At 58.7% G+C, this 54,311-nt stretch carries 56 protein-coding genes and 8 pseudogenes (2 of these 64 cut by a window edge); 36 read left to right on the top strand and 28 right to left on the bottom strand.

What is annotated here, in order from left to right; translation table 11 throughout:
- From LPJGGPFB_RS24940 to LPJGGPFB_RS24895, 10 genes are all read left to right on the top strand, one after another.
- Positions 1–224, top strand: partial view of an ABC transporter substrate-binding protein gene (locus LPJGGPFB_RS24940; RefSeq protein WP_173422623.1) — the end only. Its footprint begins 772 nt before the window's first position; 224 of the gene's 996 nt are visible here — the last part of the coding sequence; its start codon lies off the left edge, out of view; it ends in the stop codon at positions 222–224.
- 94 nt (positions 225–318) lie between these two features.
- Positions 319–1,626 carry an NAD(P)/FAD-dependent oxidoreductase gene (locus tag LPJGGPFB_RS24935; RefSeq protein WP_173422622.1) on the top strand — a complete coding sequence of 436 codons (1,308 nt, stop codon included), beginning with the start codon at positions 319–321 and terminating at the stop codon, positions 1,624–1,626.
- Between the two features lie 126 nt (positions 1,627–1,752).
- The gene (locus tag LPJGGPFB_RS24930; RefSeq protein ID WP_173422621.1) at positions 1,753–2,688 is read left to right on the top strand and encodes a hypothetical protein; all 936 of its coding nucleotides are present in this window, start codon (positions 1,753–1,755) and stop codon (positions 2,686–2,688) included.
- Positions 2,689–3,015: 327 nt separating this feature from the next.
- Positions 3,016–3,975 carry an ABC transporter substrate-binding protein gene (locus tag LPJGGPFB_RS24925; protein WP_173422620.1) on the top strand — a complete coding sequence of 320 codons (960 nt, stop codon included), beginning with the start codon at positions 3,016–3,018 and terminating at the stop codon, positions 3,973–3,975.
- 42 nt (positions 3,976–4,017) lie between these two features.
- Complete coding sequence (locus LPJGGPFB_RS24920) at positions 4,018–5,007, top strand: ABC transporter permease (RefSeq protein ID WP_173422619.1); 990 nt, start codon at positions 4,018–4,020, stop codon at positions 5,005–5,007.
- On the top strand, positions 5,007–5,765 hold the full coding sequence (locus LPJGGPFB_RS24915; protein ID WP_173422618.1) for an ATP-binding cassette domain-containing protein: 759 nt from the start codon (positions 5,007–5,009) through the stop codon (positions 5,763–5,765). Before LPJGGPFB_RS24920 ends, LPJGGPFB_RS24915 begins: the two co-directional genes overlap by 1 nt.
- Positions 5,766–5,778: 13 nt before the next feature.
- Positions 5,779–6,438, top strand: a complete 660-nt coding sequence (locus LPJGGPFB_RS24910; RefSeq protein ID WP_173422617.1) for an orotidine 5'-phosphate decarboxylase / HUMPS family protein — start codon at positions 5,779–5,781, stop codon at positions 6,436–6,438.
- Entirely contained in the window at positions 6,381–6,929 is a 549-nt protein-coding gene (locus LPJGGPFB_RS24905) for an SIS domain-containing protein (RefSeq protein WP_173422616.1), read from the top strand. The genes LPJGGPFB_RS24910 and LPJGGPFB_RS24905 overlap by 58 nt, the downstream gene beginning before the upstream one ends.
- 7 nt (positions 6,930–6,936) lie before the next feature.
- Positions 6,937–7,818, top strand: a complete 882-nt coding sequence (locus LPJGGPFB_RS24900) for a PfkB family carbohydrate kinase (protein ID WP_173422615.1) — start codon at positions 6,937–6,939, stop codon at positions 7,816–7,818.
- A gap of 84 nt (positions 7,819–7,902) precedes the next feature.
- A complete protein-coding gene (locus LPJGGPFB_RS24895; protein WP_173422614.1) occupies positions 7,903–8,973 on the top strand; it encodes a LacI family DNA-binding transcriptional regulator in 1,071 nt (356 codons plus the stop codon).
- A gap of 128 nt (positions 8,974–9,101) precedes the next feature.
- Here the strand turns inward: LPJGGPFB_RS24895 and LPJGGPFB_RS24890 are convergent, their stop codons facing one another.
- The 3 genes and pseudogenes from LPJGGPFB_RS24890 to LPJGGPFB_RS24880 form a co-directional block, all read right to left on the bottom strand.
- Positions 9,102–10,298 (bottom strand): ROK family transcriptional regulator, encoded by a 1,197-nt coding sequence (locus LPJGGPFB_RS24890; protein ID WP_345791086.1) that lies wholly within the window; start codon positions 10,296–10,298, stop codon positions 9,102–9,104.
- 66 nt (positions 10,299–10,364) lie between these two features.
- A pseudogene (locus tag LPJGGPFB_RS24885) lies at positions 10,365–11,052 on the bottom strand (LrgB family protein).
- Positions 11,045–11,419 (bottom strand): CidA/LrgA family protein, encoded by a 375-nt coding sequence (locus LPJGGPFB_RS24880; RefSeq protein ID WP_173422612.1) that lies wholly within the window; start codon positions 11,417–11,419, stop codon positions 11,045–11,047. Before LPJGGPFB_RS24880 ends, LPJGGPFB_RS24885 begins: the two are co-directional and overlap by 8 nt.
- Positions 11,420–11,537: 118 nt before the next feature.
- Here LPJGGPFB_RS24880 and LPJGGPFB_RS24875 point away from each other — a divergent pair, with 118 nt between their 5' ends.
- The 10 genes from LPJGGPFB_RS24875 (at position 11,538) to LPJGGPFB_RS24830 (ending at position 20,673) form a co-directional block, all read left to right on the top strand.
- On the top strand, positions 11,538–12,791 hold the full coding sequence (locus tag LPJGGPFB_RS24875) for an ABC transporter substrate-binding protein (RefSeq protein ID WP_173422611.1): 1,254 nt from the start codon (positions 11,538–11,540) through the stop codon (positions 12,789–12,791).
- A 116-nt stretch (positions 12,792–12,907) separates the two neighbouring features.
- Complete coding sequence (locus LPJGGPFB_RS24870) at positions 12,908–13,789, top strand: carbohydrate ABC transporter permease (RefSeq protein WP_173422610.1); 882 nt, start codon at positions 12,908–12,910, stop codon at positions 13,787–13,789.
- Positions 13,782–14,684 (top strand): carbohydrate ABC transporter permease, encoded by a 903-nt coding sequence (locus LPJGGPFB_RS24865; RefSeq protein WP_427858491.1) that lies wholly within the window; start codon positions 13,782–13,784, stop codon positions 14,682–14,684. Before LPJGGPFB_RS24870 ends, LPJGGPFB_RS24865 begins: the two co-directional genes overlap by 8 nt.
- Positions 14,685–14,689: 5 nt before the next feature.
- Positions 14,690–15,769, top strand: coding sequence for an ABC transporter ATP-binding protein (locus LPJGGPFB_RS24860; RefSeq protein ID WP_173422608.1), 1,080 nt, complete (start codon positions 14,690–14,692; stop codon positions 15,767–15,769).
- A 23-nt stretch (positions 15,770–15,792) separates the two neighbouring features.
- Positions 15,793–16,869, top strand: a complete 1,077-nt coding sequence (locus tag LPJGGPFB_RS24855) for a Gfo/Idh/MocA family protein (RefSeq protein WP_173422607.1) — start codon at positions 15,793–15,795, stop codon at positions 16,867–16,869.
- Entirely contained in the window at positions 16,869–17,705 is an 837-nt protein-coding gene (locus tag LPJGGPFB_RS24850; RefSeq protein ID WP_173422606.1) for a sugar phosphate isomerase/epimerase family protein, read from the top strand. Before LPJGGPFB_RS24855 ends, LPJGGPFB_RS24850 begins: the two co-directional genes overlap by 1 nt.
- Entirely contained in the window at positions 17,702–18,517 is an 816-nt protein-coding gene (locus LPJGGPFB_RS24845) for an alpha/beta fold hydrolase (protein ID WP_173422605.1), read from the top strand. The genes LPJGGPFB_RS24850 and LPJGGPFB_RS24845 overlap by 4 nt, the downstream gene beginning before the upstream one ends.
- On the top strand, positions 18,514–19,215 hold the full coding sequence (locus LPJGGPFB_RS24840) for a ribulose-phosphate 3-epimerase (RefSeq protein ID WP_173422604.1): 702 nt from the start codon (positions 18,514–18,516) through the stop codon (positions 19,213–19,215). The genes LPJGGPFB_RS24845 and LPJGGPFB_RS24840 overlap by 4 nt, the downstream gene beginning before the upstream one ends.
- 14 nt (positions 19,216–19,229) lie before the next feature.
- Positions 19,230–20,204 carry an ROK family protein gene (locus LPJGGPFB_RS24835; protein ID WP_173422603.1) on the top strand — a complete coding sequence of 325 codons (975 nt, stop codon included), beginning with the start codon at positions 19,230–19,232 and terminating at the stop codon, positions 20,202–20,204.
- Positions 20,205–20,250: 46 nt separating this feature from the next.
- Entirely contained in the window at positions 20,251–20,673 is a 423-nt protein-coding gene (locus LPJGGPFB_RS24830; protein WP_173422602.1) for a GlcG/HbpS family heme-binding protein, read from the top strand.
- Between the two features lie 195 nt (positions 20,674–20,868).
- Here the strand turns inward: LPJGGPFB_RS24830 and LPJGGPFB_RS24825 are convergent, their stop codons facing one another.
- Both LPJGGPFB_RS24825 and LPJGGPFB_RS24820 read right to left on the bottom strand, forming a co-directional pair.
- Positions 20,869–21,678, bottom strand: coding sequence for a hypothetical protein (locus tag LPJGGPFB_RS24825; RefSeq protein ID WP_210264596.1), 810 nt, complete (start codon positions 21,676–21,678; stop codon positions 20,869–20,871).
- 101 nt (positions 21,679–21,779) lie between these two features.
- Positions 21,780–23,651 (bottom strand): hypothetical protein, encoded by a 1,872-nt coding sequence (locus LPJGGPFB_RS24820; RefSeq protein ID WP_173422600.1) that lies wholly within the window; start codon positions 23,649–23,651, stop codon positions 21,780–21,782.
- A gap of 1,092 nt (positions 23,652–24,743) precedes the next feature.
- Here LPJGGPFB_RS24820 and LPJGGPFB_RS24815 point away from each other — a divergent pair.
- The 3 genes and pseudogenes from LPJGGPFB_RS24815 to LPJGGPFB_RS33270 all read left to right on the top strand — a co-directional run.
- Positions 24,744–24,998: a type II toxin-antitoxin system Phd/YefM family antitoxin gene (locus LPJGGPFB_RS24815; protein WP_173422599.1), complete on the top strand. Its 255-nt coding sequence runs from the start codon at positions 24,744–24,746 to the stop codon at positions 24,996–24,998.
- On the top strand, positions 24,998–25,405 hold the full coding sequence (locus LPJGGPFB_RS24810) for a type II toxin-antitoxin system VapC family toxin (RefSeq protein WP_173422598.1): 408 nt from the start codon (positions 24,998–25,000) through the stop codon (positions 25,403–25,405). Before LPJGGPFB_RS24815 ends, LPJGGPFB_RS24810 begins: the two co-directional genes overlap by 1 nt.
- A gap of 145 nt (positions 25,406–25,550) precedes the next feature.
- Positions 25,551–25,822: pseudogene (locus LPJGGPFB_RS33270) on the top strand (LLM class flavin-dependent oxidoreductase); the annotation flags it as partial.
- Positions 25,823–25,956: 134 nt separating this feature from the next.
- Here LPJGGPFB_RS33270 and LPJGGPFB_RS24805 read toward each other — a convergent pair.
- The 5 genes from LPJGGPFB_RS24805 to LPJGGPFB_RS24785 all read right to left on the bottom strand — a co-directional run bounded on the left by LPJGGPFB_RS24805 (position 25,957) and on the right by LPJGGPFB_RS24785 (position 30,068).
- Positions 25,957–26,373 (bottom strand): cyclophilin-like fold protein, encoded by a 417-nt coding sequence (locus LPJGGPFB_RS24805; RefSeq protein ID WP_173422597.1) that lies wholly within the window; start codon positions 26,371–26,373, stop codon positions 25,957–25,959.
- The gene (locus LPJGGPFB_RS24800; protein WP_173422596.1) at positions 26,370–27,068 is read right to left on the bottom strand and encodes a hypothetical protein; all 699 of its coding nucleotides are present in this window, start codon (positions 27,066–27,068) and stop codon (positions 26,370–26,372) included. The genes LPJGGPFB_RS24805 and LPJGGPFB_RS24800 overlap by 4 nt, the downstream gene beginning before the upstream one ends.
- 17 nt (positions 27,069–27,085) lie before the next feature.
- Positions 27,086–27,559 carry a hypothetical protein gene (locus tag LPJGGPFB_RS24795; protein ID WP_173422595.1) on the bottom strand — a complete coding sequence of 158 codons (474 nt, stop codon included), beginning with the start codon at positions 27,557–27,559 and terminating at the stop codon, positions 27,086–27,088.
- 102 nt (positions 27,560–27,661) lie between these two features.
- The gene (locus tag LPJGGPFB_RS24790; RefSeq protein WP_210264595.1) at positions 27,662–28,768 is read right to left on the bottom strand and encodes an alpha/beta hydrolase; all 1,107 of its coding nucleotides are present in this window, start codon (positions 28,766–28,768) and stop codon (positions 27,662–27,664) included.
- Between the two features lie 61 nt (positions 28,769–28,829).
- Positions 28,830–30,068 carry an MFS transporter gene (locus tag LPJGGPFB_RS24785; protein WP_173422593.1) on the bottom strand — a complete coding sequence of 413 codons (1,239 nt, stop codon included), beginning with the start codon at positions 30,066–30,068 and terminating at the stop codon, positions 28,830–28,832.
- A gap of 96 nt (positions 30,069–30,164) precedes the next feature.
- Between LPJGGPFB_RS24785 and LPJGGPFB_RS24780 the strand changes: the two genes are divergently transcribed.
- Complete coding sequence (locus LPJGGPFB_RS24780) at positions 30,165–31,052, top strand: LysR family transcriptional regulator (protein WP_173422592.1); 888 nt, start codon at positions 30,165–30,167, stop codon at positions 31,050–31,052.
- A 451-nt stretch (positions 31,053–31,503) separates the two neighbouring features.
- Here LPJGGPFB_RS24780 and LPJGGPFB_RS24775 read toward each other — a convergent pair whose 3' ends face one another.
- Positions 31,504–31,758 carry an Arc family DNA-binding protein gene (locus LPJGGPFB_RS24775; protein ID WP_173422591.1) on the bottom strand — a complete coding sequence of 85 codons (255 nt, stop codon included), beginning with the start codon at positions 31,756–31,758 and terminating at the stop codon, positions 31,504–31,506.
- A 347-nt stretch (positions 31,759–32,105) separates the two neighbouring features.
- Here LPJGGPFB_RS24775 and LPJGGPFB_RS24770 point away from each other — a divergent pair, with 347 nt between their 5' ends.
- The gene (locus tag LPJGGPFB_RS24770) at positions 32,106–32,996 is read left to right on the top strand and encodes a LysR family transcriptional regulator (protein ID WP_173422590.1); all 891 of its coding nucleotides are present in this window, start codon (positions 32,106–32,108) and stop codon (positions 32,994–32,996) included.
- Between the two features lie 321 nt (positions 32,997–33,317).
- Here LPJGGPFB_RS24770 and LPJGGPFB_RS24765 read toward each other — a convergent pair.
- From LPJGGPFB_RS24765 to LPJGGPFB_RS33265, 5 genes and pseudogenes are all read right to left on the bottom strand, one after another.
- A pseudogene (locus tag LPJGGPFB_RS24765) lies at positions 33,318–33,800 on the bottom strand (ATP-binding protein); the annotation flags it as partial.
- 14 nt (positions 33,801–33,814) lie between these two features.
- A pseudogene (gene istA / locus LPJGGPFB_RS24760) lies at positions 33,815–35,017 on the bottom strand (IS21 family transposase); the annotation flags it as partial.
- Positions 35,018–35,123: 106 nt separating this feature from the next.
- Positions 35,124–35,279 (bottom strand): hypothetical protein, encoded by a 156-nt coding sequence (locus LPJGGPFB_RS24755; protein WP_173422306.1) that lies wholly within the window; start codon positions 35,277–35,279, stop codon positions 35,124–35,126.
- Positions 35,280–35,433: 154 nt separating this feature from the next.
- Positions 35,434–35,643, bottom strand: coding sequence for a cold-shock protein (locus LPJGGPFB_RS24750; protein WP_027687039.1), 210 nt, complete (start codon positions 35,641–35,643; stop codon positions 35,434–35,436).
- A gap of 582 nt (positions 35,644–36,225) precedes the next feature.
- Positions 36,226–36,489: pseudogene (locus tag LPJGGPFB_RS33265) on the bottom strand (esterase); the annotation flags it as partial.
- Here LPJGGPFB_RS33265 and LPJGGPFB_RS33260 point away from each other — a divergent pair.
- A pseudogene (locus tag LPJGGPFB_RS33260) lies at positions 36,488–36,688 on the top strand (hypothetical protein); the annotation flags it as partial. The pseudogenes LPJGGPFB_RS33265 and LPJGGPFB_RS33260 overlap by 2 nt on opposite strands.
- A 281-nt stretch (positions 36,689–36,969) precedes the next feature.
- On the opposite strand, the gene LPJGGPFB_RS24745 reads toward LPJGGPFB_RS33260, so the two are convergent.
- Positions 36,970–37,215 carry a hypothetical protein gene (locus LPJGGPFB_RS24745; protein WP_173422589.1) on the bottom strand — a complete coding sequence of 82 codons (246 nt, stop codon included), beginning with the start codon at positions 37,213–37,215 and terminating at the stop codon, positions 36,970–36,972.
- Between the two features lie 163 nt (positions 37,216–37,378).
- Between LPJGGPFB_RS24745 and LPJGGPFB_RS24740 the strand changes: the two genes are divergently transcribed.
- The 3 genes from LPJGGPFB_RS24740 (at position 37,379) to LPJGGPFB_RS24730 (ending at position 38,855) form a co-directional block, all read left to right on the top strand.
- Positions 37,379–37,681 (top strand): DUF982 domain-containing protein, encoded by a 303-nt coding sequence (locus tag LPJGGPFB_RS24740; RefSeq protein ID WP_173422588.1) that lies wholly within the window; start codon positions 37,379–37,381, stop codon positions 37,679–37,681.
- Positions 37,682–37,999: 318 nt separating this feature from the next.
- Positions 38,000–38,476 (top strand): Hsp20 family protein, encoded by a 477-nt coding sequence (locus LPJGGPFB_RS24735; protein WP_173422910.1) that lies wholly within the window; start codon positions 38,000–38,002, stop codon positions 38,474–38,476.
- A gap of 79 nt (positions 38,477–38,555) precedes the next feature.
- On the top strand, positions 38,556–38,855 hold the full coding sequence (locus tag LPJGGPFB_RS24730; protein ID WP_173422587.1) for a DUF982 domain-containing protein: 300 nt from the start codon (positions 38,556–38,558) through the stop codon (positions 38,853–38,855).
- 110 nt (positions 38,856–38,965) lie between these two features.
- Here LPJGGPFB_RS24730 and LPJGGPFB_RS24725 read toward each other — a convergent pair whose 3' ends face one another.
- On the bottom strand, positions 38,966–39,238 hold the full coding sequence (locus LPJGGPFB_RS24725; RefSeq protein WP_173422586.1) for an usg protein: 273 nt from the start codon (positions 39,236–39,238) through the stop codon (positions 38,966–38,968).
- 277 nt (positions 39,239–39,515) lie between these two features.
- On the opposite strand from LPJGGPFB_RS24725, the gene groES reads away from it, so the two are divergent.
- Both groES and groL read left to right on the top strand, forming a co-directional pair.
- Positions 39,516–39,830, top strand: coding sequence for a co-chaperone GroES (gene groES, locus LPJGGPFB_RS24720; RefSeq protein WP_173422585.1), 315 nt, complete (start codon positions 39,516–39,518; stop codon positions 39,828–39,830).
- 57 nt (positions 39,831–39,887) lie between these two features.
- Complete coding sequence (gene groL / locus LPJGGPFB_RS24715; protein WP_173422584.1) at positions 39,888–41,516, top strand: chaperonin GroEL; 1,629 nt, start codon at positions 39,888–39,890, stop codon at positions 41,514–41,516.
- 404 nt (positions 41,517–41,920) lie between these two features.
- Here the strand turns inward: groL and LPJGGPFB_RS24710 are convergent, their stop codons facing one another.
- Genes LPJGGPFB_RS24710 through LPJGGPFB_RS24700 form a run of 3 tightly spaced genes read right to left on the bottom strand, consistent with a single transcriptional unit; the run spans position 41,921 to position 45,278 of the window.
- A complete protein-coding gene (locus tag LPJGGPFB_RS24710) occupies positions 41,921–42,811 on the bottom strand; it encodes a plasmid partitioning protein RepB C-terminal domain-containing protein (RefSeq protein ID WP_173422583.1) in 891 nt (296 codons plus the stop codon).
- Positions 42,798–43,700 (bottom strand): ParB/RepB/Spo0J family partition protein, encoded by a 903-nt coding sequence (locus tag LPJGGPFB_RS24705; RefSeq protein ID WP_173422582.1) that lies wholly within the window; start codon positions 43,698–43,700, stop codon positions 42,798–42,800. Before LPJGGPFB_RS24705 ends, LPJGGPFB_RS24710 begins: the two co-directional genes overlap by 14 nt.
- Positions 43,701–45,278 (bottom strand): recombinase family protein, encoded by a 1,578-nt coding sequence (locus tag LPJGGPFB_RS24700; protein ID WP_173422581.1) that lies wholly within the window; start codon positions 45,276–45,278, stop codon positions 43,701–43,703.
- Positions 45,279–45,346: 68 nt separating this feature from the next.
- Here LPJGGPFB_RS24700 and LPJGGPFB_RS24695 point away from each other — a divergent pair, with 68 nt between their 5' ends.
- Complete coding sequence (locus LPJGGPFB_RS24695; protein ID WP_173422580.1) at positions 45,347–45,697, top strand: hypothetical protein; 351 nt, start codon at positions 45,347–45,349, stop codon at positions 45,695–45,697.
- Between the two features lie 63 nt (positions 45,698–45,760).
- Here the strand turns inward: LPJGGPFB_RS24695 and LPJGGPFB_RS24690 are convergent, their stop codons facing one another.
- Positions 45,761–47,104, bottom strand: coding sequence for a PAN domain-containing protein (locus LPJGGPFB_RS24690; protein WP_234903034.1), 1,344 nt, complete (start codon positions 47,102–47,104; stop codon positions 45,761–45,763).
- Between the two features lie 193 nt (positions 47,105–47,297).
- On the opposite strand from LPJGGPFB_RS24690, the gene LPJGGPFB_RS24685 reads away from it, so the two are divergent.
- Entirely contained in the window at positions 47,298–47,999 is a 702-nt protein-coding gene (locus LPJGGPFB_RS24685; RefSeq protein WP_173422579.1) for an SH3 domain-containing protein, read from the top strand.
- A 199-nt stretch (positions 48,000–48,198) separates the two neighbouring features.
- Here the strand turns inward: LPJGGPFB_RS24685 and LPJGGPFB_RS24680 are convergent, their stop codons facing one another.
- Entirely contained in the window at positions 48,199–48,459 is a 261-nt protein-coding gene (locus LPJGGPFB_RS24680) for a helix-turn-helix domain-containing protein (protein WP_173422578.1), read from the bottom strand.
- Between the two features lie 136 nt (positions 48,460–48,595).
- Between LPJGGPFB_RS24680 and LPJGGPFB_RS24675 the strand changes: the two genes are divergently transcribed.
- Entirely contained in the window at positions 48,596–49,486 is an 891-nt protein-coding gene (locus LPJGGPFB_RS24675) for a LysR family transcriptional regulator (protein ID WP_173422577.1), read from the top strand.
- Positions 49,487–49,689: 203 nt separating this feature from the next.
- Here the strand turns inward: LPJGGPFB_RS24675 and LPJGGPFB_RS24670 are convergent, their stop codons facing one another.
- Positions 49,690–50,367: an aquaporin gene (locus LPJGGPFB_RS24670; RefSeq protein WP_173422576.1), complete on the bottom strand. Its 678-nt coding sequence runs from the start codon at positions 50,365–50,367 to the stop codon at positions 49,690–49,692.
- Between the two features lie 232 nt (positions 50,368–50,599).
- On the opposite strand from LPJGGPFB_RS24670, the gene LPJGGPFB_RS24665 reads away from it, so the two are divergent.
- Both LPJGGPFB_RS24665 and LPJGGPFB_RS24660 read left to right on the top strand, forming a co-directional pair.
- On the top strand, positions 50,600–50,908 hold the full coding sequence (locus LPJGGPFB_RS24665) for a type II toxin-antitoxin system RelB/DinJ family antitoxin (RefSeq protein ID WP_173422575.1): 309 nt from the start codon (positions 50,600–50,602) through the stop codon (positions 50,906–50,908).
- Positions 50,905–51,189 (top strand): annotated as a pseudogene (locus LPJGGPFB_RS24660) (type II toxin-antitoxin system RelE/ParE family toxin). Before LPJGGPFB_RS24665 ends, LPJGGPFB_RS24660 begins: the two are co-directional and overlap by 4 nt.
- Before the next feature lie 59 nt (positions 51,190–51,248).
- On the opposite strand, the gene LPJGGPFB_RS24655 reads toward LPJGGPFB_RS24660, so the two are convergent.
- The 4 genes and pseudogenes from LPJGGPFB_RS24655 to LPJGGPFB_RS24640 form a co-directional block, all read right to left on the bottom strand.
- A complete protein-coding gene (locus LPJGGPFB_RS24655; protein ID WP_173422574.1) occupies positions 51,249–52,289 on the bottom strand; it encodes an AbrB family transcriptional regulator in 1,041 nt (346 codons plus the stop codon).
- Between the two features lie 25 nt (positions 52,290–52,314).
- Entirely contained in the window at positions 52,315–52,599 is a 285-nt protein-coding gene (locus LPJGGPFB_RS24650; protein ID WP_173422908.1) for an antibiotic biosynthesis monooxygenase family protein, read from the bottom strand.
- A 14-nt stretch (positions 52,600–52,613) separates the two neighbouring features.
- Positions 52,614–53,018 carry a cupin domain-containing protein gene (locus LPJGGPFB_RS24645; RefSeq protein WP_173422907.1) on the bottom strand — a complete coding sequence of 135 codons (405 nt, stop codon included), beginning with the start codon at positions 53,016–53,018 and terminating at the stop codon, positions 52,614–52,616.
- Between the two features lie 16 nt (positions 53,019–53,034).
- A pseudogene (locus LPJGGPFB_RS24640) lies at positions 53,035–54,311 on the bottom strand (NAD-dependent succinate-semialdehyde dehydrogenase); its annotated part runs 97 nt beyond the window's last position; the annotation flags it as partial.

Genomic DNA, 54,311 nt, shown 5'->3' with positions numbered 1-54,311 from the left:
TCGATAGCGACGACAAGACCGTCGGCTTCCTCTCCGGCGGAGTCATAGATGGACTGATCGTTCAGGACCCCTTTCGCATGGGCTATGACGGGGTGAAGACAGCGTATGCCGCCTCCAAGGGCGAGCGTGTAGAGAAGGACGTCGACACCGGCGCCAACCTGATTACCACCGCCAACATGGGCGAGCCGCGTCACCAGCACCTTCTGAACCCGACCGCGGAGTGATCGTTGAGGCATGCCCGGCGCTCGCCGTGGCATGCCATTCGTTCCATTGAAAATTCACCGGCACGAGCGCCATTCGCGAGCAGGAACGTTAGCCATGAAGATCCAGGTCGTCGTTGTTGGTGGTGGGGCTGGTGGGCTCGAACTCGTCCGGCGCCTCGGTGCGAAGCTGGGGCGGGACGATTTCGACATCATATTGGTGGAGAGTAACCGCACTCATATTTGGAAGCCACTCCTCCACGAAGTAGCTGCCGGTTCCCTCGACGCCAACCTCGATGAAGTCGGGTATCGTAGCCATGGCCATCGATGGGGATACCGCTTCTTTTACGGATCACTGGAATCGATAGATCGAGCGGCGCGCCAGGTGGTGGTCGCGCCCCTCCACGACGATGACGGCTCGGAGTTGATCGGCCGTCATCGCCTGCGCTACGACTACCTTGTCATTGCCATCGGATCGATCTCGAACGACTTCGGCACGCCGGGTGTCAAGGACCACTGCCTTTTCCTCGAAAACCGGTCCCAGGCCGACCGTTTTCGCAAGAAACTGCTTAATCACTGTCTGCGTGTGTCGCGGACAATGTCCATTGACCCGAAGTTGGAGGCGTTTGTCGACGTCGCGATCGTCGGAGCCGGGGCGACGGGGGTGGAGTTGGCGGCAGAACTCTACAATTCAGCGTCAGCTCTCAAGCACTACGGACTGGAGGTCTTTGATGAATCCCGTCTGCGGGTGACATTGATTGAAGCTGGGGCGAGGATCCTCCCGGCGCTTCCCGAACCGCTTGCGAGGGCCGCACACGCTGAACTTGAGGCACTGGGGGTGCGGGTGCTCGTTGATACGTCCGTGACCGCTGCAACGGAGCAAGGCTTGTCCCTCGCTACGGGCGACCAGGTGCGTGCGGACATTACAGTTTGGGCGGCCGGTGTGAGGGGAGCGAATGTCCTTCGCGAACTCGACGGGCTTGAAATATCCAGAAGCAATCAGCTTGTGGTCAGACCGACACTTCAAACGACGTCGGATGAGCGCGTGTTTGCGATGGGGGATTGCTGTTTTCTTATCCCACCGGGGGAGGAGCGTCCTATTCCACCAAGGGCGCAAGCGGCCCATCAAATGGCGGCCACAGTCTATCGCAATCTGCTTCGAATGATCTCGGGAGGAGACCTTGAGGCCTTCGTCTACCGCGACAAGGGCTCCCTTGTTTCGCTCAGCCGTTTCTCGACAGTCGGAAGCCTGATGGGTAATTTGGTCGGCGGTAGGATGGCTGTGGAGGGACGCCTCGCCAGGCTGGTCTATCTTTCGCTGTACCGGATGCATCTGCTTGCCATCCATGGCTGGGTAAAGGGCGTTGCGCTCATCCTTGTGGGCCACGTGAACCGGGTCATACGGCCAAGGCTGAAACTCCACTGATTACAGTGGTTGCGCGGTCACGATAAGCTCCGGATTTGTCTAGGAAAAGCAACGACCCCGCATGATAATGGAGCAGGGATGATACCAAGTCTTATCTGGCCCCAAGGCGAAGCAGGACTTCAACCGTTGGGCGGCATGATCAACGGTTTGCGTTTGCGCCTGCCTGATGGTCGAATGGTGGAGCCATTGGCAACAGCGCCTTGGATCGACGAACCCAACGTTGCCGCTCTGCCTGAAATTCTGCGCAGCATGCGCGGAGAATGGCCATGCATCCCGTTCGGCACTGAAGGTGCCACCACCCTACCTGATGGCTGGCCCATAGCTGCAGGCACGAATGTGCCGCCGCACGGCTTCGCGGCGAACAACGATTGGACGGTCACTGAGAACAGCGGCGCTCTCGTCGCTGAGATCCGCTATCCCGACGACTCTCCCATCGAACTCCTCCGGCGCCGGCTACGGCCGGCCAATGCGGGCGTACAACTGGATCTTGAAGTACTGCCCAGGCGTGACTGCAATTTGCCAATCGCACTCCACCCGGTTCTGACTTTGCCGCAGGCGTCCGGAACCGCGCGGCTGAATATTGGACCACATGATACGGTCTGGACTCACCCTCTCGGGTCCGAGCCTGACCCTTGTCCCCTTGTGGTGGACGAAGTCTCGCCGAATCTAAACGGGGTTCTTTGCCGCGACGGAACGGAAATCGATCTCACCAGCCTTCCGCTTTCCGAGCGCGCTGAATGTCGCGTCCTCATTCCGAACGCCTCCGGCCGCGCGACCCTCGAACGGCTGGACGAGAACTGGCAGACCGTCCTGGAATGGAATCCCGGCGACTTCCCGTCGCTGATGCTCTGGATCAGCAATCGAGGTAGACAAGGTTTCCCCTGGAGTGGCCGGCACTTGGCAATTGGGGTGGAACCTTGCCGCGCCGCATTCGACCTCGGCGCGACGATTTCTGCCGGGCCGAATCCCGTGGCGCGTCTGGTTCCAACTACCATGGAATTTCGAGCGGGAATGGTCTGGCACACCACCTACACCATTTCAGTGAACGCTCTTACGAATTGAGAGCCCCGTAAGCAGACATCGCTTCCGCAGCAGCAGCGAACATCTGCCGCAACCGACTGCTATCGCTTGCGTTGGAAAGAATGCCTTGTTGACCATGGAGTTGACGTCCCTTGCGAGTAGGGATGTCCCAACCTGCGCGGTGGCAGCGGCGTCAAGCATTGAGAGTTTTGGCAAGCGGCTCTCATTACAAATTCCTCGGAACAATTTCGCATCGTTTGTGAGATCGATCGCATTCAAAATGAGATCGATCTCTTTTTCGCGTTGACAGATCGTAAAACCATGCTACCCCTTAATGAGATCGATCTCATTTTGACGGAGGAGCGAAAAATGAGCCGTTTTAGTCGTTTCGTGTTGGCAGCAGCAGTTTCTGCATTGGCGTTCGGAGCACACGCCGCAAGTGCCCAAGAGAAACTGAAGGTTGCCTTCATTCCCGGGATCGCATCCGACCCCTTCTTCCTTGCTATGGAGAAGGGCGCAAGAGCCGCCGCAGACAAGCTCGGCATTGAACTCGTCTGGCAGGGTAGCGCCTCGGAGTACTCGCCCCAGTCCCAAATGCCGTTCGTTGATGCGGCGCTCGCCGACGATATCGACGCTCTAATTTTGGTGCCTACCGACCCTGATTCACTGCAGCCCGCCGTCGCGCGTGCGGAGTCTGCGGGGATCCCGGTGATCACGGTCGATACAACAGTGACGGATCAGACCTATCTGTCCTCACACATCACCGGTGACAATGTCGATGGCGGTCGCCAGGCTGCGAAAACGCTCGCCGAGCAGATTGGGGGAGCAGGGAAGGTGTTCATTCAGTCGGGGTCGCCGGGCTCAACGACCAATACTCTGCGTGAGCAGGGGTTCCGTGAGGAGCTGGCAGCGAACTTCCCCAAGATTGAGATCATCGGCCGTGAATACACCAATAGCCAGCCCGCGAATGCGACTTCGGCGATCAACACCATTCTTTTGAGCCATCCTGATCTCGCCGGAATCTTCGCGATCGACGGTACCAGCGGCACGGGCGCGATCGCTGCCATCCGCAACAACAACGTCGTCGGCAAGGTCAAGCTCGTCGGCTACGACGCCTATAAGGCACAGGTCGATGCCCTTCAGGAAGGCGTGTTTACCGCCCTCGTCGCGCAGCAGCCGGCCAAGGAAGCCGAGCTTGCGCTCGAATACGCCAAGGCGAAGGTCAGTGGCGAAGGTGCAGACAAGATCGAAAAAACCGTCGTCATCCCCAATGTGGTCATGACCAAGGAGAACTTCGCCGAAACGGGCTCGTCCATTTACTCGGAGTAAATTCCGGGACCTACCTGTCGCCCCGCGAGGAGGACTGCAAAAATGGAAATGCAAGGAAAGTTGGCACGCCTGAAGGCGGCCGGCATGCGGCAGGACATTGTCTTGCTGCTGCTCTTCTGCCTGATGGTACTGGCGTTCAGCCTAGTCAATCCGCGGTTCTTCTCGATCCGGGCGATGGCGAACATCTTGCAGGATTTTTCTCCCGTCGTCCTGATGGCGATCGGTCAAACCTTCGTCATTGCCTCGCGGGGCATTGATCTATCCGTGGGCTCTGTCCTCGGCCTGGCGGGCGTCTCCATGGCGCTCGTCATCCGCGCCGCCAACGAGGCGGGCATGGACCCTTGGCTCGCGATTGCTCTGGGACTCGCCGTTGCTATTGGCGTCGGGGTCGTGGTTGGTCTGGTCAATGGGCTTCTGATCACCTATTGCCGGCTCGTCCCATTCGTCGCGACACTCGCGACAATGGGGGCTGCTGCGGGCCTGAGCCTCGTTCTCACTGGCGGCACGCAGATCGCGGGTGCGCCGAAGGAGGTGATTCTTCTCGGGAACGCCACCTATCTGGGCGCGCTGACCGTCCCGGTCATTGTGGTCTTCCTCATCATTGTCGTCTCCTGGGCGTTCATGTCTCGCGCGCGGTTCGGCCGCTGGACCTACGCCGTCGGTTCCAATCCCTTCGCCGCTCGCGGCGCCGGTATCGATGTAGAGAGTCATCTCATCAAGCTGTACCTGCTGTCTGGGGTTCTCGCGGCTCTTGCGGGAGCGTTCGTCTACTTCCGACTTGGTTCGGGCTCACCTCTTTCGGGGCGCGGCGGTGAACTAAACGCCATCGCGGCAACCGTCATCGGCGGGGTCAGCCTTCTCGGCGGTACAGGCAAACTCTCCGGCGTCGTCATCGGCGCGCTGATCACTACAGCTGTTCTAAGCGGCCTCATTCTTATCGGTGTGCAGCCGAACTGGCAGCAAATCGTGGTGGCGGCTCTCATTGCAATCGCCGTCGGTGCTCAAGGTCTCGGCGCGAAGGGGGGCCGATAATGACAGGTACATCTCCTCTTTACGAAGTGCGCGGTGTCGGAAAACGTTATGGTGGGATCGTTGCGCTCGACAGCGTCGATTTTGCGCTTAACGCCGGAGAAGTTGTCGGCCTCGTCGGCGACAACGGCGCTGGAAAGTCCACGCTCGTCAAAGTGTTGTCCGGAGCCCATGAACCGGACAGCGGCGAGATCTATCTCGATGGCGAGCGTCGGGTCTGGAAATCGCCGCACGATGCTTTGGACGCAGGTGTAGAGACACTCTACCAGGATTCCGGCATCGCACCTGACCTCACTGTCGCGGCAAATGTCTTTCTCGGTCGCGAAATCCTGCGCCAGGGGTTTCTCGGTAAATTGGGCTTCCTTGACGAGAAGGCCATGCGCGACCAGGCCCATTCCGAACTGGAACGTGTCGGCATAGCAGTGCCTGCAAGCGACAGGCCGGTTGCCCGACTGTCCGGCGGCCAGCGCCAGGCGGTCGCGATCGGGCGCGCTGTCGCTTGGGCCAACAAGGTCATCATCCTCGACGAACCGACCAACCACCTCGGCGCCCGTCAGGCGGGCGAAGTGCTGGAGGTCATCCGCCAGGCACGCGCCAAGGGGTTCGGGGTCATCTTCATCTCGCACACGCTTCCGCATGTTCTGGAAGTCACAGACCGCATCGTCGTGCTCCGCCTCGGCCGAGTCGTGACCGACGCCCCGTCTTCGCAGTTCACCCCGGACAGCCTGCTGAAGGCAATTACGGGTCTCAGCCAAACCTGAAAGGGAAAGCTCAATGCTTCTGCAAGTCGCGCTCGATAAACCCGAGCATCTCGGAATTCTCCCCGCTCTCAGGGGCATCGCCGACATCATTGAGATCGGCACTCCGCTCCTCAAGCGGTTTGGCATCGCGGCTATCACGACCTCCCGCGAAATCTGCCCGGATATCCCGGTTCTCGCTGATACCAAGACGGTAGATGGCGGTTCCTTCGAGGCCAACATGGTCTTCAGTGCCGGCGCAACGTTCATGACGGTACTCTCGTGCGCATCACTGGCAACCCACGAGACGGTCGGTAAATGCGCGACCAATTTCGGTGGGTCTGTGATCATCGACACAATCACGGAGTCCGGCAAGCCTCTCCTGCTCCCCCAAGACTTTGCGCTGCCTGAAGGCTTTGCCTATGTCGCTGTCCACTCCCCCACGGATGCGCGCTTGGCCGGGGACAATTCGACCAGTCACATCGACGCTGTTGCGGCAATGCATGCGCGCGGCTTCCGGGTCTCCCTCGCCGGCGGCATCGGGCCGGCGACGCTCGAGTCTGTCCTCGCGGTCAAGCCTGAGATCTTGGTCGTCGGCGGCGCAATCACAGAAAACGAAAATCCCGGAAAGGTAGCGACATGGATAAAGGAACGGCTCCCGGAACAAGGCCTTGGCTGGCCGTGGGACAAGAAATAAGCAACCTGCTTCAACGCGTGGATCCAGACGCGTTCGCAGCAGTTGTCGACGCCTTCCGGGCGCAGGACCGTCGCTGGTTCTTCTCCGGACAGGGACGGTCCGGGCTCTCTGCGCAGATGGCGGCGATGCGGCTTATGCATATCGGTCGGACCGTTCACTTCGTTGGCGAGGTCACGGCTCCCTCTGTAAGAAACGGCGATGGTTTGTTGATCATCTCGGGGTCCGGCGAGACACCCGTCAGCCTCAGCTACGCGAAGATCGCCAAAGGGGAGGGCGCCAAGGTCATCACGCTGACGCAGAAACCGAAGGGTACGCTGGCCGGCATGGCCGACGTGGTCCTGCCACTACCTGTCGAAGGCACCAAGCAGTTCGGCGGGAGCCTGTTCGAGCAGACCTGCCTCCTGTTGCTTGATGCGGTCGTCATGCAGCTAGCATCGGAAACCGCCGATGCGCACGCGACGATGGCTTATCGGCACACCAACCTACAGTGAGTAGCGAATGCAAGGTGCAGTAATCATAGGCGATTGCCTCGTAGACGAAATCCACACGGATGGGCAGTCGCCTATGCGCTTCGCCGGCGGGGCAGGCCTCAATCTTGCCGCCGGCGTCGCCCGGCTCGGCCTGCCTGCAACGCTGGTTACTCGTGTCGGGCAGGACCGTGACGGCTTCTACCTTCTAGGCTATGCTCGCGAACGCTCGATCCGGGTGATTAACACACCAACGGTCGATCCCACCGGAGTGGCAGTGTCGACGCGCAAGAATGGCGAGCCCAGCTATCTGTTCAGCCCTTCAATGTTCCGACGCCGGATCTCATTTCCCCCGAGGGTCTTAGAAACGATCGCAAGAGCCGACGCCGTTGTTGTCAATTCCTACCCGCTGGACAACAGCGAGCATGCCAGTGCGCTTGTCGCTGCATTGTCGTGCGCATCCGGCCTGTGCATCGCTGATCCGAACCCACGCCCCCGCTTAATTTCGTCGATCGATGCCTTCAGGCGTGGATTTGAGATGCTTTTGAAGGCGGTCGATTTGGTGAAACTGAGCGACGAGGATGCATATCTCCTCTACCAGTTGGACTGGCGGTCGACCTCGACACGTCTCTTCAATTTGGGCGTTGACACGCTTCTATTCTCTCACGGCGCGGAAGGGGCGACGATCGTTGATCGGACAGGGCTTTGCGTGCAGGTTCCTGCCGCCAGCCGACCTGAGCCGATCGTGGATACCATGGGCGCGGGTGATGCGACGCTTGCTAGCCTGGTTGCATCATATTTGCGCGGCGGGCCCCCGAACTCGGAAGAAGTGTGGAGACGATACCTATCCAATGCGATGGCCGTAGCAGCCGCGACCTGCCGGCACGCGGGGGCTGAGTTGGTGCCGGCCTAGCGGTATCATTCGACACTCAGTTTGCGATGACAAGGCGAACGCAAATTGTGATATCGAGGGCTGGACCGAACGATGGATGGAGAAATGGCGCAGGCACCGAACGAAAAGGCTGCGAGACTGATCGATGTTGCGAGGCGGGCGAACGTGTCTCGTGCGACGGCCGCGCGCGCGCTTGGTGGCTATGGCCTTGTCACTCAATCGACGCGGGAACGGGTCATGGCCGCTGCAGCGGAGTTAAACTATCGCGTGAATGAGTTGGCCCGGTCGATGAGATCGGGGCGTTCTCTGACTATCGGCGTCGTCGTTGCCGACATCGCAAACTCGTTTTTTAATAAAGCCATCCGCGCGATCATCGAGACCGCGTCGCAGGCGGGATATCAGATCCTGGTACTCAACACCGACGACGAAATCGAGCGCGAGCGAAATGCAGTCAAAGTTCTTATCGAAAAGCGCGTTGACGGTCTGATCGTGGTGCCGGCTTCTCAGGGCGAGTATGAACATCTCGTTGTTGAAAGCGAGCCGGAGGTGCCCGTTGTATTGCTCGACCGTCGAGTCGATTCGGGTGAGATCGATTTTGTCATGACCGATGACCGCGCCGCTGCCGGCCAAGCGATCCGCTGTCTGGTGAGCGCGGGTCATACGCGCATCGGCCTTCTCGTTGCGACAGCGGCCGTTCAAGGCTACAGCCAGGAGATGCCGGCCGCCGTCGTTGGAACAGTTCGCGACAGGGTGGATGGAGCGAAAGCGGCTCTTGCCGAACTCGGACTGAGCGCCCGGCCCGAGTGGTATCGCTTTAGCCAAAGCCGTGTCGAAACGGCTCGAAAAGCAGCAATCGAAATTCTGACTTCGCCGGAGCCGCCGACCGCAATCCTGGCGACAAATGAGGATGTTGCGCTGGGCGCGCTCGGAGCCGCCGCCGAACTCGGAATCGAGGTCGGCGGGGAGCTATCGATAATTGCCTTTGATGATGCGCCGTGGGCCGGCGTGTTCCGTCCCCCGCTCTCGGTCATCAGGCGGCCGGTCGCATCGCTCGGCGCCGCTGCGGTCGAACTGCTCCTCAGAAAGATCGAGGACGGAACGTACCGGAATTCTCAGATTCTCGAGGCCGAATTGGTGAACCGTCAATCCGTCGCTCCACCACCGGCAAAACGATAGAGACATGGAATATGTGCCCATGTGATGCGGGCACGATGTGGCGTGCGTCGCCCGATCAGCGCCGAGGTTAAGCCTCGCAGCTTTGGCGGCTGTCTGAAAGCATCGGCGCTTTCGAGCGCTCCGCCCGCCTAGCTAATCAAGGAGAGATTGTGACGAGGTATCCTCGTTCCTTGGCTGTCGTCCTCCTGCTTGCGGAAGATCAGTCCCTCATCGACCGAGAACATTTCGCGGTGGAGCATGAACGCTCCACCGAGGGCAGGGCCTTCGAGGCCCAAGTCCGACAACATTACGGTTGGGACGGGATGATCCTCAAGCAGGTTTTTGCGGATGCTTGCGAGCACATCAGCTTTGCATAGGTCGAAAAGCGCAGCCACGGGACCACCTAGCACGATGCGCGAAGGATTGAAAATGCTGCTCAGTAACGCAAGAGCCCGTCCCATGTAAAAGGACCAATCGTTCATCGTCGCGACCGCCGGCGGCTCGACTGCTTTGACCTGCTCAATGAAGGTCTGGATGTCGCTCGACCCTCCACCATGGTGGACGTTTCTCGCCAGAATTGCGTCGAGCCCGATAAAGCTTTCCAGGGAGCCCGCCGGAGTGGCGAGCTGCACAAAACCCCGATCGCCGAGAATGATGTGGCCGAACTCGCCCGCGTAGCCGTCGTGCCCGCGCATGAGTTGCCCAAACATGACGGCGGCGCCCCCGACGCCTGCGTCGAGAAACATGAATACGTCAGTGTCGGATGCAATTTGGCCCGTTCGGTAGCCATGCGCGATCGCGAACGCGTTCGCATCGTTTTCAGCGACAATGACCGGCATGTCGGGCAAAAGCGCCGTCAACTGATCCAGAATCGGGACCTTACGCCATCCCAGGAATGGAGCGCGAAGGACAGTGCCCGATTTATCAAGCACTCCCGGAACTGTGACGCACAGCCCGCGAACAGTGTAATGCGCCACCAGTGGGCCCGCTACCGATTTCACGAAGGTGGCGAGCATGGTGAGGACTGCCTCCGGGCTGCAGTCGCGATCATCGACCTCGAAATGGTGCTTCTTCACAACCGTCCCGGTAAAGTCGATCGCCACGACGCTGATGCGGCCGACGCCGATGTCGGCTCCGATAAACAGCGCATGCTTCGGATTGAGACGAACGAAAGTACCTGGTCGCCCGGTGCCTGCGCCTTTATCTTCCGGAGAGATGTCCTCAATCAACAGGCCCTCGTCGGTAAGGCCGGCGACGAGGCTGCTGGCCGTTGATCGCGTCAAGCCGAGTTCGCGCGCGATGTTTGCCCGGCTCACTCTTCCATTGCGAAAGACGGCATCCAGCACCCTGATCTCGTTTATGTGCCTGACGGCGCTCGGCATCGACATGCAAGTGTTCCGAATCCAGCTGACTTACAGAAACAGATGTACAACAAGAGATGTTAGAATTGCATTCAGTCCCATAGCTATTCCTGAAAACAATCCGGCGACGGGATCCACGGAGTAGGCACGCGCGGTGCCAATCCCATGGGACGCAAGTCCGGCGTGCGCTAAAATCCTTGATGCGCATGGCATTCATCATGGGCGTCACAACGACTGCGCCGCATATGCCGGTGAAGACGACAACGGCGGCGGTGAGGGCGGGATCTCCTTTGAGACCAGAGGATATAGCCATCGCGACAGCCGCGGTCGTCGATTTCGGCGCAAGCGAGGCGACGATTGCGGGCGCAAACCCGAATAGTTCGCTTAGAAAGACCGTGGAGCCTACCGCAGCGAGACAGCCGACGACCAGTGCGCTGAGCATGGGGACGAGATTGCTCTTCACCAGAGAGAGCTTTTCGTAGAGCGGAATGCCGAGCGCTACGGTTGCGGGCCCGAGAAGGAAATGAATGAACTGGGCCCCCTCGAAGTAGGTACCGTAGTCAATTCCCGTGGCGCACAGGATGCCGGCGATCGCCGCGATCGTGAGCATTATGGGATTGAGAAAGGGATTGCCGGGACGGAACTTGGCCACGCTCGAAGCCGCGATCCAGACAACCAAGGTACCTGCCAGCCAAAGGAGCGGGGAGGCGGCTAGGTAGACCCAAAGGCCGTCAGTCATTGCCATATCCTCCCGAAAGCCGCTTCACTAGGATGAATGTCCAGACCGTCAAGGTGAGCGTGGCGACGGTGGACAAGACGACGACTGCGAGCAATGCGAAACCTCTGTCTCGAATGAGATCGAGGTGCTGGATGATGCCGACGCCTGCAGGCACGAAGAGAATGCCAAGATTGGCGAGGATCGTTTTTGACGTTGAAACGGTTCCTTCGTGGGCGGGGTTCAGAAAACTCGTGCTGCGCGTCAGCGTGAGGGCGACAGCGATCATCGCCATTCCGACCACGGGTCCCGGCACCCAGCCGCCAAGCAGATAGGCGACGATTTCACCGGCCAACTGGAACGTGAACAGGATTGCCAAGCCGTTCAGCATCTTCCCCTCCCAGCGAACTCTGTTGACTCTTACCTGACAATATGTTTGTTTTCAAACCAAACAAAGCGGAGGAGCTGCGTTTGTTTTGACAGCATGGTGCTGACTAAGGGAGGAAAGCATGCGTACTATGTTCAAAGTTATGGCGTTGGCTGCCAGCCTGAGCGCGTCCGTCTCGACCTATGCGTTCGCCGAGGACACCGTTGAGGTGTTGCACTGGTGGACGTCCGGTGGTGAAGCGGCGGCAGTGGGTGTGCTCAAGGACGACCTGCAGAAGCAGGGCGTCTCCTGGCAGGACATGCCGGTGGCTGGCGGTGGTGGTGAGGCCGCCAACACGGCGCTCAAGGCGCGTGTCACGTCCGGCAATCCGCCGACGGCCGCGCAACTCCTCGGCATGGCGGTCAACGAATGGGCGGAAGAGGGGCTGCTTGGCGACCTTACATCGGTCGCTGACCAGGAAGGCTGGGACAAGGTCGTTCCCGACGCGATCAAGGCATTCGCAGTCCATGACGGCAAATGGCAGGCTGTGCCGGTGAACATCCACCGCCCGAACTGGTTGTGGATCAATGCGAAGGTCTTTGCCGACAACGGCCTCGAGCCGCCGAAGACCTGGGATGAATTCAACGTCGTCGCCGACAAGCTCAAGGAGAAGGGCATCGTGCCGCTGGCCCACGGTGGTCAACCCTGGCAGGACACTACCATTTTCGACGATGTCGTGGTCGGCATCGGTGGCCCTGAGTTCTACAAGAAGGCGATCCTCGAGCTTGATGAATCCGCGCTGAATTCGGATACGATGGTCAAGGTATTCGACCAGATGCGCAAGATCCGCGGTTACGTCGACCCGAATTTCTCGGGCCGCGACTGGAACCTCGCCACGGCCATGGTGATCAAGGGCGAAGCCGCGATGCAGCTGATGGGCGACTGGGCCAAGGGCGAGATCGTCAAGGCGGGCGCGAAGCCGGGTACCAACATCCTTTGCGTTGCAGCTCCGGGCACGGAGGGCACGTTCCTCTTCAATACCGACTTCTTCGCGATGTTCCCGGTCGGCGAAGACAAGGTTGCCGGCCAACACAAGCTCGCCGCAAGCGTCATGTCGCCCTCCTTCCAGGAGGCCTTCAATCTGGTGAAGGGCTCGATTCCTGCCCGCACAGACGTTCCTGGCGACAAGTTTGACCCCTGCGCGCAGAAGTCCATGGCTGATCTTAAGGCGGCGCAGGCTAGCGGCACGATGATGGGCTCGCTTGCACACGGCCACGCCGAACCCGCGGCGATCCAGCGTGCAATCTTCGACGTGGTCACGCAGCACTTCAACTCGGACATGTCCTCGAAGGACGCTGTTGCTGCTTTGATCAACTCGGTGAATTCCGCGAAGTAACGGTTCCTCCCAGGGGCCCTGCCGTCCGCGAGGTCGGCGGGGCTCATGTCCAGCGCGAATGAATATCCGCCTGGATGGAACCGCTTATCTCGGCGATATCCCTTGGGCGAAGTAAAATGTCTATCTCCAAACGTCTCGCAGGCGCGATGCCGGCAATTGTCCTGTCACCATCGCTTGCAGCAGTAACTGTCTGCGTCTACGGCTTCATCGCTTACACGGCGATCCTATCATTCACCGGATCGAAGATGTTCGCGCGCTTCGATTTTGTCGGCTGGCGTCAATATGAGCGGCTGTTCGAGAACCCGCGCTGGATCACGGCCATCGAAAACATGGCGATCTTCGGCGGCCTGTACATCATCGGCGCCACGTGCCTGGGGCTCTTCATCGCGATCCTGATCGACCAGAAAATCCGCCTCGAAGGCGTCTTCCGCGCCGTGTTCCTCTATCCGATGGCCCTGTCGTTCGTCGTAACTGGCGTCATCTGGCAATGGCTGCTCAATCCGGGGCTGGGTCTTGAGCACATGATGCGCAGCCTGGGTTGGGAGAGCTTCACGTTCCAGTGGCTGATCGAGCCGGAACGCGCGATCTACACCATCGTGATCGCTGGGGTGTGGCAGGTGACCGGCTTCGTCATGGCCCTGTTCCTGGCTGGTTTGCGTGGGATCGACACCGAAATCCTGCGCGCCGCTCGTGTCGACGGCGCTCCGATCCACAAGGTCTACACACGCATCATCATCCCGGCACTGCGTCCGGCGTTTCTGACGGTCTTCGTCATCGAAGCGCATCTGGCAATCAAGAGCTACGACCTGGTCGTGGCACTGACGAAGGGCGGGCCGGGGGTGTCGACCGAGCTTCCATCGACTTTCATGTACTCGATGACCTTCACCCGCAATGAGCTCGGCGTTGGCGCAGCAAGCGCAACCGTCATGCTTGTCAGCCTTGCAAGCATCATCATTCCCTATCTCTACTCGGAGCTTCGCAATGACCGCCATGCTTGAAAGCTCATCCGCAGCCGCGGCGAACCGCCCAGGGAGCATCCGTTGGTCGAAGCAATTCGGCAGGGTTTTTGTCTACGGCTGCCTCGCCCTGCTCGCACTAGTGTTCCTGGCGCCGCTGCTGTCCATGCTCCTCACCTCGCTGAAGAGCATGGACGAGATCCGCGCCGGCAATCTTCTGTCGCTTCCGTCGACGCCGACCTTTGCCGCCTGGGCCAATGTCTGGGGTGCCTCCTGCATCGGCGTCACCTGCGGCGGCCTCAAGGGGTATTTCGGCAATTCGTTCCTCATTGTCGTTCCGGCGACGTTCATCTCCGTCGCCCTTGGCGCCTTTAACGGCTACGTCTTCGCCCAGTGGCGGTTCAGGGGCGACAACCTCATCTTCGGCCTCATCCTGTTCGGTTGCTTCATTCCGTTCCAAATCGTGCTGATCCCGATGGCCGGCCTCCTTGGAAAGCTTGGCCTGGCCGGAACCATCCCGGGGCTCATTCTTGTCCACGTGGTCTACGGCATCTGCTTCACGACGATGTTCTTCCGGAACTACTTCATCACCGTCCCCGCTGAAATCTTCAAGGCGGCGCGCGTCGATGGCGCCGGCTTCTGGGCGATCTTCTTCCGCATCCTCTTACCGATCTCCTGGCCCATCGTGATGGTCTCGATCATCTGGCAGTTCACCGGTGTCTGGAACGACTTCCTGTTCGGCGTCTCGTTTGCTGCCGGAACAAACCAGCCGGTGACAGTCGCCCTCAACAATCTCGTCAACACGTCCACCGGGACCAAGGCCTACAACGAGGACATGGCTGCTGCGATGATCGCCGCTCTGCCGACCATCCTCATCTATGTGGCCGCTGGCCGGTACTTTCTCCGCGGCCTGATGGCCGGCGCAGTCAAAGGATAACGCTCATGGCCAATCTCGCCATCAACCATGTCACCAAGAGTTTTGGGAGCCTTGCCGTTCTCAACGACATCAATATCGCCATCGAAGACGGCGAGTTCCTGGTTCTCGTTGGCCCGTCTGGCTGCGGCAAGTCGACGTTGCTGTCGATCATCGCCGGCCTCGACGAACATACATCCGGCAGCATTACCATCGACGGCGATCCCGTCGATGGGCTGGAGCCGAAGGAGCGGGACATTGCCATGGTGTTCCAGTCCTATGCGCTCTATCCGGCGATGTCGGTCGAGCAGAACATCGGCTTCTCGCTCGAGATGAGCAAGATGCCCAAGGCCCAGCGCCTCGAGCGCGTCAGCAAGGTTGCCGATCTTCTCCAGATCACGCATTTGCTCAAGCGCAAGCCCGGCCAGCTCTCCGGCGGCCAGCGGCAGCGCGTCGCGATGGGCCGCGCACTGGTTCGCGAACCGAAAATCTTCCTCTTCGACGAGCCGCTGTCGAACCTCGACGCCAAACTGCGCGTCGAAATGCGCACCGAGATCAAGAAGCTGCACCAGCGCCTCGGGGCGACGATCGTCTACGTCACCCACGATCAGATCGAAGCGATGACGATGGCGACCCGGATCGCGGTCATGAAGGACGGGATCCTGCAGCAGTTCGGAACGCCGGAAGACATCTACGATCGCCCGAAAAACGTCTTCGTCGCGACATTCATGGGTTCCCCGGCTATGAACCTTCTGCCGGCCACAGTTGTCGGAGAGACGCTGAGCCTAAAGGGTGCCGATGCGGTGCTGCCGGTCCCGGCCTCCGTAGTGGCGCCACTCACCGAGGGACGTGAGGTGCTGCTCGGACTGCGGCCGGAATGGTTGTCGTTGGCTTCTGCCGGCTCGCCTTCCGGCCCTTCGCTCCCTCTGCTGGTCGAGGTCATCGAACCGACCGGTCCCGACGTTTTTGCAGCGCTTCGCGCCGGCGAACGCGAGATCATGGCACGCCTGCCAACCGGAACACCGGTTGCTCCGGGTCAAAAAGCTTCGTTTGCCATCGATCTGTCGAAGGCAATTCTCTTTGACGCCGCATCCGGCGTCGCACTGTAAACGGTCAAACAAGGAAGAAATCGATGCCAGCAAAACAGGAACGACGCCTGCGCGTAGGTGTTCTCGGAGCGGGGCAGATCGCACAAGCCGCTCACTTTGAGGCCTGCACGAAAGCAGCGAACGCCGATCTTTACGCGATTTGCGACGTCGCCGACGACCTGCGTGAGCGCATGGTTGTCACGCATGGCGCGGAAAGGTCCTACAACGACTACGACAAGATGCTCTCGGATCCCGACATCGACGCGGTCATCATCGCGACCGCCGACGCTTTTCACGTGCCGGCGTCGATACGCGCGCTCGAGGCGGGCAAGCACGTGCTTTGCGAAAAGCCCGTCGGCGTGACCGTGGAGGAGTGCCGGGAGCTGAAGGCGGCGGTAGAGAAGTCCGGACACATCTTCCAGGTCGGCCACATGAAGCGCTTCGATGCAGGCCTCCAGGCCGCAAAGTCATTCATTCAGGACGAAATGGGCGATGTCGTCGCGCTCAAGGCCTGGTATTGCGACAGCACGCACCGCTATCCCATGACGGACGCGGTCCAGCCGTTGATCGTCACCAGCGCCAATGCGAAGAAGCCGTCCGCAAACCCCAAGGCGGACCTTCGCCGCTACTACATGCTGGCGCATGGTTGCCACCTGATCGACACCGCCCGCTACTTCGCCGGTGACATCGTCTCGGTGAATGCCCGCCTGTCGGAGCGGTCCGGTATCTGGTGCTGGTTCGTCGATGTCGAATTCGCTTCGGGCACCCTGGGCCATCTCGACCTGACCGTGCAGGTCCGCATGGATTGGCACGAGGGCTTCCAGATATACGGCAAGAATGGCAGCATTCTCGGCAAGACCTATAACCCGTGGTACTACAAGTCGAGCGAGGTCGACATTTTCCGCGAAGCGGATGGCGCCACCCACCGCGTTCTCGGAGCGGATGGACATTTCTACCGACGTCAGGTCGAGGGATTTGCACGTACGATCCTCGATAACGCCGCAATGGAAGGCGCGAATGTCGATGACGGCCTGGCTTCGGTTCAGGCGATGGTCGCGATCGCACGCTCCGTGGAAAGCGGGAAGGCCGTCAAGCTTGCCGACGTAGCAGGTGGCGTCTGATGAAGCTCGGGATCTTCGCAAAAACCTTCGACGGCGCTGATCCTCAGACGGTGCTCGATGCGGTGGCGGCGGCCGGTTTCGCCGCCGCCCAGTACAACATGGCTTGCTCCGGCATTGCGTCGATGCCTGACACAATCTCCGAAAGCCAGGCTCGCTCGGTCAGCGCGGCCGCGGCTGCGGCCGGCGTTGATATCGTCGCGGTATCCGGCACCTACAACATGATCCACCCCGACCGAGCCGTCCGCGAAGCGGGCCACCGTCGGCTGCGCGTCCTTGCGCAGAGCTGCGCAGGCCTCTCCACCCGTCTGATCACGCTTTGCACCGGCACGCGCGACCCGGCGGATCAGTGGAAGGAGCATCCTGACAACAATACTTCCGAAGCGTGGCGCGACCTTCTCGATGCGATGGAAGCGGCCGTCGCGATCGCCGACGAATATGACATTCAGCTCGGCGTGGAGCCAGAACTCGCGAACGTCGTAAATTCGGCTGACAAGGCGCATCGCCTTATCAAGGAAGTAGGAAGCTCCCGCATCAAGGTGGTGCTCGATCCGGCAAACCTCTTCGAGATCGTGAGTCTCGAAGAACAGCGACGGCTTGTTTCGGAGGCGGTCGACCTACTGGCCGATCACATCGTGATGGCGCACGCCAAGGACCGCAATTCCGACGGAAGCTTTGCGACGGCCGGGAAGGGTGTCCTGGACTATGGGCTTTACCTCGGTCGCCTGAGGGCGATCGATTTCCACGGTAGCCTCGTCACGCACGGGCTTTCCGCTGACGAAGCGCCTGGCGTGGCGGCGTTCCTGCGCCAACATCTCGAGGGCAGGGCCGGCCGATGACCCAGCCCCATACGTTTGTCTCCCCGGACCAGACCTTGCTCAACGTAGACGTAGCGGGAGAAGGGGAGCCTGTCGTTTTCCTGCATGGCCTTTGTGGCGACGCGGGGCAAACCGCGGAGACCTTCCCCGCGGCGCCAGGATTCAGGCGCGTCACGGTAGAGGCAAGAGGGCATGGACAGTCGCAGGCCGGCGATCTGGAGCGGCTTTCCATCGCGACCTTCGCCGATGATGTCGCAGCCTATGTCGAACAATATCTGCGGGCGCCCATCGTCATCGGCGGCATATCAATGGGCGCTTCGATCTCATTGCGTCTGGCTGTCACCCGTCCCGATCTCGTGAGAGGCCTGATCATCGCAAGACCGGCGTGGATCACTGCGAGAGCTCCGGAGAACATGGCGCCAAACGCAGAGGTTGGCCGATTGCTGCGCGAGCTCCCCCCCGAAGAAGCGAAAGTATCCTTTCTGGCCGGTGACGTTGGTCGCCGGCTTGCCAAGGAGGCGCCGGACAACCTGGCTTCGCTCGCCGGCTTCTTTGCTCGCCAGCCGATAGAAGTCACCGCGTCGCTCCTGACGGCCATTTCGCAGGACGGTCCTGGCGTAAGCGAGGCCGAGGTTCGAAATCTGTCCGTGCCGACCCTCGTCATTGGCCACGAACTGGATGTCATCCATCCACTTTCCTACGCGCAGCTGCTCGCCGGGATGATACCGGCGGCGCGCTTCGCTCAAATCACGCCGAAAGTGGAAGATCGCGCGCGCTATGTGGCCGATTTCCGACTTTCTGTCAGCAACTTCCTGAAGGACCTCTCCAAATGACTAAGCCCGAAAAGAACTGGATTGCAAATCTTCCAACAGATCGCCTGATTGCAGAATTCTCCGTCTGGTCAGCAGATCTAGTGCGCCTCGCAGATGACCTCGCCCGCGTCGACCCCTATGTCGACGTACTTCACATCGACGTCGCCGATGGCCATTTCGCGCCAGCGTTGTTGTTCTTCCCCGACCTGGTGGCAGGTGTACGAAAAGTCTCCTCGCGTCCGGTCCATGTCCATCTGATGGTTGCGGACAACGTGCTTCTGTCGCAGATCGAGCAGTTCGCCGACGCGGGCGCCGATCTGATCAGCATCCATGTCGAGAATGAAGCCGTAGCGGAAGAGGCCCTCGATCTCCTTGAACGGCGGGGGGTTGCCGCAGGCATGGTTCTCAAAGTCGATACGCCAGTCGAGCGTATCAAGGAATATGTCGCCCGACTGCATTTTATCACCCTTCTTGGAACCGCAATTGGAGTGAAAGGACAAGGACTTGATGACAAGGCCGGCGAGCGACTTCAGCAGGCCAAAAAGATCATTATCGACAGCGGTGCAACGCATCGAATTGTTCTGGCCGCCGACGGCGGAATTCGCGAACATACGGTCCCGCTTTTGCGCCAGAACGGCGCTGAAACGGTTGTTCTTGGGTCTCTGGCATTCAACGCGCCGTCGCTCGAAGAGCGGATGGTTTGGTTGAAAGCCCTTTAAGCTTCGGTCGCCTCATGCAGCAGATAGCCATCGGAATTGATCTTGGAGGTACGCAGGTTCGGGCCGCTCTGGTAGACGAGGGCGGCACCATCCTCTCCCGCGCGGAGGAGCGGACCGAGGCGCTGGCGGGCCCGGAGCGCGTCCTTGGACAAATCCGGGGCCTGGTCGACGGCTTGTTGTCCGGCAAAGAACTGCGGTCGGTGGTCGGAATCGGTGTGTCCGCTCCCGGCCCGATTGACACAGTTGCGGGCGTCGCGACCAACACGCCGACACTAGCGGGTTTCGTGAATTATCCGCTGAGAGCGGAATTGCAGAAACGCTTCCGCTATCCCGTGCGTCTCGAAAACGACGGCATCGCTGCGGCGATCGGCGAATGGCAATTTGGGGCAGGGAAGGGCCTGGAAAATCTGGTCTATGTTACCGTCAGCACCGGGATCGGCGGCGGAGCAGTCGTCGACAACCGGGTCGTGCGAGGCCGTAAGGGCATGGCCGCCCACATTGGACATATGTCAGTGATGCCGAACGGAGCACCTTGCCCATGCGGTAACAGAGGTTGCTTTGAGGCTTATGGATCAGGGACAGCGTTCACGGCGCGCGCTCGCGAACGGGCGTTGCAATGTGCAGAAACCACATTGGGCAAAAACGGGGCGGATGTTCACAGCCGTGACGTTTTCACGGCAGGCAGGCTCGGGGACACGCTTGCCAACGACCTTATTGATGAAGAAGCAGAGATTCTTGGACGTGGGTTCACGAGCCTGATCCATATTTTCAGCCCGGAAATTGTTGTAATGGGCGGCGGCCTATCTCACGAGTTCGAGCGGCTCCAGCAAGGAATCCAGACCTACATCAGTCATTGGGCGATGCCCGCCTTTAGAGATGTGCAGGTCGTTCGAGCGGCGCTTGGACAAAATTCAGGACTGATCGGCGCCGCTGCACTGGCCTTCTTGTCAGTTCGTTCCACCCGTGCACGAACGGTTGCCGCCGGCTAGGCTGCGACCGTAACCCGTAGCCCAATCTGCAGGAAGAATTCAGAGTATGTTGAACGTTAAGCGCCTGAGCGTGGATGATGCGCGCACTATCATCGCTGGTGCACGCGACAAGGCCGTGGAGATCGGCGTTCCCATGTGCATTGCAGTCTCGGACGAGTCAGGACAATTGATTGCTTTTGAACGCATGGATGGCGGCAAAATCACGAGCAAAGTAATTGCTCAGGACAAGGCATACACTGCGGCCGGCGCTAAACGCACGACTGAAAGCTACGGCGAAGTATGCCAACCGGGCAAGCCAGCTTATGGCATCAACTCCAGCATCGGCGGACGCCTGCTTGTTGTCGCAGGAGGAATTCCAGTCGTTTTTGATGGCGAGGTTGTTGGAGCAGTCGGTGTCAGTTCCGGTACACCCGCCCAGGACAGCCAATGCGCGCAAGCCGGGATCGATTATTTTTCTAACACGTTGTGAAGCAATCCCAGTTGGCTCGGCAATGCCGAAGGCAAGCCGGCATCATAAGCCAATACATTCGTACTGGCTGGACGCGCTGTTTGGTCGAATCGGTGAGAGTTGGACAGTCTAGGTTCAATAACTAAGCTTGCACTTCGCAACAACAACATCGATGGGTTGGCCTCCATGAACACGGTGTCGCTGGTGCACATCCCTTCAAGGCGAAGGACGTGGCGATGCATCCGCGATTGCTGTGGCGATCCGATCATCGCCCAAATAGGCGATGATGTTGTGCGGATTTTCCCATCCGTTCTCGATGTCCGAAATGTTCTCTACGTCAGGGCCATAGTCTTTAGCGGCCAGAGCGGGATGCAACGCTACAAAGTCCTCAGGATCCGCACCGTTGATCCACCGCGCCACATTGGCTGGGCGCACGCGCGGCTTGGTGAAACCTTTACGAACCGAGCCTATTCCCAGGGGGGACCCGAGCGTGAGCCAAAGCGGGATCTCGCGCGGTCTCTCATTGCGAGCAAATTCGCGCAGCAGTGCATAGGATACGATCGTTCCCAGCGAGTGCGACACGACGATCGCCGGTTCGTCGTCCTCAAACAAGGGACGAACCTTGTCGTTGATGAGATTGTGCACATGCTGGTTGCGGATATAGGCATGTGCCTGGCCAAGGGTACGCAGGGCGATGGTGCCCTTGAAGGGTGAGACTTTCTCGACGGCGCGCGCGATGGCCTTCAGCCACTTCTTGTGGGGGCCCTTTCCCATCGGTACAGTTGTCTCTGCGGCCTCCGCCTCGATCTGCTCCTTGGTGACGCCGATGACGAGCGCCATTTCTTCTAAGGCCTGAACGGCGAATTCGTCGAATTCGTCATCCGCTTCTTCGGCTCCCATGGCGAGCAGCTCCGATTTAAGCCAAGGTGAACTGTTTTCGTCAAGCAGGTTGCCATAAAACGCAGCGTCGATCCGGGTCAGGCGGCCAAGCGGATCGTTGCCGAGCCTTGTGAAGGTCGCGCGCAACGGAGCCAACCATTCATCGTGGATCTGCTGCTCGCTCTTGCCTTCCTGCGAAATGCCATGAACCAGTATCATCCGCATTGTCTTTTCCTCCCGGTAGATGGTCAGTCGTGCGCCATCAGATGCGCAGGATCTTCACTGTCGCTTGTAACGCCGGCGAGAGCGAACAGAGCGTCGCGCCCCTCTCGCCTAACCTGGCTGAATGGTCCTGTGCCGAGGTGCGGCAGGGCAGACAAGGCTAGCGCGCGCCACGTTTCCGCGCTGGGATCGCAATCCGCAGTTTCAATGGCGCTCCAAGCCTGGCGCATCCATGGAATCCGACCGGCCACGGGATGTTGGGTAACTTCAGGCGTTGCTTCAAATGTATACCTTCGCCGCTGCTCGGTCTGCGAGCGCGGGGGACGCGCACTGGTCGCCGGGATATCGGCAAGCAGATCACCGTCTTTGGCATAGAGTTTGCCCCCGCCAAAAAGCACCACATCGAGCGGTATCGGTTGTTGGTGTTCGGCGTAGAATGCAGCAATCGATCGCAGACCTTTTGTGTCGCGTATGGAATCGTAGAACTGCGCAACTATTGCCCCCATCGTAAGCACACGGTGCTTGCCCCGGCGCAGATCCGCTGCCGCGTCGACTATCTGCTCCTCAGTCAGCAAACCAGCCTGCATTTTGCCAAGCATTTCGATGACGTCTTCGCCTTCGCCATATTGGGAAAACAGCGGTCTATGCAGAACGTTGACTGCGCCGTTTTCGTAGGAATGCAGGGCGGTAATAAAATTCTGTACGACGCAGGCCGAGGCGATGCTCCCGTCGGCGAGATTAACCAGGATATCTGCCCATAGCAGCGGATTTTGCTCGTCGCTCAGTTCCAGGCGATACCAATTCGGGGGTAGATAATCCTGCGACAGCCATCCCCGCGAAGCACGGACCTCACCAACGGCTGTTCCGGTGAAACAAATGCCGCAGCCAGTTTCAAAGTGATCGCGAACTTCTTCTCCTGCCGCCGCCCGATAGGCATCCACCTTTTCTCGACGCTTTTCCCTCAGCGCTGGCAAGTGGCTATCAACATTCTTGACCGCGGTCAGGTTCACCTTCCCGACCATTCTGCGACGTGGCGTTGCCGCTTCCCCGACGCCGTCGGATGGGTTGGGCTCCCTTTCTGCCAACATTGCATCGGGTGGCGTTCCTGGCCCGCCCGGTGGTGGAGCCGAATAATAAATTCGATCGGTATAAAAACCGGGGTGAGGGCGTGGATCCATGCGCACGCCGTATTTGCCCGCTTCAATCGCCAGATTGTCCTTCAGGTATCTTGCCAGCGTCTGGCTGGTGATATGGCGGCTGCCGTCGATCGTCTCGAAGTACTTCTCCGGAGCATCACCCTCCAGGGCGTCGAGCATAACCTCGGTAAAGAGACAGAAGGCTTCTTTCTCACCCTTGGCCTTGATCATGAAAGCCTGCCTTCCAGCATCGACCGGAAAAAAGCGGTCGAGTTCGAAGTCTCGACGGTTTTCCTCGGTTTTGTCGAGTATGGCACTGCCGATGGTGTCCATGAACCTGGCTGAAAATTCCTGACACGCATCGCCAATGATCGTCACCTGTTCGGGTCCGTAGTATTCGAGCATGCGCTGCAGCGAGGAGAGTTTTACTGCTTCGGTCGGTCGCTTGTTCCAGTTGCTGAGCATCCAGTTCTGATCGTCGATGCCGAGTGCAGCGCCGTGACCGGCAAAAAAAACGACAAGCCGCCGAAGGGCCGTTCGATCGGTAACTTCCTCAATTGCCTTGGCAATCTTGTTGCGTAGCAGATCTGTTGTGACCTCGGCAAAGAGGTTGTCGTTTACCAGCAGGGAGATGTAGCCGTGTGCGTTTGCCCAAGCCGCCATCCGTTCCGAGGCCTTAATCGCGCCTGGGAGTGCTTCAAGCCCGCCATCGGGTTTGGATACCGCGATCGACACGAAGATGCGATCCTTAGGTCCGGACACGGCAATTCTCCATCCTGTAAAAATCTGCCCAAAGGGCGGGACTTAATCGATGCGATGATGTCGAGTAGGGGTATGCAGATACCCACGAAATAGCTGATCAAGACAGTATTGTTGCATCAATTCTGTTGTTCAATCAATGGTTGGCTCGTTGCTTTGCCTTCAGCTATCGGCCCGTTTGCTACCGTTGAAGCGGACGATGACGGAATCGTAGGGCCAGAAGATCTCCTTTGGCTCGCGGTGCCTTGAAGGATGGATCACTGCGGCTGATCAGCCCGCCGGCAACCTTCGCCCGAAACGATTTTCCCCGATCCCGCGGGATCTCCTCGCGCACCAAAATCGCTCCGGTCTGGGCGCTCCGTTTCACTCCGTCCCTATCGGGTGCAGCCGGTCCTTTCTCGGCCGTTTGTCGTGACCATCGGCAACGCGAACCAAAGGAGACCTTCCAATGTCCGATCTCGTCAACTTCATCCGCTTCAACGGCAACAAGCTCACCGGCGGTAGTCCTCGACGGTGTTCAAATCCTCATTGATCCAGCCTCGACGAATGCCGTTGTAGTAGTTGGAGGCCGTGCCGCCGTGCCCGAGCACGGCGAGGGATCTCCTCACCGGGAAGAAGCTTGAGATTAGTTCGGGGCATTTGAGACTCTAGGGAACGGAATGGGGCTTAGCTTCCGGTTCTACAAAGCTACTGCCATTGGCTGCCCATGATGAAGATGCCATACTGTTCAGGTGCGCGGATGTCCGCTTTTGGGTGACGGCAACCGTCACTCAATAGACCGGCATGGGGCGCAATCCTGCTGTTCACAGGTGGACCTGCTCTCACGAGCCCTGCACGGCTTGTTGCTGTGATGTTCACCATTTGGGCCACGAAGATCGCATAATGTATCGACTGGAAACGACGAAGTGGTATTGTTGGTAGCCATGGTTTTGTGCCGTGAGGAGAATCGGTCGTCCGTGCGGACTGACAAGCGAGATCGCCGATCGTGCGGCGTCGCGCGCCGGCCATCGATCGGCCGTGTGGTACATTGGCTCTTTCAATGGTAGAAAAACAGGATTATATAGCTAGACAGTCTAGCTAATTTGGAGGCGAGTCATGGAATGGCAACTGCAGGACGCCAAGAACCAATTCTCGAAGGTAGTGCAGAAGGCGCGCCGTGAGGGGCCGCAGATTGTCACGCTGCGCGGTGAGCGCGCGGCTGTCGTACTGTCCGCTCATGACTACGACGCTCTGCGTGCCGGTCGGCCGACGCTGGTCGATGATCTGCTTGGCGGTCCCGCGTGGGACGATCAGCTCGCTGATGCGGTGAGTGCACGCGTCAAGACGCCAAGCCGCGATGTGGCCTTCTGATGTATCTGGTTGACACCAACATCGTCTCAGAGGCACGACGCGGCACGCCGCAGGCAGTGTCTTGGCTGCGCTCTGTCGATCCGCTCAGCATCCACCTGAGTGCGCTTACCCTCGGCGAAGTTATGCGCGGCATTGCCCTGAAACAGAGGTCGGATCCCAAGTCTGCCGCGCACCTCACCGAATGGCTGCGCAAGCTGCGCCACGACCATAGCGACCGCATTTTGCCGATAACCGACCAAATCGCGGTCGAATGGGGGCGCATCGCGGCAATCCGCCCCCGCGGCGATATCGACGGGTTGATCGCTGCGACCGCTATCATCCACGATCTCATCCTCGTCACACGCAACGTCAAGGATTTCGAAGACACGGACGCCTCCGTGATCAACCCTTGGGACACGTCGGTGTAAGCCGCGCGAACATCCGTTGTATGGCGCCATTCTCAGCGTCCATTCGACGGAAGTACCAGTTCCAGTTTTGGACCCCTGACGTTGCATAGTGTATCCAGCGGAACTGCCTTCAGTTGCCCTCTGTGTCTTTGAGACGGCCTCTATTTTTAAGAAGATCCGGGATCGCCTTGGCAAGGAGCGCGGTTGGTCGCCGGTGGCTGAGCAGGATTTTGAAAACGAGATCGAACATGGTTCACTTTATGCAGGTCGCCGGAGACGGTCGTAAGGAAGATAGCTAGGACCGCACGGACACTTGGCATTTCACGGTTCCAGATGAAATACTCAGCAGGCCCCATGGCCCATGAGAACCTCATGAACAGTATTGAGCTCTACGGCACGAAGGTGATCCCCCTGGTCCGCCCTCTCATCGCGAGTTGATGTCTTCATACACGAAAAAATGGAAATTGTTCAGTAAGTTAAGCAGCCAACTAATTTGTAAGCCATCGTGGTCCATCAGATTTTTTGGAGATGGGGCCGGTTCGATTGCTTTCAAGGCGTTAATGCAAGCGCATCTACTCACTCTGAATTTTGATGGTCACCTTGCCAGGACGGTCAAAGATAGAGACATCGCCCTGGACTTGACCCAGAATGACGATGCCGGGCGATGGCACGCGTCCATCACGGTAGTAAATGACGAAGTCTCCCGAACTCCACAGACCAAGCGTGCCCGTTGAAAATTCGCGCTGGCGCGACGCCGCCGGCAAGGCAGAAGGCAGGTTTCCGGTCTTTTCCCGGCGCAGATGATCGTCCATCTCAATCGTCAACGGCAGCATTTCCGACAGGGCGCGAGCAGCCGCGTTATCGGCCAGCTCGGCGGTGACGTTGCCCCAGTCGGACGAAATCGAAATGCGATGTTGGGCCAAAGCGGATCCTCCAATTGGCATTGTGAGCGAGGCGGCGACGAAAGCCGTTTTTGCAAGATATTTCATGTTCCACCATTCCTTGATTGATAGCGAAGCTTCCCGGCTGACCTCAGACCAGCCATCGAATAGTACGAAAGCACGGCGACACCGGCGACGACCGCCGCCCAATGCGCGAAAAATGGCGTCACCGACGTGGTGAAGTCCCAGAAATCCAAGCTGTAGCCAAACATCAGTTTCGTCGAGACGCCGAGAACAACAAAACTCCAAGCGCCGAACGCCAGAAGCATCAGGGCCAGAAACCTGAATAGACCTGCCCTGAGCCGCGATGGAGCGAGCCTGAACAGCGCTCCGGCCGCAGCCATGACCCGTGGCCAATGAGTGCCGATATGGACGGCAATGATCATGACCACCCAATAGGCCGAGAACCAGTGAAGTTCGATGACACCGGCATTGTTGGTAAACTGGAAGATGCTGAGGATTGAATGCGAGATCAGAACGCTGGTGACAAGCAGGACCGCCATGTTGATCGCGAGCCACGTGTGGATCGCCACGACCGCCCATCGGCGGACGTCATACCGGCCGACGCGAAGGTTTAAAAACCAGCGCCTGTTGGTGGAAAGGTGCCACGCCAGAAGTCCGAACAACAGTGTGCCAAAGATCTCATGCGGGCCGTTGTCGAGCCACCAGTAGGCAAGCGACAGCACCAGGAGCGCGGCCATGCCGGCCGGTAGCAAAAGACGGTCATTCACGAGCCGGAGCATGGCGTTACTCCTCACCATCAGAGCGGATCATCATCGGAGATGGCGCCATCGAAGGTGAACAGGAACTGCTCGGACTGTTTTGACCGGTGGCAGGAATAACAGCGAGCGACATTTTCGTCGGCCTTGACGGTCTGATCGGGCCAGAACCACTGATATTCCCATTCGTCTGCGCCATCACCGGTTTTCTGGCCAACCAGATAGCGTGTGAGAACGTCGCTCTGATAATCGACGAGGACCATATGAGTGCCGGTGGGAACAGGCAGTCCAGCCTTGAGTGCGGCCAGGGCCTCACGGCTTGTCAGCATGTGCTCGCGGGTGATCCCGCGCCGAACCGTCGTGTAGTGTTCCAGCTGTTCAAGAGGTGGAAATGTCACTGCGTTCGGAGCTGCCAAAGCCGGCGTGGGAGCTAGCTGGGTTTCGACCAGAAAATAGCCTGCCAGGACGAGCAGGAAGGGTACGGCCAGCAAGCCGGACCAACGGAAAATGTTCATAGCTTGCTCCTTGGGTGCCCGGCGACGAAATGCTGCTGAGTTTAGTAGTTCAAGGACCCGCGGAGCCGATCGGCCCCCGCAGGGTTAAATTCCGGACGACGCTCAGGCGAGATGCTGATCGAAGAAGCCCTTGAGCCTGTCGAACGGGATAAGATCGACGCGATCGTAGAGATCGACGTGACCGGCACCCTTGATCCAGACCAGTTCCTTCGGCTCTGCAGCACGATTGTAGGCGTCCTGGCTGAATTCCTTCGAATGCGCCTGGTCGCCGGAGATGAACAGCATCGGTCGAGGGGAGATCGTCTCGATGTCGTTGAACGGGTAGAAGTTCATGAACTTCACGGCGCTGCTAAGCGTCGGCTTCGTCGTTGTTTCTCTGGCAACGCCTGCAGGCGTGAACTCTCCGCGCGGCGTGCGGTAGAAGTCATAGAACTCGCGCTGGATCGGATCCGTTTCGGCCGTCAGTTCGAGCGTTGTGCCGCCGATGTACTGGATGTCTGCGCCGTCAGCCTCTGCCCAGCGCTGTTCGGCCGCCGTTGCAATGAACTGCTTGCGCTGCTCGACCGTCTGGGACTTGTTCAGCGCATCGCGGAAGGCGGCGCCCATGTCGTACATGCTGACGGTTGCGACGGCCTTGATACGCGGATCGATCTTGGCGGCGCTGATGACGAAGCTGCCGCTGCCGCACACGCCGATGGCGCCGATATTGGCGCGATCGACGAAGGCCTGCGATCCAAGGAAATCAACGCCGGCGCTGAAGGCTTCGGCATAGACTTCCGGCGAAACCAGGTTGCGGGACGCGCCTTCGCTCTCACCCCAGAACGGCAAGTCGATCGACATGGCGACAAAGCCCTGTTCCGCCATCTTGGTTGCGTAGAGATTGGCGCTCTGCTCCTTCACCGCACCCATCGGATGGCCGACGATGATCGCCGGGTTTTTCGATGCGCGGTCAAGGTTGTTGGGAAGGTAGAGATTGCCGGCGACATTCATCTGGTACTGGCTCTTGAACGTGACCTTTTGCAGGGTCACGCGGTCGCTGGTGTAGAAATTGGACGCACCGTTGGACATGTCTTGAGCCTTTGCTGTTGTGGAATCGAAAATGGACAGTGCCCCCAAGGCCGCGACGCCGGCGCCCGTCATCTTGAGCAGGTTTCGGCGATCGATGCCGGGCGTCGACGTTTGAACGTCCTTGTGAATTTGGTCGGTCATCTGCATGTCTCCTTGAGTGGTGATGCAACGGGAATTGAGCTGGATGGAATGGTCGCCGGTTTCATCGGCGGGTTGAAAGCCGCCATGCGGCGATGGCGAACAGGAACGAGCCGACGAGCAGCACTGCGGCAAAAAGGAAAGTGGTCCACCAGCCGTAGCCGTCGAACAGCACACCTCCGATGGATGCGCCAAGGGTGATCGCGAGCTGGATAATGGCCACCTGTAGCCCACCACCGGCCTCCGCATCATCGGCCATTGTGCGGCTGAGCCATGTGCCCCAGCCAACGGGAGCAGCAGTGCTGAACAGACCCCAGCCGATCAAAAGGGCGGCGGTGATTGTTGGGGACGATCCGAATACGATCAGGCCCAAGGCAATCATCGCCATGATCAGTGGGATTGCTCCAAGAATGACGAACAACCGCTTCTGTAGCAGATGGCTGACGATGGTGGTCCCGGCGACACCTGCGAGGCCCATCAGGAGGAGAAGAAGAGAGAGTGTCGAGATTGAGACGGAGGTTATGGTCTCCAGGAATGGGCGCAGGTATGTGAACAGCGCAAACTGGCCCATGAAGAGCAGCATGATCGAGGCCATGCCGATGGCGACCGGTGGGCGAAGCAGCAGCCGGAAGATATTCGACGAGCCCTCGCTTTGACGCGGCGGCAGAGACGGCAGGCTGATCCATTGCAAGACGAGGGCCAGCAGTGCCAGTGGAACGACAGCGAAGAACGCGCCACGCCAGCCGATGTAGCTGCCAAGCAGGCTTCCCAAAGGTGCGGCGATCGTGGCGGCAATCGCGTTGCCGGCGTTCAGCATCGCAAGGCCCTTTGGAACGGAGTCTTCGGGAACCAATCGCATAACGATCGAGGTGGACATCGACCAGAAGCCGCCGATAGCGGTACCTAGCAGAGCGCGGCCGATCATCAACACGACGTAGTTCGGGGCGAATGTGACGATCGTTCCCGAGATCACCAGGATTAGTGAAAACGCCGCGAGTACCAGCCGCTTGTCCAGTCGACGCGTGAGTCCGGCCACGAAAATGCTGGTTATAACCGCAAAGATGCCGGAGATCGAAATTGCCTGGCCTGCGCGGCCTTCCGTGACACCCAATTCCGTTGCGATCGGGGAGAGAAGGCTGACGGGCATGAACTCGGATGCGATCAGAACGGATACGCACAACGCCATCGAGACCACTGCGCCCCAGGCTGCCACGGGCGTCCTGGTCTGAGTGGCTGTTCCACGGCGCGCGTCTTTGTGGAGAGAAGCGATGTCGTCGTTTTGTGTCTGGGCCTGGTATGTCATGACCAAACTATAGACTGATCGGAGTTTTCCGATTAGCCATTGCAATCCTCTTGGACTTATCGATTGATGACATCAATCGAAGCTTGGAGGACACCCATGAAACGGGAAGACCTAAACGACATGCTGTGGTTCCTCGCCGTTGCCGAGGAGCGCAGCTTCACCAAGGCCGCAGCAAAGCTCGGCACTTCGCAATCGACAATCAGCCATACGATCAAAAAGCTTGAGGCACGGATGGGGCTTCGGCTTTTGACCCGAACCACGCGCAGCGTTTCGCCAACGGAAGCCGGCGAACGATTGATCCGCTCGCTAGCGCCCCGGATTGAGGAACTGGAGTCTGAAATCGATCAACTGATGGAGATCAGGGATAAGCCGTCGGGCACTGTCAGGATCACCCTGTCGGACTACGCTCAGGAAAGTATCGTCTGGCCAAAATTGCGTCCTGTCCTGCGAGAGTATCCTGACATTAAAGTCGAGTTGAACAGCGACAATGGGTTCCGAAACATCGTGGAGGAGAAGTTCGACGCTGGCGTGCGCCTGGGCGAGAGCGTCGACAAGGACATGATCGCAGTCCGGATCGGTCCCGACTGGCGCCTGGTGGCGGTTGCGTCTCCCGAATATCTGATGGCGCGAACTGTGCCGAAGACGCCTCAAGAGCTGGTCAGTCATGACTGCATCAACCATCGGCAATCGCGGGCAGGTGGCCTGTACGCATGGGAGTTCGAAAAGGATGGCCGGGAGGTCCGCGTCCGCGTCGATGGACAACTGACATTCAACACCTCATACGCGATGATCGATGCGGCAGTCGCGGGGTATGGCATCGCCTATGTGCCCGAAACCCTAGTCGAGCCAGAACGCGCATCGGGGCGATTAATACAGATCCTCGATGATTGGTCTCCCCTGTTTCCGGGTTATTACCTGTTCTATCCCAGCAGACGGCAGAACTCGCCAGCGTTCAAGGTCGTTGTCGATGCGTTGAAGGTCTGAAGGGCCACAAGATCACATGCGCCTCGAGTGAGCCAATAGGATTTGCGTCTGCGGCTAAAAGATCAAACTAGAGCTTATTGACGGGCATGCCCGATCATAGCCGAGGCTCTGTCCCATTCAATGAGGTGTATTCAAGATCGTTAGCTTTGGAGCGGCTTTTCGCTTTGTTCTCGGTGGGCGACCGAAGTTGCTCGAGACTCAACCATGCTGATCGATGCGTGGAGACATGTCTCCTGCTGGCGCTAAGGAGACATGATGTCGCCGCGTAGTTAGTCCGCTTCCGGGCCTGTGCGATGACGAGCGCTAGGGCCGAAATGCTGTCGTTTGAAGACCTATGCGTGGATCTCGGCCCAGGGGGCAGACAGGCTCGTGCCCCAAATGAGCCCTGGACCGCTTGTTGCCGTGACGTTCACTTTTGGGCCAAGAAGATCGCATAATGTATCATGCGGGACTACGAGTTCTGGCTGTGGTCCTTGTCAGTCTCACGGGCGACGACAGCATCTCGCACTCTTCCAAGTCGATCCCGAATATCCTCAATCTCGCTCGCAAGTCCGCCATCGTTCTCTGATGCAAGAGCAAAAGATCTTTCCAGGCGCTCTACGATTTCTGCCGTGATGGATCGCGCATTCGTACGCGCCGCTGCCTCGATTTGCTGTTTAAGCACCTCGGGAACGCGAAGTCTGAAATGAGGATCCTGACGCGTCATTTCGACCCCGATACACTTTTCACTTGCATCAATGACGCACCGTGTGCTATCCCAACTAATGACGCACGGTGCGTTACTCGAAGTCGTAACAGACGTGAAGGCGGAGAAAGTGGATTGGTATTCCCGTGGCTGACGGAGGACAGCTTCGTTGCGCTCAAATCATGCACCTCCGTAGTCAGCTGCGTTGAACGCCCGGCTGTGATTGAGTTCGCGTGGCCCGCGAACAGGTTGTCCGTTTATATCGCGGCGGTTGGCCTCTGCGCAAATTCATAACCGGGTGGGACCCTTCTTTCTCCACTGATTATCAATCTTCGAACCGAGCCACACAGACCGGAGTTGGAGCCGATATGGAACTTCGCCAGCTGAACTACTTCGTGGCGGTTGCCGAGGAGCTGCATTTCGGTCGGGCGGCAGCAAGGGTGCATATCGCCCAGCCGGCCTTGAGCTGTCAGATCCAGTCGCTGGAGAAGGAACTTGGCGTTCGTCTGCTGGAGCGCTCGACGCGGCGGGTGGAACTGACGAGGGCAGGGGAGGTCTACTACGATCGCTGTGTCAGGATCCTTGGCGATATCGACCTGTCGGCCGAGGTGGTGCGTTCGGTTGCCGGCAAGGCAAGACGCAAGATCCGGATCGGAACAGTCTATCCGGCAACGATCGGCCTTTTGCCATCGTTCCTTTCGCGCATCGGTCGGAAATATCCCGATATCGAGCTGCACATCTCGAGCGGCTCGACCAACGACATCATCCGCGGCCTGGAAAACGGCCAGATCAATCTCGGCTTCATCCGACCGGTCGAAAACATCGGCTCGCTTCGGTTCTTCTCGATTGCGCATGAGCGCTATCTGTTGGCGATGGAGAAGAACAGCGCACTGCTTGCCCGTAGCGAGATCGGCATCGAAGACCTGAAGGGTGAGAAGATCATCTCGTTCTCACGGCAGAACCTCTCCTACACGGAGCGCTACTTCGCAGAGAAGTTCGAGGAGCACGATCTTGCAAAGAGCGTTGCCTACACCTGCGACGACACCTTCTCGCTGGTATCACTGGTCTCGGCCGGTCTCGGCATCGGCTTTGCACCGGAATGGACGCTGGATCTGCCCAATCGCAATTTCGAGCTCAGGAAGGTGAGGGGTGTCGACTTCAGGATCGGGCTTGGGGTCGCCTGGTCGAAGGATGATCCGACGGCTGCCCGCGATGACATCATCGATATCGCGCGGTCGCTGATCAGGGCCGGCAGGTGAGACGAGTGGAACAACAACAATCGGTTCGTTTACAAACCGTACAACAACGCCATCTCGCTTGGAGAGGAAGCGAGGATCGTGGCGTATGGGTTGCCAGCGAGCGTGGCCTGAAAGATGCCACTTGTCGGCGAAGGTGCGTCGCCGGCAAATGCGGCAATACTTCAAATCGACTGGACTTCCTTCAAGCAGCTGTTGAACGCAAACGCCGCCTCGCCGTCTTGAAGGAGAGGACCATGTCGGCCGAAACGTCGTCCTTGAAGTCCGAAATGTTGATTTCCACTGAGAGCTGACTCGGCGTTTCCACCGAGAATTGACCCGCCTTTAGGTATCGTTCGTGTTGTTGGTCGGGGTCAAGTTCCTGCGTTTCTCCTTCGTTGTTTTGGGCTGATGGGCCGAGCTGTTCTTGAAGCGGAAGCTGTCGTTTCCGGTTTCGAGGATGTGGCAGTGGTGGGTGAGCCTATCGAGCAGCGCGGTGGTCATCTTGGCGTCGCCGAACACGCTTGCCCATTCACTGAAGCTGAGGTTGGTGGTGATGATGACGCTGGTGCGCTCGTAGAGTCTGCTCAGCAGATGGAAGATGTGCGTCTTGCCCGTGCCGGGGCCGCCGACCAGGACGATGTTGTTGGCATCGTCGAGGAAGTCGCAACGATGGAGTTGTTGCACGAGTGCCTCGTTGATCTTGCTGCTGGCAAAGTCGAAGCCATTCAGATCGCGGTAGGCCGGAAAGCGTGCTGTCTTGAGCTGATAGGCCGTCGATCGAACCTCTCGTTCCGCGGTTTCCGCCTTGAGAAGCTGCGACAAGATAAGCTCGACGAACGGGGTGCACCGTTACGAAGAGCGCCGGGCTTACGCTGGACCACCGCCAGATAGTGCCGCCAGTCGTAAATGGTCTGGCCCGGCCGATCATGGGACCGATCGATGACACGGCGGTGCTCGCAAACGATCTGATTTTCTGCGGCGACCACGACACGATCCGGATAGACCGAAGGCTCACCGGTCGATTGGCGAAAGATGCCGGAACGCTGTAGCGATTGCGCTCCAGATGCACGAGCCAGGTGGGCGTGACCCGCTTCGTATATTCGACGAACCCATCGAACGGCCTGGACAGCGGCATAAGAGCCGGAACTTCCTCCGCCCAGATGTCGGCAATAGTGCCACGCAACTGGCCGTGGGGTGTCTTGGCCCAGAACTCCTTGCAACGCTGCTCAAGCCAATCGTTCAGGGCCTCCAGTGATGGAAAGCGTGGGATCGGTTGAAAGAAGCGATGACGCGCATCCTGCACGTTCTTCTCGACCTGTCCCTTCTCCCAGCCGGACGCCGGATTGCAGAACTCGGGCTCGAACACATAGTGGCTGGCCATCGCCATGAAGCGGATGTTGACGTCACGCTCCTTGCCACGACCGACCTTGTCGATCGCTGTGCGCATATTGTCGTAGATGCCGCGGCCGGGGATGCCGCCGAGGACACGGAACGCGTGATTGTGGGCGTCAAACAGCATCTCGTGCGTCTGCAGCAGATAAGCCCGGACGATGAAGGCCCCTGGAATAGCTCAGCTTCGTGTGGGCGATCTGCAGCTTGGTGCGCTCATTGCCGATGATCGCCCAGTCCTCCGACCAGTCGAACTGAAAGGCTTCGCTTGGTTCGAACGCCAAGGGCACGAATGTTCCGCGGCCTGTCGTCTGCAATTCCCTCTGACGATCATCGCGCTATTCCCGAGCAAAAGCCGCCACACGATTGTAGGACCCCTCGTAGCCGAGACTGACAAGATCAGCGTGCAGCTGCTTCATCGTCCGCTTCTGTTTGCGGCCCTTCTTCGACTCCGTCTTCAGCCAGGACGACAACCGATCCGCAAACGGATCAAGCTTGCTCGGCCTATCCGGCACGTTGAACTTCGGCTCCACGCCGCCGGCGCGCAGATATTTGCGGATGGTATTCCGGGATAAGCCAGTTCTGCGGCAAATCTCCCGGATCGATAGATGCTCTCGAAAATGCCAGCGTCGGATTACGCTCAGTAACGCCATGTCGATCACCCCAGGGCCCCCGCTGAAAACATGCGAGGGACGGTTGAAACATGGGTCAATTCTCAATCTAAATATCGGGCTGCGCCGGGTCAGCTCTCAGTGGAAATCAACATGCTGCCTCTTCGATGCTTTTGATATGCGCATTGAAGGAAGCCTCATCTCCAGATTTATAGAGGTCTCGAACAACCATCCTCAGGATTTCCTGAATGGCGATCTGCCACGCCGTGTTGATTGCCTGAAGTTCGTTCGCTTGGTTCGTCATTGAACCCCTCCCGTCACAACGGCCGTATCGCCAGCCAGCGCGTGCTGTTGGGCAATCAGGCACAAAAAAAGGCCAGGCAATTTGCCTGACCTCGATTGGTAATTTGCTTTCGACAGTGCCAGTACATCCGTGGTCAAAGGAAAGCAGTTACCGATTATACGGCCTGCAGGTTGCAGGCAGACATCTTGCCCGACTTGTTGTCGCGCTCCAGATCAAAGCCGATCTTCTGGCCTTCGACGATTTCGCGCATGCCAGCACGCTCGACGGCGGAGATGTGAACGAAGGCGTCAGCGCCGCCGTTGTCAGGCTGAATGAAGCCGAAGCCCTTGGTGGAATTAAACCATTTAACTGTGCCAGTGGTCATGATGAACCCTTTCATAGCGTATTGAATGACCGCGGCGCGGAAGCGCTGCGGATGATGATAGCGATTTTTGAAAGGAAGGTTCGTTCAGGGCGCGGTTGCTAAATGCGCGGTAACCAAAGCTCAGCAAGCAAATATCGGTAAATCACTGATAGAGACAACTGATCTGTTCGTCAACTTTTAGTTTTCCCCCCGTCGATGACATCTCGATGCGCCGGAAGGTGCGGGCCGCAGCGGGGGAGGCCGACGCACTATCGGTCGGCCCGCTGGCAATTGGGTCTCTTTACCTCGCCGTCCGCATCATCTTACGCCTGTAAAATTTGGCGACGACACCTCCGATTGCCTTGCACAACAGACGTCCGGACGCGCCAGCATTGCGTTGTAAGCGAAAGACGGGCGCGGTTCGGCTTGTCGCCGTGCACCGAGCCTATCGGTATCGCTCGGATGTGTAGCTTCTGGGCTTGAGGTCGCGATCGGCCTGCGCAGTTGAGGCACGCATGCATGTAGCGTCGTTGAGAGGTCGAGGTGATCGGGAGCGCGGCCGTGCAAACGTGGGGGGCTGCCGGCTGCCAAGTGGGTCTGAACTCAGTACATGATCTGTCCGTTCACCATCTGGCCGGTTGATGGGGTAAGCTCGCGCTTCAAGACTTCGCGAGCCTCGCCGCTGATGACCGAGACCGGCGCCGCGACGGCCACGCGCGCTGCCGATCCAGCCAAATATGCGGCAGCGACCCCTACGCGATCCGCGAATGTCGCCTCTCCACTCGCCAGCGTCTGACCGGCCAGCCGACGTCCAAGCATGGCCAAGATTTCAGGGCTGTCGGCGAACGAATTGTGACCGAGCGGATCGCAGATGCATGGTCTGACTTTGCTGCTGGTAGACCGCCTCGTCGGCCCAAGCGAAAAGACGGACGACCTGAGCGAGAGCGTCCTGCAAGGCATGCTCGATGGATTGGCGAATAGTATCCCTTCGTTGCCGCCAGGCGTGTGGATCGGTCCTCCGCCTGCCTATTCAATGGTCGAGACTGTCAATCTCCGAACATCTTGAAGGGCTCCACGTGTTGTGGCCATTCAAGCCACGTGCGCCGCCGCCCTCTACATGGGACGCGCCCCGCACCCGCCGAGGCCCTTGAACGCTATTTGTCTTTGCTCTGAAGGGAGCTTTTGGACGTCTGACGTGACGGTGTGATTTCGTGCGGCCATCTGGGCGACAAGGCGATCACCAGTGAATGGAAACACGATGCGGGGGTGGGGGCCAGGTGCCGGTGAAATGTCGGCATCGGCTTTGCAGCTTCCGAGCAAGACCCTAACGGCTTCAGCGACGTGCCTCTATTGACGCTTACGGGCGATCAAGACGACGCCGGCGCCGAGCTCAAACATCTCTTCACCCGAGTCCATAGACAGGAAATGATTGTCCGCAAGGTCGATGAGAGCTGCTGCAACCTCTTCAGGCGACCAACCCGCTGCCTCGGCCCGACAGGCCAGGAGTTGGAATTCTGTCTCAAGTGCCTTCTGGCACTGCGAGCCACGGTCGGGATGACATACAGGAAGCTTGGGCGGGGCTATCTTCGGCATCGATCTCTCCTCCTTGCTACAGGATAGTGCGATGAAATCGTTCGACAAGATGCCAATTCGTCCACGCAAAACGAAGGGATTCTGCTCTTGACATCGATGCAGCTCGCGCCAACATCTTTAATGCTTCTTTTTCATCCGGGTGTGTGTGCGAAAGGAGGATGCCATGTTCAATCCGGAAATGATTTGGATGTCGCCCGTCTCACTCCGTTTGAAAGACGGAACCGAGCACATTTTCTCAACAGTCAACGACGCGCTCGATTTCCTCGAAGCGGATTGGTCTATGCTGCGCGGCAGAAAGCACAATCGTGCGGTTCAAGCCTGTCGTCGCGCCCTGAACCGGGTAACGCCGGTTGCGATCGCTCGAGAGGCGTTTGTTGACGCCTGTCTTGACGCTGGCATGTCTGCGACTGCGGCAGAAGCTAATTTCGCTCGCCCCGGCTCCGGCGGACAGCGATCAGTCGCCTGAAAAGCGCTGCGATTGGGGCACTATGTGTGTCCCAATCAGCTTTCGGAATGTGCGAGCCACCCACACAGTGTGCGATAGCGTCCCCGGTCGATGACCGAGGATACGAGGCTTGGTGTCATCTCCAAAGGATTCCCAGTTCATGCCGTTGGCTGTCCGAGACTTGTCAAAGGGCCTTTGAAAGCCTGCATTTTTTGCAGCCAGAATCTTGAAACTGCAGGCGATAAAAACCAACTCAATATCGCTGGTGGCTCTAAGCGCCAGCAAGTGCTGGGGCGTCTGGCGCCCCCGTATCCATGTTGCTTCAAGGAGGATATGGCTATGGCAACATCTTATGACTACGCACCACTCTTCCGCTCGAGCGTTGGCTTCGATCGCGTATTCAATCTTCTGGAGAATGCGCAGCGTGCCCGTACCGTCAGCGACTGGCCACCCTACGATATCGTCAAGACGGGTGACGATACCTACCGCATCACGGTCGCCGTCGCCGGTTTTTCGCAGGATGATCTCAACCTCACATTTCAGTCGAACCTGCTGACGATTGCCGGCAACAAGGGCGAACCTCAGGGCGAAGGCTATCTGCATCGTGGGATCGCGGGCCGTCCCTTCGAGCACCGCTTCGAGTTGGCGGACCACGTCAGGGTTTCCGGCGCCGATCTGACAAACGGGTTGCTGTCCATTGATCTGGTCCGGGAAATCCCCGAGGCAATGAAGGCGCGGAAAATCGACATCCAGACGAACGCAACTCTCGCAGGGACGCAGAACGCTCCAAAGATCGGGAGCCGACCGGCCGCCTGAGATGATCAGTGCATGCGTGGGCGCCGCAGTCGGCGCCCCTTTCTCCGTTCAACGATCGGGCTTGTGAAAGGAGAGCACCATGAAACCCGATATGTTCGAAACACCCGTAACCATTCTGACGGGCCTCGGTATCCCGACGGAAGTCCGCACGGTGATGCAAGCTTACCGGCTTCTGATGGACTGGCCAGCTTCCCCTCATGATCCAGCCCGCGCATTCGCATTGAAAGCCTGCCGAGCCGCACTGAGGGGCGAAATCGAGGCAGAGACCGCCCGAGGCGTTTTTGTTGCCTTCGCGGAAAAACATGATTTGATCGCCCCAACAGTCGACATCGCCGTCGCGGGGCGAAACACGCGCGGCAGCAACCAGCAAATGCTATAGCTCCGGGAACGTCTAAGCGTTGGAACAGCGGCGCTTGGACCAATGATACTGCAGGGCGTCGAGGATGCCCTGCAGGGTGATGACCTCAATGTCCGTCACCAGACACTTTGCTAGTGCAGATCGAATTCCCCATCGATCTGGCGCCATTCGTTCGGGCCTATCAGCCGTCTGTGCGAATAGCGGATGGAATGTAGCGGGCCATCGAGTGTCTGCTGCCAGAAATTGAGAAATCTCCTCATCTCCGGAAACTCTGGCGCAACGTCATAGTGCTGCCAGACATAGCTCTGCAGCACGGATTCGAAATCGGGAATGCGGTAGAGAATATGCGCTGTGGTCAGGCCATATCCATGGAGTTGTTGCTCCAGGTCTGATGAAAACTTCATGCTCCATCTCCAAACAACGAACAGGACAATGCTGCCAAAGGCGCACTCGCTGTGCAATCAAAAATTGGTTGTCGAGACGAATTTCGGTTCTGGAACAGTTGGTTGGCAGCAAAGAAGGTTGACTGCTATTTTTTTGCCAGAGACCCTTGAAACCGGAATTCCGCAAAATTAAATCGATCGCCGCCGGATGCCTCATGGGTCCGGCACCCGTTCCGGATTGGTCTCCCGGCCCGGAAAGGGACCTATTGATCATCATCGTTTGTCCATGGAGGAAAACATGACCTTCCGACCGCTTCACGATCGCATTCTCGTGCGCCGCATCGAGTCCGAGGAAAAGACGAAAGGCGGCATCATCATCCCCGATACCGCCAAGGAAAAGCCGCAGGAAGGCGAGGTCATCGCCGTTGGTTCCGGCGTTCGAAACGAGGCTGGCCAGGTGCAGCCGCTCGATGTCAAGGCCGGCGACCGTGTCCTGTTCGGCAAATGGTCGGGCACGGAAATCAAGATCAACGGCGAAGACCTGCTGATCATGAAGGAAAGCGACGTTCTCGGTGTCATCGAAGTCGAGGCGGCACAGAAGAAAGCCGCCTGATCGGCCGGCGCTACAACCCATCAGTCAAATATAGCTGCCTATTGAAGGAGTGAACACATGGCTGCGAAAGACGTCAAATTCAATGTCGATGCCCGTGAACGCATGCTGCGTGGGGTCGATGTTCTGGCAAACGCCGTAAAGGTCACGCTCGGCCCAAAGGGCCGCAACGTCGTGATCGAAAAATCTTTTGGGTCCCCGCGGATCACCAAGGACGGTGTCTCGGTTGCCAAGGAAATCGAGCTGGAAGACAAGTTCGAGAACATGGGCGCGCAGATGTTGCGCGAGGTCGCCTCGAAGACCAACGATCTTGCCGGTGATGGCACAACCACCGCAACCGTTCTCGCCCAGGCAATCATCAAGGAGGGGGCAAAAGCTGTCGCATCCGGGCTGAACCCGATGGATCTGAAGCGTGGCATCGATCTTGCCGTTGACGCCGTCGTGAAGGAGTTGAAAGCCCACGCCCGCAAGATTTCGAACAATTCGGAAATCGCCCAGGTAGGAACCATCTCGGCCAACGGCGACGAGGAGATCGGCCAATATCTCGCCCAAGCGATGGAGAAGGTCGGCAATGAAGGGGTAATCACCGTCGAGGAAGCCAAGACGGCTGAAACCGAGCTTGAGGTGGTCGAAGGCATGCAGTTCGACCGGGGTTATCTCAGCCCCTATTTCGTGACCAATCAGGACAAGATGCGGGTCGAGCTTGAAGATCCCTATATCCTCATCCACGAAAAGAAGCTGTCCAACCTGCAGGCCATGCTGCCGGTTCTCGAAGCAGTGGTGCAGTCCGGCAAGCCGCTTGTGATCATCGCAGAAGACGTCGAAGGCGAGGCACTGGCAACCCTCGTCGTCAACAAGCTGCGCGGAGGCCTCAAGATCGCAGCGGTCAAGGCCCCCGGTTTCGGCGACCGGCGCAAGGCGATGCTGGAAGACATCGCCGTCCTGTCCGGCGGCACGGTCGTTTCCGAGGATGTCGGCATTAAGCTGGAGAACGTCACCCTCAACATGCTCGGTCGTGCGAAGAAGGTGGTGATCGAAAAGGAAAACACCACGATCATCGACGGCGTCGGCTCAAAGGCGGAAATCGACGGCCGCGTGGCCCAGATCCGAGCGCAGATCGAAGAGACCAGTTCGGACTACGATCGCGAGAAGTTGCAGGAACGCCTGGCCAAGCTCGCCGGCGGCGTGGCCGTCATCCGGGTCGGCGGGTCGACGGAAATCGAAGTCAAGGAGAAGAAGGATCGCGTCGACGATGCATTGCACGCAACCCGTGCTGCCGTCGAGGAAGGCATCCTGCCTGGCGGCGGCGTGGCGCTGCTGCGCGCCACCAAGGCCCTCGACAATCTTGCCTTCGCCAACGACGAGCAGCGTGTCGGGATCGATATTGTTCGGCGCGCGGTCGAGGCCCCGGTTCGCCAGATCGCTGAAAATGCGGGGGCCGAAGGATCCATCGTGGTTGGCAAACTTCGGGAAAAGTCTGATCTGCAGTTCGGCTGGAACGCGCAGACCGGAGAGTATGGCGATCTGTTCGCAATGGGGGTAATCGACCCGGCAAAGGTTGTAAGGACGGCTCTCCAGGACGCAGCCTCCGTGGCGGGCCTTCTGATCACCACGGAAGCGATGATTGCCGAAAAGCCGAAGCAGGAAAAGGGGTCTGCGCTTCCAGCCGGCGCCGGTATGGATTTCTAAGACCGTGACATAGAAGCGGGGCTCGCCTGGGAGGGCGAGTCCCCCGACGGGTAGCTCGCCGCCGTCGTTTCCCTGATGGTGCTGGCAATGCGTTGAGCATCATGCGGCCTGCTGAAAAACCTGCATCCGACCGGCGACAATTCTTCGCTCATTTGCCGGTGGCTTGGCCGGCGCTATGCTAAACCTCTTGGCGCGCGACCCTTTTTGCCGGTCAAGCCGCGCGCGAACAAGTCCTGACACCGACGCTGCCGACACTTTTTGCGATCATTTACCGAGTAACTGGTTCACAAGCTCGACAGTTTCCCAGAGGCAACGATGGTTCGACTCCTTTCAAGGCGAAAGAGAGTTGAGTTTTCTTATTTCATTGCCAACTCGGGGCGGCCGAGAAGTCGCGGGCCTTGCGATCAGGCTGCCTTTCGCAGTTCCGTAATCTTCTGAAACTCCGCCAGGATGTCCGGAAACTTTTGGGCGAGATATCGCACAACCCGGGCGTTGCTGAGCAGACGTGTGAGGTATCCGGTGGTCAAAACGAGGTCGAGGTGATCGGCACCATAGTCTTGCTCGATCGTCTTAAACTCGCGGTCGAGGTTGGCTGCTTCATTTTCCATGAGCGCGATCTGATCGCCGCTGAGGCCGCGGATCGGCTTCTTCGGTCGAACGAGCATCGATTCTGGCGTGGCCGCGACCAGCGAACGCGCATAGGTGATTGAATACTTGTTCATCGCGGTCATCAACTGCGCCGATTCAATCTGGCGCATCGGCTTCATTTTCTTCAGCTGACCAATGGTGTTCACTGGGACATGCTTGTCCTTTAGAAGGTCGATTGCTTCGGGACAAATGCCGTCAAGCAAGCTCTTCTTCTGCTGGATGCTGTGGATGTTCACGTTCAATGCTCGCGCCAGCCGCTCTTGAGGCACACCCTTCTCGATGGCAGTCAGGATCATTTTGTGTTCCTGGATCGTCGCCAGGCGGCTAATTCGGCGATTGTAGGTGAATGCCTCGTCTTCGATCGCGACCAGGCAGACCACCTCCGTCTCGCCCAACTTCTTGAGGACATCGATACGAATGTGACCGTCGAGCAGATGAAACACTGTGGGATCCGCTTTGTCACGGATTACGACGGGCGGCTCAATCAATCCGAGCTCAGCAATCGAGGACGCTATTTGGGCGTACTTCATCGACTTGGTCACGTTTGGCGGGAGCTGTTTGAGCGGCAATATCTCGGCGATCGGGATCCGCAAGCTCGTCATTTCAAAGGCCAGCGCGACAGGGGCCTTGGTTTCACGGTCTTTCATTCTGACGTCCCCTTTCTGCGATTAGCCGGGTCGCCAGGGTTTCGGGCAGGCTGATCAAGCCTTCCTCCTCCAGAACTCCCTTAAATTCAGAATCGCTGATCAGCCTACGCATCGCTTCGGTGACGAAGGCAAGCCGCGCCTTCGCTGCTTCCGCGCGCCGAATGAGGATGCGCTTGCGGTCCGCGTCATCCTGATAGGCCCGCAACAAGGCCTCTGATGAGATGGTGGGAGGGCGAGGTTTGGGGCTGTAGTGCACGGATTTGCCACGGTTCCTGCGCGCCTCGACGATACGTTTCGCCGCAATCAGTTTCCTGCCGCGAAGAAGGTTCTTCTCATAGGCAGTTTGCAGCGCTGCTTGAACGTCGTGATCGTCCGCGTCGGCAATCTCAAGGGCTACTGTGAACGGGATCTGCCCGGCGTCGACAGCTCTCAGTAGTCGCTCTTCACCCTTTTCCAAGAGGTGAACGACAGCATAGACGTACTCCGCGGAAAGCCCAGTCATCCGCGCAATAGCCGGAGCGTTGTGTCCACGTTCCTTCATGCCGCCAATGTCTTGCAGAAGGTCAAGCGCCCGGTGTTTCCGCCTGGCACAGTTCTCAACTATGCTGGCGACTAGGCAATCCTCAGGATTGGCATTCACGACAAGGGCTGGAACCTGTTCTTGGCCCAGCGCGATAAAGGCTTCAAGGCGGCCTTGGCCGCAAACGAGATGATAGAACGGACCTCCTGCCTCCATTCGCCGGGTGACAGTGATCGGCCGTTTGAGGCCGATCTGGCCAATATTTGAGATGATCTCCTTGAACTGCTTCTTGTTTCGAAGCCGTGGATTGACGACCGCCAACCGTTCGATCGGGATCATTTCTATCTTTTGCGCTGGAACCGCGACCATCTAGGCAACCTCCAAAAGAGCGGTGCGACGGGCCATCGCATAAAACCGCGACAGGGACTCACATCGGTAAGCGTCCAGAGAAAGGCCGTTGCTGTCGCAAAGGCGCAGCACCGCCTCACGCATATCGAGCAGGGGTAGCAAGTAGTAATCATAGGGTGCGATGTTGTCGGGATCCATCCTGACCAACACTGTCAGATTGGGCCGTAGCGCCGTGTCCAACCTGACCTTCCACCGCAGCGTTCCAATGCTTGTCTGAAAACATCGTGAGATAAGGACGGACGCCGTAAACTCCTCATTGACAGTAAGTAGGTCTGTCTCGGCATCTCGTGTGACGGTGCCACCCGCCTCTTGCAATCCCTCGATGATGTTGGCCACGATTGCGGGGAAGAGGCGGCGAAGGGTGCGATTGATTTCCAGATAACGATAGTCGCGGTCGGGGACGAAGCCTACCAGTGCATATGCGCGCAGCAGTGTGCCGAACCGACTGGCGTAGCAACAGCTTGAGGGACATTCGTCCGCCTCGTCAATCAGGAAGCCGGATAGGTAGCCATTGCGCGTGAGAACACCGGCCAATTTGTCGAGCATTGCTTCATCTGAAAGACGTGCAGATCTGGCGACAACGATAGCTCGTGCCTTTTCAAATGTTGCGAAGTCAATGATTGCCTCGAAAACCCCGTCGGCTCGGATCCAGTTGGCCTCGGGATTGTTCACATGCTCCTGTTTCAGTTTGAAAGATGTTCGGGCCCAGACGTTGTTGCCGACATACTTCTCGTTGATTAGGATCTGATGCACAGTGCCGCGCGTCCATGGACGCCTGCAGTCATTCAGAAGACCTTCTTGGTTTAGTGTCCCCGCGATCTCTGCTTCGTTTCGCCGCTCGTCGACAAATAGGCGATAGACACGACGCACGAGGCGGATTTCATCCGCTGGACCAGGTACAAGGATGACGCGATCGGTCGCGATGCTCTTTTGCTCCCCTCGGGCAAGTTCAGCCTTTGCGTTTCCGGCATGATCTACAAGCAGGCGTCTCAGGCCATATCCCGGGGGCCCGCCTTGCCGGAAACCGAGCCGGATCAGGTTCGCCTGGCCGGCAAACACCTTGACGGAGAGTTCGCGGCTATATTCGCCAGCCATGGCGCGCTTGACGGTCTTGATGATCGAAGACCCGATGCTGCCGTCATTGCTGAATTGCTCGGCGCAATAGTGGACACGGATACCGTGGCGCTTGCAACGCAGCTCGATTTCCGCGGCCTCGTCTGGATCCTGGAACCTCCCCCAGCGACTGACATCGTAGACAAGGATCGCCTCATAGCCGGCGATGCCGTCTTCAACATCACGAAGCAGTGCCTGAAGCGCATCTCGTCCGACGAGCCTGAGGCCGCTTTTCCCCTCGTCGGCGTAAGTGCGCACGACTTCAAAATGATGTTGCTCTGCGTAGCGGCTGATCGCTGCGATCTGGTTGTCGGTCGAGTATTTTTGATGCTCGGTGGACATCCGAACATAGGTGGCAGCTCGAACTTTGGGTTGTTTAAGTGACGGCGGTTTGGCGTCACCCTTCTGCGTCCAATCGATGACCATGGCGTGCCAAAATTTCGCTCTAGGGCTGAGCTTCGAGTGGGAGATTATAGACCGGGGAGGCGGGAAACATGGTTCCCAATATGGGCACAATTGTTCCGGCGCAAACGCGAGGTATCCGAGAGGACTATATTGTCGCCATTGCAGCGGCATTGCGCCGGGAGCTGGGTGGTGGCGCCCGTGCAATAAAAACCATCATGCGATGGACGGGGGCAAGCGGGAGAACCGCGAAATATTGGCTGGCCGGCGACCGCGGGCCCGAGGGATGGCACCTCATCCTCCTTGCCAAAAACTCTGATGAGGTCATGCGAGTGGTGCTCGCAATGGCAAACCGCGAACTGTTGTCAGTGTCCATTGAACTGAGCGCGGCCGAAGCGGCGTTGGCTCGGGCGAGCGCGATTCTGAAAGCGTTGCGAAGCTAAGGCAACTTGCCAACTCCGCCGACGCATAGTTTCTTTCGCAAAATGCGATAACGGTTCAGCTCGTCAGTTGAGGCCTACAATTCTCGCTGGCGCGAAGGTTTCAAAGGTCTTCACACCAGAAATCATACCGGACTTAAGGAGTGGTGTGCCGACGGCGCCTTTCATCCAGCACTCCCGCTTCTTCTTGATGTATGTGAATGCAACACAACGGTCATTATCGATGCAAGCGAGTCGGCACTGAAGAGGCGATGCGTTCGCGATCGACGCACGAACGCCCAGATCGCCTCCAGGCAGATCGACATCCTCGAATAGCGCCTTCTTCGGATCGATTGTGCCCATGCTAAATGACGTCGGATCTGGATCGGCGCTCGCCAGGATTTTTCCAGAGATGGCCACTGAGTTGCCATCCGCACGACCTTCCTTTGCTTTAAGGAAGCAGTTCGGTCCGCGCACGATCTTCGGATTGGCGTTGAAGGTGAAGGCCTTACAGGCGCCGTTCATTTTTAGGCAGCTCCTGGCGCATTCGGCTACGTCGATCGCCCTTTTCGAACCGAGGTCATCGCCAAACAGGTCAAGGCCCGTGTAAACGGCGATACGCGTCGGCTTGCGGGCAAACTCCTCAATCGCCGATAGTTTCTCGCTCTGACCGAGATCGATCGGCGTAGGGTTGGCTGCGGCAACTTGTTGGTTGCTTGGCTCACCGGCGCCGCCCGCAGTAGAGTTTGCCGTCAAGGGCGGTGTGCCCTCTTGGCTGACAGTTGGGGCTGAGGGAATTGATTCAATCGCCGTTGACGCCGGGGCCTTGCGGTTGAGCTTGAAGCGGCCAATTTCCTCGTTCGAGAACACATGCATTTGCGATGGCGGGGTCTTGAACATCGTCGTCATGACTTCTGCCGGCGTATCGAAGCGAGCGAGCATGTCAATGATATCGGAAATTGACAGCTGCGCGCTCACAAGGTCGTTCGATTCATTGGAGATCTGGTGGACGCCAAGCTCTCCGTCCACCTGGCGCTCTACCCCTGCCAGAAAGATGAAAGCGCAAGCCGAGTAGCAACCTTTCCCTTTCGGGATAATGGTGGAGACGCGCCTCTCATGCACGTCGTCGGCGATCAACAGAGCCATCTGGACAGCGCCACCGACGCTATCGAGCACCAACAATCTGGCTTCTTGCGAAGCATGAAGTGCTCGCCTGAAATTCAGAGCGGAATAGAGGTCGATCTCGCCGGTGAGGGTGATGACGCTGGGGTCGCTCTCCTCGAACGAGAAGGGGCCAAACTTTTTCGTCCCGGCCAATGCTGGATGATACCCAAACGAAATGGCTAAGCAAAAGGCCAGTATCCGGATGAGGCCGGACGGAAAACTTGGCAAGATTGGTGCTCCCACGCTCTGTTGATGTTCAGAGAACATTCATCAAGTTCAAGTTGCAACACAAAAAAGCCATAGCGGTTAACGGCGCGACAGGACACAAACCGCGATCGCCAAAGTGGTATGGGTTCTAGTGACGTCGCGGGTCATCGCTCGCTGGCTCGGCTGGCCATCTCGTGGGCTTGCTGTCTTCTCGAAAGCATTGGATGATACAACCCATGGGCGGGGAAGTAGCATGCGACGATTTCTTGTTGGTGCGGTGGCGGCCGCAACATTGATTTATTGGCTCGGTTCTTTCGGCGCCGAGCGTGCTGCGATCAATGAGACGCGACCGCATTCAGAAATAATTGTCACACAGGAACAGAAGCCCGTGGCCGGAGGTGGCACTCAAGTTTCTGCGGTTGCGCCTCAGCAGGGCCAAACCTCCGAGCCAGCTGAAAGCGTCGACTCTGAGACAGCGATCACTACGGTTTTCGTGCGCGGCAAGCGCGTCGCCTTACGAGAAGGACCGGGCAAGGAGTTTGCGATCCTCGACCGATACGATGCGGGTCGGCCGGTCGGCTTACTGTCTGTCGATGGCGAGTGGTCACGTATCAAAGACAATCTCACGCGGAGGGAGGGTTGGATCGCATCGCATCTCCTTAGTTCCGACAAACCGCGGTCGGAGCCAAAGCGCGATACCCCGGCATCCGCGGAGCCATCCCGTGAAGAGCCAATCAAAGTCCCGCGGATTTCCGATGCCGTGATCATTCAGCGGATTATTGCTGAGTCCATTTCCGGCTACAGTGGTTCGTGCCCTTGCCCAGAAAATCGCGACCGCGCCGGGCGGCGCTGCGGGCGCCGAAGCGCGTATTCGAAGCCCGGCGGCGCTGCTCCAATCTGCTATCCCGCCGATGTCTCAAGGGCGATGATCGAGGCTTTTCGCGCGCGATTGTGATGCAAGGGCCATGGAAGCGGTGCGCTGGCAAAAAAAGAACACCGTCGTTGTAAGGGGGTGCTTCAAGCCCCAAGAGCTTCAGCATGGAGATGTTCTGCGCCGAAAAATGGCCTCGCCGAACCATGTTCTCTTTCTATGCTTCGAAAGTCGCGCAATGTATCGACGGGAACCCGGTGAGACAGCTCTGTCGGGCTGAGGGCTATTTGGGCTTTCTTCCTGCTTTCAACGGATCTGGCGCGGGCGCGGATTCATGTCGGTCCACGAAAAGATCTGAGATGTCGACGCTCAATGCGGTGGCCAGCCGATCCAGCAAGTCAACAGATGGATTGTATTCTCCCCGTTCGATGCCGCTTATCGCGGTTCTATCGACGTTCGCGTCGACCGCCAGATGCTCCTGCGTGATCTTCTTCGAAGACCGTATCTGCCGGAGATTCCAAGCTATGCGCGTGCGAGTGTCCATAATTTATGGCCACCACCTTGCGTGGCAATAATCCATAGAATATATTCGACATATTTCTGAAAAAGCGTGCTTCGCTGCGGCATCAACCGCGCGTGATTGCGACGAATCCTGCGCGTCATTGGGAGGACAGAGCTCCATGGAACTTCGCCAACTCTCCTATTTCGTGGCGGTTGCCGAGGAACTGCATTTCGGTCGGGCGGCAGCACGGGTGCATATCGCCCAGCCGGCCTTGAGCTGTCAGATCCAGTCGCTGGAGAAGGAACTTGGCGTTCGTCTGCTGGAGCGCTCGACGCGGCGAGTGGAACTGACAAGGGCAGGGGAGGTCTACTACGATCGCTGTGTCAGGATCCTTGGCGATGTCGACCTGTCGGCCGAGGTGGTGCGTTCGGTCGCCGGCAAGGCGCGGCGCAAGATCAAGATCGGAACCGTCTACCCGGCAACGATCGGCCTTTTGCCGGCATTCCTTTCTCGCATCGGCCGGAAATATCCCGATATCGAGCTGCACATCTCGAGCGGATCCACCAACGACATCATCCGCGGGCTGGAAAACGGCCAGATCAATCTCGGCTTCATCCGACCGGTCGAAAACATCGGCTCGCTCCGGTTCTTCTCGATCGCGCATGAGCGTTATCTGCTGGCGGTGGAGAAGAGCAGTGCACTGCTTTCGCGAAGTGAGATCGGCATCGAGGATCTGCAGGGCGAGAAGATCATCTCGTTCTCACGGCAGAACCTGTCCTATACGGAACGCTACTTTGCTGAAAAGTTCGAGGAGCACGACCTTGCGAAGAGCGTTGCCTATACCTGCGACGACACCTTTTCGCTGGTGTCACTGGTCTCGGCCGGACTTGGCATCGGCTTTGCACCGGAATGGACGTTGGATCTGCCCAATCGCAATTTCGAGCTCAGGAAGGTGAGGGGTGTCGACTTCCGGATCGGGCTTGGGGTCGCCTGGTCCAAGGATGACCCGACGGCTGCCCGTGACGACATCATCGATATCGCACGGTCGCTGGTCAGGGCGGGGAGGTGAACGCGGGAACGTAAGGCGGGGCTGGGCGTGAAATTGAAAGGCGGAGTTCCAACGTGACGTCTGCATATTCTCCGCAAAGCGGAGCCACTCCAGGATGCCGACCCTTGGTCGTCGCATCTTCAGTCGGCGTGCGGGCTCAGTCTCCTCTCCTTTGCCAGTGTCAGACGAGATGACATTGGGGGCCGTTGAGTGCCCCACGGGTGTTAGCGGCGCTCTGACGTAACGACGGAAGCAGTCGTCAACCACCGTGCAAATCCGACAGCGAGCAAACTGCCCAGACTTTGGGAAACAACGAAGGGCAGGACGTCTACGGGGCGAATACCCGCAAGGCTGTCTGTGAATGCCCTGGCTATCGTGGTCGCCGGGTTCGCGAAGGAGCTCGACGCAAAAAGCGTAACTGACAGGACGTAGACACCGACGAAGGCTGATACAGAGTTGGGGCGAAACCTGAGCCCAAGGAGGATAGTCAATATGAGGCCAAACGTAGACGCTGCCTCGGCGATCCAGACGGGAAACCCGGTTCGTACGTGAACGCCGACAGAGAGCAGCGGTAAACCGAAAGTGACATGGACGAAGAAAACGCCGAGCACACCGCCAACCGTCTGCATGGACACATAGGCGGCCGCCTCGTTCCGCAGTATCCGGCCCTGAAGGAGCATTGCCAGACTCACCGCCGGATTGAGGTGGCCGCCGGAGATCGGCCCGAGGAGCTCGAGAATGAGGTATAGCGCCGCGCTGCAGGATATAGCGACACAAAGCAAAACCAACGCCGGAACATCCGTCATCGCACCGGCCATTGCCGCGCTTCCAACAGCGGATACCGCGAGCAGGCCCGTCCCGAAGGCCTCGGCAACAAGGCGTTTTGAAAGCGAATGGTCCACGGCGGTGATCTCTGTATTTGGTCTGTGATGGTGTTAGACAGATGGCGACTGTGTGCCCATCGCTATCGGTGAAAGTGATGGGCACACAAGGTGGCTATTTCCCCAACAGTTTCTTGAGAGCCACCGCTATTCGCCTGAAGACACCGGCTAAACTCCAAAGCCTCACCAGTCGCGATGATACTGGATTTTGTCATGCAAGCGCATTACATTGGCTTGTGAAGGAGATTTTGTCATGGCTGCAAATGCACTGGTCCAGGCGCGGATTGATGCTGACATCAAGGACCGCGCCACGGCTGTCCTGCAAAACATGGGGCTGACTGTCTCGGATGTTGTTCGTATCCTTCTGACGCGAACGGCGAACGAAGGCTCATTACCGCTCGAGATGGTCGGTAGCAGTGACGCCCACGATGCCTGGTTCCGCGCCAAAGTCTTGGAGGCTCTCGAGGATACGCGACCTGATTACCAGGATGCGGATGCTGAGGCTCGCTTTCGCGAGCGCCGGGCGGCAGCTCTGCGCAAGGCCGGGGCTGGCGACCGATGAGGCTTGTCTGGGCGCGGTATGCGCTTGACGATCGAGACGCTATTTTCAGCTACATTGAAAGTGAAAACCCGAAAGCGGCGGTGCACGTCGACGAGGAGATCGCGCATGCAGTCCGGCGTCTCCTCGACTTTCCCGAAAGCGGCCGCCCTGGTCGAATTCAGGGAACCCGTGAGTTGGTAATTCCGCGCACTCCCTAAATCGCCGCATACACGGTGACAGCCGACCGCGTTCGCATTCTGCATGGTGCCCAGATATGGCCCTTTGAGTTCGGCGACGAGTGAATCTTACGCCATTTTTTGGCTGTCGGCGGTTCGATTCCGTTCAAGAGTATTAGATAGTCTCATCTAGTATTTGTCATCCGAAACAACGCAGCCGATCCTGCCACGACGAGGAAGACGCGGACGAGGTGGTGGAAGACCACGAAGGGAATCTCGATGCCAAGGGAGAGTGCGATCAGGCTCATCTCGGCGACACCGCCGGGAGAATAGGCGAGCACCAGGCCGATGAAGCGTTCTCCGGTCCATAGCGAGATCAGGAAGGCGAAGGCCAGCGATATGCACAGCAGCAGTGCTGTCGACCCGATCGAGAGGCCGATGACATGGGCGATCAGGTTTGGCGGTGTTTTCACGAACCGACAGCCGACCGTGGCGCCGATCACAACCTGCGCGGCGCCGAGGACGACGCTTGGGAGCTGGAAATCCGTGACGCCGAAGTAATGCAGCGCCGCCGAGACTGCCATCGGGCCCATGAGATAACGTGCCGGAAATCTCAGCAGCGTGCCGGTGACCACGCCGATCGCCATGGCGGCGAGGAGCCACAAAAGCTCCGGCAACTCCACGGTCGATAGAGGAACGAAACTTGAGCCGCTGCGCGAGATCACATGGCCGGTCACGAACTGGATGATGAAGGGAAGGCACAGAACGACGAGGAAGATGCGGGCGGCATGGATCAACGAGATCATTCGCTCGTGGCCGCCGCGCTCCGCGCCGAGCGTCACCATCTCGACGAGCCCGCCGGGCATGGCCGAGAAAAAGGCTGTGGGGTGATCGAAACCGGCAATCTTCCGGAAGTAGATATAGGCGAACGCTCCGGCCGCTGCGATAAACACCGAGAGGCCGAGCAACGACACGATCCACAGGCCGACATGGTCGAAGACCGACGGTGAAAAGGAGGCGCCCAGCATCACGCCGATGGTTGCCGTCATCGGCGGCCTGATGAAGGGCGGCAAGGCCAGTGGCAGACCGAGCAGCGCCGCCAGTCCACAGGCAATCATCGCCCCGAGTAGCCAGGCCAGCGGCATATGCAAATGCCACATGATCCAGCCGCCGAGAGCGCCGATCAAAAGTGTCAAGGCGAGCTTGCCGGTTGCCGCAAGTGTCATTCGGGGAAGCCGGCGTCGCTGCTCATCACACCTGCGAATGAGTCACCTTGGGCGACCCGTCGAAATAGGGGCTGACAAGCTGGCGCCATGCCTGGAAGTCATCTGAGTTCCAGAAATCAACCATGTGGTTGTCTACGGTCTCCCAGTTCACCAGAAGCCGATAGACCCCGGCATGCTCGATCACGCGATGCAGCTTTACGCCGTGGCAGCCCTTGGCGCGCAGAAACAGCGGGAAGGCTTTTGCCGCTCCAGCCTCGAATGCAGCTTCATCGCCGGCCTTGACGGTGAACTCGGCAACTTCAAGGATCATGGTTGTCTCCCTTGTCAGGCCTTGTGTTCGGCATCGATGGCGCGTTCTTCGCCCGTCGCGATCATCGTGCGGGTGGCGTCGATCGAAGCGTAGATCCAGAAGATTCGCATCGGCTCGCTCTGCGAGGCATTGATGAAGCGGTGGGGAATGTTGGCCGGTATCCAGGTCGTGTCGTTCGGGCCGAGTGGATAGCGCACGCCATCGATCTCGGCGATCGCGTGACCGTCGAGCACCATGACGCTTTCTTCGCAATTGTGCTTGTGCAGGCCGATCGAAGCCCCGGGATCGAAGGCGGTGATGCCGTTGACGATGCTGGTCGAGCCACATTTGCGGGTGACGAGCGGCGTGGTGCGCGCGCCGCCGCCGCGATCGTTGGTCTTCAGTTCGGCGGGTCTCAGGATGGCGGGCTGGGCTGTCATGGTTTCCTCCTCGCTTCGCTGCCTTGACCGGGCCGAGCCAGACGGTCTTGATGTTCACGAATTCGCGGATGCCGTAGACGCCGAGTTCGCGGCCATAGCCGGAGCGCTTGATGCCGCCAAAGGGATAGCGGGGGTCGGAGGCCACCATGCCGTTGATGAAGACTGCGCCGGCATCGATCTTCCGGGCGAGTTTTCGCGCCCGGTCGAGATCGCGGCTCCACAGCGCCGAGCCAAGGCCGAACTCGGTCTGGTTTGCCAGCGCAATGGCCTCATCCGCATCCTTGACGCGGATGATGGCGGCCACCGGGCCGAATGTTTCTTCGCGGAAGGTCACCATGTCGGGCGTGACGTGATCTAGAACCGTCGGCGGGTAGTAGAAGCCATCACCGTCGATGGGCTTCCCGCCGGTTCTCAACGTCGCGCCGGCGGCAAGGGTCTTTTCGACCTGCGCATGCAGCCCGCTCATCAGGTTTTCCCGTGCCATGGGGCCCATATTGGTGTCGCGCTCCGTGGGCGCACCGATCTTCAATTTGGCGACGCCGGCGCAAAACAGGTCTACGAACCGATCGGCAATGCTCTCCTCGACAATGAAGCGCTTGGCGTTGACGCAGGACTGGCCGACATTGATGTAACGCGCCTTCACCGCTGTTGCGGCCGCCTCTTCGAGATCGGCATCGGCCAGAACGATGAAGGGATCGGAGCCGCCGAGCTCGAGGACCTGCTTCTTCAAGGCCTTGCCGGCCTGGGAAGCGACGATGGCGCCGACCTCCGTCGACCCCGTCAGGGTGACGGCAGCGATGCGGTCATCGGCAATGATACCGGCGACTTTCGAAGGCTCGACCAGCAGTGTCCTGAACAGCCCCTCCGGGCAGCCGGCTTCGCGCATGATATCCTCGATCGCCAGCGCGCATTCCGGCACGTTGTTGGCGTGCTTGAGGATAGCGCCATTGCCGGCGGCAAAGGCGGGCGCGGCGAAACGGAAGAACTGCCAGAACGGATAGTTCCAGGGCATGATTGCGAGCACGACGCCGAGCGGATCGAATTCGACAAAGCTTTCCGTTGCATCCGAGACCAGCGTTTCATCCGCGAGATACTGCGGTGCATGTTCGGCATAGAAATCGCAATTGTAGGCGCATTTCTGGATTTCGGCCTCTGCCTCGACGATCGGCTTGCCCATCTCGCGCGTAATCATCGCCGCATATTCGGCCTTTCCCGCCCGCAGAACCTTTGCCATGGCGAAGAGCAGGTTCACCCGGACCTCGACCGGCTCTCGACGCCAGGCTTTCTGGGCTT

This window comes from Ensifer adhaerens (assembly GCF_013283195.1).
In the GTDB taxonomy this organism is placed as follows: Bacteria; Pseudomonadota; Alphaproteobacteria; order Rhizobiales; family Rhizobiaceae; genus Ensifer; species Ensifer adhaerens_G.
The sequence above is the reverse complement of the archived record's forward strand: the minus strand, read 5'-3'. Positions and strand labels throughout refer to the sequence as shown.

Bases quoted from the DNA above. Each gene is read 5' to 3' on its own strand.
- LPJGGPFB_RS24755 (WP_173422306.1), bottom strand. From the start codon at position 35,279: ATGACGAACCAAGCGAACGAACTTCAGGCAATCAACACGGCGTGGCAG.
- LPJGGPFB_RS24925 (WP_173422620.1), top strand. From the start codon at position 3,016: ATGAGCCGTTTTAGTCGTTTCGTGTTGGCAGCAGCAGTTTCTGCATTG.
- LPJGGPFB_RS24775 (WP_173422591.1), bottom strand. From the start codon at position 31,758: ATGACGCGTCAGGATCCTCATTTCAGACTTCGCGTTCCCGAGGTGCTT.
- LPJGGPFB_RS24835 (WP_173422603.1), top strand. From the start codon at position 19,230: ATGCAGCAGATAGCCATCGGAATTGATCTTGGAGGTACGCAGGTTCGG.
- LPJGGPFB_RS24935 (WP_173422622.1), top strand. From the start codon at position 319: ATGAAGATCCAGGTCGTCGTTGTTGGTGGTGGGGCTGGTGGGCTCGAA.
- LPJGGPFB_RS24905 (WP_173422616.1), top strand. From the start codon at position 6,381: ATGGATAAAGGAACGGCTCCCGGAACAAGGCCTTGGCTGGCCGTGGGA.
- LPJGGPFB_RS24910 (WP_173422617.1), top strand. From the start codon at position 5,779: ATGCTTCTGCAAGTCGCGCTCGATAAACCCGAGCATCTCGGAATTCTC.
- LPJGGPFB_RS24725 (WP_173422586.1), bottom strand. From the start codon at position 39,238: ATGAAGTTTTCATCAGACCTGGAGCAACAACTCCATGGATATGGCCTG.
- LPJGGPFB_RS24665 (WP_173422575.1), top strand. From the start codon at position 50,600: ATGGCTGCAAATGCACTGGTCCAGGCGCGGATTGATGCTGACATCAAG.
- LPJGGPFB_RS24790 (WP_210264595.1), bottom strand. From the start codon at position 28,768: ATGACCGACCAAATTCACAAGGACGTTCAAACGTCGACGCCCGGCATC.
- LPJGGPFB_RS24815 (WP_173422599.1), top strand. From the start codon at position 24,744: ATGGAATGGCAACTGCAGGACGCCAAGAACCAATTCTCGAAGGTAGTG.
- LPJGGPFB_RS24805 (WP_173422597.1), bottom strand. From the start codon at position 26,373: ATGAAATATCTTGCAAAAACGGCTTTCGTCGCCGCCTCGCTCACAATG.
- LPJGGPFB_RS24865 (WP_427858491.1), top strand. From the start codon at position 13,782: ATGCTTGAAAGCTCATCCGCAGCCGCGGCGAACCGCCCAGGGAGCATC.
- LPJGGPFB_RS24655 (WP_173422574.1), bottom strand. From the start codon at position 52,289: ATGACACTTGCGGCAACCGGCAAGCTCGCCTTGACACTTTTGATCGGC.
- LPJGGPFB_RS24695 (WP_173422580.1), top strand. From the start codon at position 45,347: ATGGTTCCCAATATGGGCACAATTGTTCCGGCGCAAACGCGAGGTATC.
- LPJGGPFB_RS24780 (WP_173422592.1), top strand. From the start codon at position 30,165: ATGAAACGGGAAGACCTAAACGACATGCTGTGGTTCCTCGCCGTTGCC.
- groES (WP_173422585.1), top strand. From the start codon at position 39,516: ATGACCTTCCGACCGCTTCACGATCGCATTCTCGTGCGCCGCATCGAG.
- LPJGGPFB_RS24920 (WP_173422619.1), top strand. From the start codon at position 4,018: ATGGAAATGCAAGGAAAGTTGGCACGCCTGAAGGCGGCCGGCATGCGG.
- LPJGGPFB_RS24900 (WP_173422615.1), top strand. From the start codon at position 6,937: ATGCAAGGTGCAGTAATCATAGGCGATTGCCTCGTAGACGAAATCCAC.
- LPJGGPFB_RS24685 (WP_173422579.1), top strand. From the start codon at position 47,298: ATGCGACGATTTCTTGTTGGTGCGGTGGCGGCCGCAACATTGATTTAT.
- LPJGGPFB_RS24690 (WP_234903034.1), bottom strand. From the start codon at position 47,104: ATGTTCTCTGAACATCAACAGAGCGTGGGAGCACCAATCTTGCCAAGT.
- LPJGGPFB_RS24830 (WP_173422602.1), top strand. From the start codon at position 20,251: ATGTTGAACGTTAAGCGCCTGAGCGTGGATGATGCGCGCACTATCATC.
- groL (WP_173422584.1), top strand. From the start codon at position 39,888: ATGGCTGCGAAAGACGTCAAATTCAATGTCGATGCCCGTGAACGCATG.
- LPJGGPFB_RS24860 (WP_173422608.1), top strand. From the start codon at position 14,690: ATGGCCAATCTCGCCATCAACCATGTCACCAAGAGTTTTGGGAGCCTT.
- LPJGGPFB_RS24700 (WP_173422581.1), bottom strand. From the start codon at position 45,278: ATGGTCATCGATTGGACGCAGAAGGGTGACGCCAAACCGCCGTCACTT.
- LPJGGPFB_RS24915 (WP_173422618.1), top strand. From the start codon at position 5,007: ATGACAGGTACATCTCCTCTTTACGAAGTGCGCGGTGTCGGAAAACGT.
- LPJGGPFB_RS24650 (WP_173422908.1), bottom strand. From the start codon at position 52,599: ATGATCCTTGAAGTTGCCGAGTTCACCGTCAAGGCCGGCGATGAAGCT.
- LPJGGPFB_RS24850 (WP_173422606.1), top strand. From the start codon at position 16,869: ATGAAGCTCGGGATCTTCGCAAAAACCTTCGACGGCGCTGATCCTCAG.
- LPJGGPFB_RS24740 (WP_173422588.1), top strand. From the start codon at position 37,379: ATGTTCAATCCGGAAATGATTTGGATGTCGCCCGTCTCACTCCGTTTG.
- LPJGGPFB_RS24745 (WP_173422589.1), bottom strand. From the start codon at position 37,215: ATGCCGAAGATAGCCCCGCCCAAGCTTCCTGTATGTCATCCCGACCGT.
- LPJGGPFB_RS24870 (WP_173422610.1), top strand. From the start codon at position 12,908: ATGTCTATCTCCAAACGTCTCGCAGGCGCGATGCCGGCAATTGTCCTG.
- LPJGGPFB_RS24840 (WP_173422604.1), top strand. From the start codon at position 18,514: ATGACTAAGCCCGAAAAGAACTGGATTGCAAATCTTCCAACAGATCGC.
- LPJGGPFB_RS24855 (WP_173422607.1), top strand. From the start codon at position 15,793: ATGCCAGCAAAACAGGAACGACGCCTGCGCGTAGGTGTTCTCGGAGCG.
- LPJGGPFB_RS24730 (WP_173422587.1), top strand. From the start codon at position 38,556: ATGAAACCCGATATGTTCGAAACACCCGTAACCATTCTGACGGGCCTC.
- LPJGGPFB_RS24875 (WP_173422611.1), top strand. From the start codon at position 11,538: ATGCGTACTATGTTCAAAGTTATGGCGTTGGCTGCCAGCCTGAGCGCG.
- LPJGGPFB_RS24645 (WP_173422907.1), bottom strand. From the start codon at position 53,018: ATGACAGCCCAGCCCGCCATCCTGAGACCCGCCGAACTGAAGACCAAC.
- LPJGGPFB_RS24735 (WP_173422910.1), top strand. From the start codon at position 38,000: ATGGCAACATCTTATGACTACGCACCACTCTTCCGCTCGAGCGTTGGC.
- LPJGGPFB_RS24785 (WP_173422593.1), bottom strand. From the start codon at position 30,068: ATGACATACCAGGCCCAGACACAAAACGACGACATCGCTTCTCTCCAC.
- LPJGGPFB_RS24710 (WP_173422583.1), bottom strand. From the start codon at position 42,811: ATGAAAGACCGTGAAACCAAGGCCCCTGTCGCGCTGGCCTTTGAAATG.
- LPJGGPFB_RS24800 (WP_173422596.1), bottom strand. From the start codon at position 27,068: ATGCTCCGGCTCGTGAATGACCGTCTTTTGCTACCGGCCGGCATGGCC.
- LPJGGPFB_RS24675 (WP_173422577.1), top strand. From the start codon at position 48,596: ATGGAACTTCGCCAACTCTCCTATTTCGTGGCGGTTGCCGAGGAACTG.
- LPJGGPFB_RS24810 (WP_173422598.1), top strand. From the start codon at position 24,998: ATGTATCTGGTTGACACCAACATCGTCTCAGAGGCACGACGCGGCACG.
- LPJGGPFB_RS24770 (WP_173422590.1), top strand. From the start codon at position 32,106: ATGGAACTTCGCCAGCTGAACTACTTCGTGGCGGTTGCCGAGGAGCTG.
- LPJGGPFB_RS24680 (WP_173422578.1), bottom strand. From the start codon at position 48,459: ATGGACACTCGCACGCGCATAGCTTGGAATCTCCGGCAGATACGGTCT.
- LPJGGPFB_RS24845 (WP_173422605.1), top strand. From the start codon at position 17,702: ATGACCCAGCCCCATACGTTTGTCTCCCCGGACCAGACCTTGCTCAAC.
- LPJGGPFB_RS24895 (WP_173422614.1), top strand. From the start codon at position 7,903: ATGGCGCAGGCACCGAACGAAAAGGCTGCGAGACTGATCGATGTTGCG.
- LPJGGPFB_RS24750 (WP_027687039.1), bottom strand. From the start codon at position 35,643: ATGACCACTGGCACAGTTAAATGGTTTAATTCCACCAAGGGCTTCGGC.
- LPJGGPFB_RS24705 (WP_173422582.1), bottom strand. From the start codon at position 43,700: ATGGTCGCGGTTCCAGCGCAAAAGATAGAAATGATCCCGATCGAACGG.
- LPJGGPFB_RS24795 (WP_173422595.1), bottom strand. From the start codon at position 27,559: ATGAACATTTTCCGTTGGTCCGGCTTGCTGGCCGTACCCTTCCTGCTC.
- LPJGGPFB_RS24880 (WP_173422612.1), bottom strand. From the start codon at position 11,419: ATGCTGAACGGCTTGGCAATCCTGTTCACGTTCCAGTTGGCCGGTGAA.